The following is a 42094-nucleotide window of genomic DNA, read 5'->3' as shown; positions in this document are numbered from 1 at the left end:
ATGCAAACTTGGCTCGTTGGTGCGCTCGACGCGATTCTTGTATCGCATCATCTACGGCATACATCTGTTTTTTCCGCTTCTGCCATTCTTCCGTCATCGTTTCTTCCACTAGTCCTAACCGCTGTCGTGACCGGTTCCCCTGCCACGCATCCTGAAAGGTATGTAGCACATTTTCTTGTGCCCGTTTCGCCTTCGAAAATAATTGTTCCAGTTCCTCAAATTGCCGCTCTTTCTTGATTTGTTCTTTCCAAGCGTCTTCTTCCCGTTGTCTTGGTTGCATTGCTATGTATCCCCCTGACCTATTTTTTACTTCCCATCCATTCGATTCCTTTATGTAGCATATCCCCAATGCCTTTTCAGATGCCACAAACGCTTTTTCCACATGCTTCAAATTCGCCGTATCTTTTTGAAACGCAGCTGGAGCGGATGCCGTCATTTGTGCAAACTCCATCGCACCTTCTACTAGTTGTCTCGCGCTACCAGTTGAATAGGATACACTTGGCTTTGGTTGTAATTTCAATGTATTTGTCGTCGCTTGAATCGCATTCGCGTGTTCGGCTAACCGACCGCTCGGCAATTGTATCTTTTTCGCCATTTTATCCATCCCTTTCCATTGTTATTTTCTTCTTAATCATACCATATTTGGTACATAAAAAAAAGCCCTTATCCGAAAAAATGGATAAGGGCTTGGATTCCTATAAAACTAACGTACTGTTGCACCTGTGATAGGGTTAGCGTAAATTTGAACGCGCCCAAATTGGACGGTTTGGATCTCGTAGACATCCGAACCGCGATTTTTTAGAACGGGGTAGCTGAGCCCACCAAATTTCGCTGGTTTTAAAAAGGCTTTGGTATTCGCTTTGATAGGACTAACGGTAAGCCCATAAATACGCCATGTGCTTGCTGTGGCTGGTAGGTATATCTTCCGTCCTGTTACCACTGGTATCACAACCTTAATATCTCGATTACGTACCCATGAGTTGATACCCGCAAGTCGCACGCGATCCGTTTTAGTTTGCAAAATCGTATAGTTGCTCCCTTTCACAAACGCTGGAATGACTTGCCCCGTAACGTATGTTTTAGCACTTGGGAGCACCTTCACGTTAGCTCCCGCCACAATATTACTTGGGACATTGGGCTTCGGTGTCTCTGTGATTGGTGGGGTATTAGGCGAAACTGCCGTATCTCCTGTATACGCTACTCGCAAATCTTTTTCTAGTTGCACCATTGACACGCCGTTTTGTTGAAGCCATGCAATCGGATCTTGGTGGTTGGTACCGCCTAAGTTTTTGCTGATCCATGCATGTGTCACAAAACCTTTCTTCCCTTCATTGAACGCCATCGGAATATTGTATTGCTTCGCATAATAAACCGCTATCTCTAGCCAATTATGATAAGCTTTCGTGAAGTTGCCTTTTCGCACTAATTCCACATGGATGGCATATCGATTGGCGGTTGCTCCCGCGCCCCATGCAGTATAGTTCGTATCTGCGACCTCGATGACTTTGCTATCACTCACAAACGCATGCACAAAGGCGTTTTTCCAGTTGCGAGACATATAGGATACTTCATTTTCAATCGTCGCTTTACTGTTCGCTGTCTCGTGTAAGACAATCATACTTGGCTTCCCTACGCCGTTTGCAAAAGCTGTTTTTGGTAAGCCGTTCATGTGCTGCTTTTGAATATTCACGGCGGCTTGTGTTGGCATCGAAAAGGCTACCATCAACAACACGCTTACTACTATCATTGTTACTTTTTTCAAATTCATCACTCCATTTCTCTATTTTAAGCCTAAAAAATAGCCCATTGTGGACTACGTTTTACTCCTTCTTACCTTTTTCACCAGCCTTCTCTTGCAGTAACCCAATCACTTGTTTGAGTTTACCAGGGATGTTCAAGCCCATTCGCGCGGCATTCTCCAACATGGAAATCAATTCGTTCGCGAGATAAAAGAAAATAACGGCATCCCGCAACATATCTTTATCACCCAATACAAAGTCCACTTGGTGCGCAATCGCAACCAAAATGAAAATAGCTATTTTCTTGGCAATACCTTTAAAACCAACTTTACTGCTTAGCTCCCCATTGTATATTCCTGCGAGTATGCCTGTTAGATAATCAGCAATGACGAAGACCATCAACACCTGTACCAAGATGTGCCAGCCACCGAATAGTAACCCCACTGCGGCACCACCAGCTACCATCGCTCCTTTAAATAGTTGCTCCATCTGATTCCTCCTTCGCCATGATTTGATCGGCTTCTTCTACAGTAATTTTTCCAAGTGTGACAAAGCGCATTACCTGCTCCGTGGTATAGAAACCTCGCTCAAAATGCGCTTGAATACGTGCTACCCAGTCAATCATTTACAACACTCCTTTCTCTGCCAATACAAATAATAGCTCGGCATCCTCTCGTTGGGACTGCTGAATCACAGCCTCCAGCTCGGCACTGTACAACAATAGATGGGCATTTTCTTGTTGTACCACTTCTAAATCGGAAGGCGGTGTCTGCCAGTAGGCTTCTTTTTCGCGTTCCAACTGCGATTGATCCATCACTGCTATGCCGTCCACCACGCGTACACAGTTCAACACCGTGAAAAGCGCCGGCTCGGATTGAATGGGAAGAAAGCCATCGATTTTTTCTGTTGTCCAATTATCAATAAAACCCGTTTTATTGTATGTGACATAGTACGTTTCCATTAGCCAACACCCCATATCTCGCGCAGGCATTTCGTCCTGAAATTAATACCATCCAATACACGGATATTATTCGCACTGCCCGACACACCAAGCAATCCTGTGTACACATACTTATACATCACTTTGGTCGTATCTTCTGCCACAATCGGAATCGAATGCCCCACCCCATAATGCGCTGCGATGAACGCCACAGGAATCGGATAAATCAGCCAACCCCAATCGTCTGCCCCTGTGCCCACCGTGTAATGCGAAAAGACAAGAAATAGCATTTGATACTGTCCTGCCAGCACATCTGGAAAACTCATCTTATGCCCTTCGTCCAAGTACGACGCGCCATTGAATAGTCGGGTGGCTCGTGTCGATTTTTTCAATAAATCCGCCATCCCCTGAGTCTCGTTTTGCATGCCCTTACCTTTTTCGTAGATAATGACCTGTTTATCAACGGTACCGACCTTGCCCGCTGTAATCACATTCACCGCCTTGAATAAACAGCTATACGCGCCCGTTACCGCCTTATATACGGTTTCCACTACGATATATTTATTATTTGTGAGATCGAATGATTCCTCGCTTACGACACGAACACACAGCCCACCAATGAAAATGACCGTTCCTGCTTTAATCGTATACATATTGGTTGCCCCTACTTGCGCAATCGTTCCAAAGACCCCATTTCCTGTGGAAGAAACAAGCGAGCCAATCTGGGAACGTGTATCCTCGCCTTCAATATAGGCGTCTCCGTCAAAGTTAAATACTTTCAATGCCACTACTGGTAGCCCCCTTCCTTTAATTCCTTGATTTTTTGTGTCAGAGCATTCTTGTCAATCCCTGTCGTTAACTCATAAGCATCGCTTCGCTGCCCGGCTTGGTACGTAATCGTGTAGGAGGTAATTAAATCCTTGATTCGCTCCCCATTTGCAGCACTGAACGTCACGTAATCCCCCACCTCATAATCGCGCAAAAACTGTGCCACTTTATTTTTCTGCGTTTTGAATTGGATTTCATATTCAAATTGGAGTTCTTTAAACTTCACCTGTGTTCGCTGTATTAAGTCTTCGTGTGTGATGTTTTCGCGCAAATCATAGATGTAACATTGCGGATAATCGTCTATCGCTTTTTGATCATAAAAATAGAAATCTCGATTTTCGTCTTCTCCCTGTCCCAATCCTAAAATTTGATTGTATTTATTTTTCGAGCTTTTACTTTTTTGAACTTGTTGATGCGTGATATTATTGAGTAAAATGACGCTATGACTAAGATCACGTAAGTACTTGACCTTCACTAAGATACGTTTTTTAGACACAATGAAAAGTTGATACATCATCTCATTCGCGATATTGTTTGCACGTAGAAAGGCATGTGCATTTTTCAATCGAGGCGAGAGGGAAAACGTGGTTCGATTAGGCTCGCTGTCTAGTATCACACTTGCTAAAGGAAACGCCTTTGCGATAGTCTGTTGAATGAGTGACATGGAGTTCCCAACGATTGGGCTGGCGCTAACCAGGTTAAGCCCATACAATTGGTTCATCTGCATGCCCTCCAATAGATAGCGCAGATCATAGCCATCAATGCTCACCTGTTTACCGACCGCCACCGCTTGTTTGACGACACCAGAATAGATTGGGTGCCTATCCTCCAAAATCGTAATAAAATCCCCTGTATCGATGGCTTCCGTCGTCACGGTGAGCTGAAAAGTTTGCCAGTCCCAAATATGCACCAGAAACGTGCCTTCTCTAAAACGAACGACGCCTTTTTGCTGTAGCGCTTTATCAAAAATAAGTAAATGGATCAAGGTACACTCACCCAGCTTTCAAAAATATGCAATTCGATTTTCCCTCGCAAGCTGTCACTATCGACATGTACGACGTATTTACGATTTGGCAATAAATCAAAAAATGGGACATCTGCCCAAAAATAAATCGAAATCACGAATGACATTTACACCATTTTTTGTGGTGGATAAATCAAAGTTATTGATAATCAACACTTCATTATCAAACACATTCGCATCGTACTTGATCGTTTTTATCATGCCAGAAAGTGCGTCTTTGATACGCATCGTGAAAGTCGACACTTCTCCGTATACCTTCACAATCAGTTTGGCAAGATCGTTCCCACCAATTGTCGCAATCGAGCCGTTCCCAGCCTCAAATACTTCGCCATGCTGCCATGGGTGCTTATACCTATGGAAATGCGATTCATCTGTTCCCTGTAACGAAAAGACAATCACCTGTGGCGTGGTCGCTAGCCATGTTTTAGACAAACGTGTGAAAGAGATTGTAACTTCCAAGACATGCAAAATCTCCTCTTCTACCGTGATTTCGCCAAATTCATAATTGGCAATCAATACAGGCAGATACACCTCGATCCCCGTGTCATTTTTATACAAAAGCTTTCCATGCGTTTCTTCACCTGTCGCTTTTCGAATTAGCTGATCGTAGTTTAAAATCGTGGCAATACGTTCTTGCTTCTCATAAATCGAACGGTTACTGTTGATGGCATCACGGATCTCTAGTAGCCCTGTAATGTCTGCATGCTGGAGGGATGTACTGTCCACATCCAGCTTATCCGTATAGTTGGATTCACTCACCTCATTCGTATACGAAAAACCTGCGCCAGTCAGCTCGTATAGAAAGTGTGCTTGGGGAACCGTCAAATCAATGCGTTCCCCTGCGATATTTTCATAGATGAGTGTGCGATACTGGTTCATTAAATCAAGCCCCCCAAAATGTTATTGACTTCTTTCGCAATTTTTTGTACATCTGCTTCTTCTCGTACGGTACCATTAATATGGAATGTCGCATGGACTTGTGTTTCGTTTACCACTTTTTCTTGTACCAGTTGATCTATGGCACCAAGGACACCGCCATCTTGTCGTAATTGACTCATAATCGCTGCAATCTTCGTCGCAAACGGTACCATGTGACGACCGGATAACGGGATCGCGGCTTCTTTCACACCAGGATCTTCCCCAACACCAATCACACTAGCACCGTCAAAAACGCCACCTTTTTTATACCAGTTAACACCGACGGATGGCACACTTGGTGGATCTAAACTAAACTTCCCTTTCAAGCTAAAGTGTGGGAGTTTAGGCATGCTTATCTTTGGAAACTTTAATTTCATATTGTCAAAGAAGCCTCTTACTGCATCAATCATTTCTTTGATCTTATTCTTCGCGCTAATCATGGGTTGTGTCATCGCATTTTTAATCCCATTCCATACAGCCGATGTTGTCCCTTTGATACTGTTCCAAACACCGCTCACTGTGTTCCTAACACCATTGACAGCATTTGTAATCAAAGATTTAATACTATTCCAAACGCCACTTAACATACTTCGAACACCATTCCATACGGTGGTTGTCACACTTCGAATGGCGTTCCATACCGTTGTGACTGTCGTACGAATACTCGTGACTTTCCCAAATATATAAGTCACAATCGCATTCCATACACTTACAAAGAATGATTTAATCGCATTCCAAATGGCAACCGTTACACCTCGAATACCATTCCACACACCACTAAAAAAGCCACGCAACGGCATCCAGATCGCTCGTGCAAAAGCCACAATACTTGTCCAAAGCCCAACTAAAAATCCTTTGATACTTCCCCAGACCACAGTAAAAAGCCCTTGGATAATGTTCCAAAAGGCTGTGAAAAAAGGAGCTAGCGGCTTCCAAATGGCTTGTGCCATCGAAACGATCGCATTCCAATACACCATAAGAATAGATGTAATCACCGTCCAAACACCTTGGATAATGGATTGAATAAGTAAGAAGATAAATGTAAAGACATTAACCAAGCCTTGCCAAATTGGCGTTGCAAATCCTACAATCCCTTTCCAGATACCAAGCAACCAATTACTAAATCCTTGCCAGATAATAAGTGCAGTGTTTTTAATACCTTGCCATAATCCACTGAAAAAAGTGGCTATATTGCCCCATATATTGCTGGCTAACGTTTGGATACCAGTCCATAAAGCACCTAACCACGGAACAAATGCTTCCCACTGCTCTTTTAACCACTCCACCACCGTACCCCAGTTTTTGATTAGTAATATCAGCCCTGTGATCACCAGTGCCACTGCCGCAACAATGGCGATGATTGGCAACAAAGCTGTATCCAGCGCAAAAATGGTGATGGCGAGTGCCCCAATAATAGGCGTTAATAGAACAAATACCGTCAATAATGCTGTAAAGATCGTGATTGCCATACGAATAGGTCTTGGCAAATTACCAAAACCATCGGATATTCGACCAACAACAGACATTACTGGCGTTAACGCATCCACTAAATCTTGCCCAATTGGAATAAGAGATGCCTTAATCTTATTCAAACTTTCTTGCCACTCCTGCTTGGCGCTCTTTTTATTCAGCGCATCCGACTTACCAGAAACATCATCATAAGCTTTGGAAACTTGCGACATTGATTCGATGACTTTCGTTCCCGCATCTTCTCCCATCGAACCAAAAATTTGTGAAATGGCTGCGGCTTTTTGTTGTTTGGTGGAGAGACCCGTAATCTCTTTGCCAAGTAGCTGGAATAACTGTTGGTTTGTGCCACCATCCTCTTTCCACGTGGTGAAGAGTTTTTTTAAAATTACCGCCCATTTCGCCCACTGCTTTTTCGATGGTACCATCTGCTACACGCACCCCAAACTCTTTGACTAAATCGTTTACCTTGTCGAGGTTATACGCGCCACCTTTGAGCCCAGCATCTAAGATCGCAAACATATCCGATGCGCTATAGCCATTCTCTTCGAATAACGTCGCATACTCTGCTAGATTATCACCCAATTCGTCTGTTTTATCTAAACCGTTTTGCGCCCCTGCTGTCATAAAATCAAAGGCAGTTCCTGCATCCATTTTGAATGTCATCATTAACGCATTCGCACCACGAACACTTTCGTTTAAATCAGAATCAAACGTTTTGGAAAATACGAGTGCTTTTTGAGCTACCCTACCTAAAGCGTCATCATCCGCCATCTTGCCCATATTTGTTTGAACGGTAATAATCGCCTCAGAAATTTCTTCATAGTTGTCCGTGATCCCTGACGAAAATATCTTGCTCACAACATCCCTTGTACGTGCCGCTTCCTTTCCAGTTAAACCAAGGGATTTATTAATACGTGTAGTAGCATCATCGACATCCAGTGCCGATTCAAAGGCGCCTTTGCCCAGATCAATCACTTTTTCCGCTACATCACCTAGAATTTCCGCCGCATGTAGAAAGTTCCCAGCCGTGATCTTCTTGCCCAGTTCTTCCATACTATCCGCAGAACCTTTTCCACCCTGTGCTAGCTCTTCTAACTCCATATCCAATTTAGATACCGATGCTTTGGCATTATTTAATTTGGTCGCCATCTGATTCGCTTCCACTGAATTTTTGCCATACATCCGCTCGGTTTCCATCAATTGCTGTTCCAAGTTGGCGATGACGCGCTTTGTCATATCTGTTTGCTGTTGGACATGCTTTTGCGCCAATGCAAATGTATCAGCTTCGCTCGCTGTCGCTCCCATTGCCGCCTTTTGCATCTCATACTCACTTGTTAAGCGATCACTCGATGATTTCAGCTGGTCTTGTTCGCCTTTTAACTGTCCCATTTTCTGTTGGTACTTGGTCGTTTCAGATGATGCATCTGCCTGCGCTAGCTTCAACGTATGCAATTTATCGGTAACAACACCCGTTTGATTCGCCACTTTTTGTTCTGCAATCTGAAAATCCAGTAGTTTACCTTGGAGTATGTTTGCTTCTTCGGAATTCTCGCCGTACATTTTCTTCGCTTCACCCAACTGCTTTTCTGTCAATGACACTTTTTGTTTCGCGATGTCATGTTCTCGACCGAGCTTTGCCAAGCTGGATTCTAGCTTTTCTTGTTCTGTTCCTGTGCGTTTGAGTTGTTCTTGTTCCAGCTTAAATTCTTTATTCAAGGTAGAAATACTCAGCGCCATCTCTTTGATTCCCTTGGTAAATTCCTGATTAAAGATGGAGAACTTGACCTTTGACTCTGGCTGCTTCCCCATTTAGCGTCTTCCTCCTTTCTTCTTCGATTGCCGTTCCTGTTCGCCTTGCTTCCAGTTATCAATCGCGATATTATTTTGGGCAATGAGTTGCACCGACGCTAATGGATAGTGCCAAAAAATCTCTTCGGAAATCTGGAGATGATGTACAAAAATACTATATAAATCCTCTACACAGTGGATGTCATAGCGTGGAAATCGTGTGGCTTCCCCTTGGCTTGCGTCTTCTTCTCAAAACTTTTCGCCAAGTTACTGCTACTTTCTTTTTGTAAAATCGCTGTGTAAATCTCCATAACCTCTTCATAATCAAACTCGTACTGTTCCATGAAAGCGTTGAAGCTAATATACTGCACGGGATTTGCTTGGCGATAAGCCACATACACCGACCGCATTGCAGAAAACACATCCAAGTTCATATCGACATCTGCTTGATTTCCTGTCATAGTTAGTAATTTTAGAAAGCTCCCATCAATCACTTTTTCGTGCTGTAGTTTGAATAAAGTTAATGCAATAATTTTTGTGTCAATAGCTAGTTCTTCCCCTGTCGTTAATTGAATTGTTCCTTTTGCCATACTTTTCTCCTCACTCTCGTATCGTTTCTATCCAAAATTCCTCGTAGTTCGTGCCATTTTTTGATTGCATGGAAATAGCGTCGCCAACAAGCAACGCCTCCCACGCGTATTCAAATTTGCCACCATCGTCGGTGTTCACGCCTCGACGATTACTGCCATTTAATTGGATGTAAATCTTACTATCCGGCGCATGCACACCAACAATATGCGGATTATCTGTCGTTACATTCTCTTGCAATGGATCAAAACCTGCGTATGCCTCGATAATATCTGGATACCTCATGCCATCACTCCCTTACTGTCCATTCAGCTGCCGTGGCATACGTCGAGCCAATTTTCACTTCTGCTTTAATCACATCGCCAACTGCTACCGACGATAAGCTAGACCTGTATTGCCCCGTTGTGTCTACGGGCACCGTTGTTTTGGTAACACCATTTTGCCATGTACGCACTTGTAAGCCGGCTTCACTTGTTCCAGCTACCACTCGCCTCGCTGTTGTGACTGGGTTTAAAGTAATACGTGCTTTGATGCACTCAAATTCCAATGGCATTCCTAGTACCTCAGTGCCTGATCCTGACTTGCCGTAAACGACTCTGCCAATGTATTTTTGCCCTGCTACTAGATTAGCTGTGGCATAAAATTTGATGTCCCCATTTGTAATTGTCCCGTTTTTGTACCATGTACCATCCTCTTTAAACACAGCGAAAGCCGTCACATTCGGATCGTTGACTGTTTCCCCTAGCAGGTAGGTGATGCCATCGATGTGTGGTGCTTTTAATGTTGGGATGGCGATGGGTGTCATGTGTGTGATGATCTTTGATTTCTCCCCTTCCAATCTTCCGTCTACCGCTGCGACACGCGCGCTATAGTTCGTCATCGGATGGAACGCTTGCATGGTCATCTGATTCGTAGCTACGACAATAGGTGTCGTTTCCTCCCCCAGATAGAATCGATAAGCGGTCGCATTTTCTACCGCGTCCCATGCATATGTCAGCGTTGTGTCTGTACTGTCGATCACACGGAAGTTTTGGGGAGCCTTAGGGTGTTTCGTATGCCATCTCTGGTGTGAATTTTGTCAGCCAGTCTTCAATAAGCTGGGCATCCTCCACTTCATCCACAAAGGCTTCATACACGATTTCACCAAAGGAATCCTGTTTCGCGGATAGCTCCAGCTCTGTTTCCGCGACTTCCTCACCGCCATTCTCGATGGTTTCGGAATAACCAGATGTCGTCGATGCATTCGGTAGCGCAATCAATTTAGTCGTACCGTACATATCCAGCACTTTTGCCGTAAACACAAAGGGCTTTGGTTGCGAATTTCGCCCATACGCAAACACGCCTGTTTTCAAGCCTTGATTATGGAATCCTAAAATGGTACGAATCACATATGGCGGGAAATGCGCCGAAATATTCGCCGTTCCTTTGTCTGGTTTCGCTAGTTCATCTGTCACCACGCCTTCACAGGTACGCTGGATATTTTTCATCTCAGTTTCAAAATCGTACTTCCCCACACACCCAAATTTGGTACCGACTTCTTGTGTCTTTGTCGCCCGATCCAAAAATTGAATACTTGCTTCTTTAATTTCATAACTTGAAAAATCTTCAATAATGGTTCCTACCATGTCTCTACTTCCTCCCTATTCGTTGATGATGCGATCCATCGCTTGATTTAGCTTTTCCACGATCTTAGGTGTCGCATCTGCCACTCCTACCTCCATAAATTCCTGAGGGTTTTTGTTCTTATTGCCCAGCCCTTTGTTCGGAAACACCAAATAGCGAAAACGCGCTTTCGGTTTTATCTCTACACTCAGGTTGGAGGTCACCACTTGAAATGGCTGGCTGGTTTTCGCATGTTTTTTCCGTCGATTTCTGCCGTTTACTTTGGAAATAGGTAATCGTTGAAGGATATTTTCCTGAATCAGCGTCGCCCCTTCGCGATGGATCACCTGATTAAGCGCATTTTCCGATTGCTGCGGTATTTGCTCGATTTTCTTTTGCAACTGTTCAAAGTCAGCGAAATCTATGCCAAACCTAACAGCCACGGCGCTTCACCAAATGTGTAAATGTGAAAACTTCCGTGTCCAGAAACGCATCTGTATCGCCTTGTTGTTCGCGATCTGCCTCTGAATATCGAAACCGCAATCCTAGATTCTCTAACGTATCAATCAATGCCAAACAAATGTCGTCTGTGATAACCTCCATGCACACATACACCACGATCCGTTTCAGCATACTGATTTGATCGCCTTTTTCTGGTCGTTCCATGCCGCCTTTAAAGAACAGGACATATGCTTCTACTGGTTCTTCTTCGTCCTCCGATACTTCCCCATAAAACACAGCCAGTCCGGTTGCCGCTTCAATCGCTTGTTTGATTTTCTGCTCGTTGATCACGCACATCCCCTACTTTCTGTAAATACCAAAATAAACGCACATGTCTATCCGCATCAATCGTGATGACATCATAGACTTGTTCGTTTATCTGCACTTTTTGATATGTCTTCGCGCCCTGTCGAAAAGGCGTCTTGACTTTGATATCTAAAATACTCCCCATCGTACCACACAGGATGCGATCTTCTTGGCGAATGCTCATTTCTTCGTAGAACAATTTTTCCACAGGCACAAATTTCTTCTCACTCTGCCGGCGCCCCGATACCGTCCGAATCGTCGTCACCCTACCATAATGTAAAACCCCATCGTTATAGCTGTTATGGGCTACTTTTTGCATCGTTTGCACACTCCTTGATGGCTTCTTTCCATTGCAAGCTTTGGATTTCTTCGATAAAATTCGGTTGAAAATACTCATAGGAGTTGTTACGGATATAACGACAACAATCCAGCAACAGCTGCCTGCTATCGTCCTCTTCCGCAAATGTGAGCGCTGGGCTAACAATCGTCTGTAAATTCGCCATGGCTCGCTGAATATCACGTGTAATGCGACGATCTTCATCGTTCCATGTGACCTGTAAATAGTCTTTCACTTCTTCTAACAACGCTGTTGGCACATCAACTGTCATGGATATCTGCCTCCTGTAGTTTCTTCACCAGATACGTAGTCCGAGTATTCTTCGCATAGTATACACCTCGACGATCTAGTGCGGCTTTTACGTCCGCCCGTGTCATGTCTACATATCCCCGACTAAGCTGCTGGGGTTGCGGTGGGCGTCTTTACATTCACATCAAATGCCAGCGATGTATCCATGTTTTCAATATCGAACACATAGAACGATGCATTATCTTTGGGGCGTCCTGTCGCATATTGCTTGGCATAATAAATCGTTTCATCATCCAACAAGCGTACTTGATCCGATGTTTTGATTTTCTGCTCTGATCCGATTCCCATGAAATAATCATTCCCTAGCCCAGCAACCATACGCCCGACAGGTACCGCGCTGGATTCTATAATCGTGGCTGGGATTGGCAAAATACCCGCGACATAGGTGCCTTGTGGCGTCAACATTACCGTCGATGCCCAGATTTTAGCCCAATAATCCAATGGGTTCACAATCAGTAACACATCGGAAACACTGCGTTTACCTTCGCGTGTGAGTGGTACCATGATCTTTTCTGCCAGCGTCAATGGCTTCAAGTCTGGTAACACCGTCGCCTCTTTATCCACGTATTTGCCATCTGTGACGTTGTTAATATCCTTCATCATGCCGATGGGCTGGTCTTTTCCTGTGCCTGCAATGATGCCAAACTCTAGACCTAATGCCATCGATTCCGCTAAAACTGTGCGCACGTACAAGTCCAACCACTCAACGCCTAAATCCAGCATAGCGTTACAAATCGGGATATATGCCGATAATTTGTAGAGACTTGTGGATACTTTATCGAAGCCTTTATCCAACACTTCTTTGATTTCCGCGCATAAAGGACCCCACCATGCCGTCTGTACTTCCCCAATCGAGATAATCCACTCCGTTGTTGCTGTCGTATTGACAAAATCAATCTTCGCCAGTAGCGGATGTTTATTCACAAGGTCTTCAAATACGCGTTGAAAAACGGTTGGCGGCATCAATTTCTCCGTTCCCGCAAAGCCATTCCCAGCGATGACTTCGTTATAATACGATTGCTCATCCGTTGTTAATGGGTTAAAGCCACGCTGAGACAATACCGTCGTGTCGTTCATTCCTGCCTGCATCGTTTCGCGCGCCTCCGCCATAATACGGTGCATCATCGCATCCGACAACTCCGCGAACGCTTCGACTTGTTGTTCTTCTGTCCCGTCTCGCATCGTATTGACGAAATTCCCCTTCAATTCCTTTTCCGCTTGCTTGTGTGCTTGTAGTGTTAACATTGGCATGTGTTTTTTTCCTCCTCATGAAAAAAAACACTATTGGTTAAATCGCCCAATAATGTTTAATATCGTATTTTGTTTTGCTGTTTTTGACAGTACAGCTTGTGGTGTACTAAATGGCTTATTTCTTTGATTGGCACTATATTTCCCCACAATACTCGCCACTGTCTCTTCCTCCATTGCTGGTTTTTCTTCGGGTTCTGAGACTGCCAATATCAATAGCTTCTCCAATCACATCACAAAAACCAAGTGCTTGGCAATCATCTGCGGTCAGCCATTCTTCATTGCACAATAAAATATCAAGCTCGTTCGCGGCTCCCACAAAACGCCCCATGTAGCTAGCGGTCACCGATTGATCGATTTTATCTAATACCGTCGCTTGTTTGCGTAACTTCTCCGCATTGCCATAAAGAAAAGTCGCCGCTTTGTGAATCATCATCATCGTATTCGAAGGCATGTGAATCTCGTCCCCCGCCATCGCAATAACAGACGCTCCACTGCCGGCTAAACCATCGACGTGCATCATGATTTTTGCGGGGTGCGCTTTGAATAAGTTCTGAATCGCAATGGATTCGAATACATCCCCGCCACCCGAATGAATGTGCACATGAATCGTATCCGCTGTAATCTGCTCCAATTGGCTACGTACCGCCTCGGAGTTAATATCCGCGTACCAACCAGCTCCAATTGTGCCATACAAATACATCGTCGCTTGGTTATCTGTCACACTATTGAAAAACTCCAAACGTTTGGCAATCATCGGCATCGTCTTACTCGGCATCCCTGTCACCTCCTTGTGCAAGCATCTCCTCACTGCCCTGCACCGCATAATTTTTCGAAATAAATCGTTGGTTATTTTCTGGCAATCCTGTCCGCTCCTTTCCAACCATTGCCAAGTTATCATCAATGGTGTTGGTTCCTGTTCTAAATAACAATTCCAGCGCACTGGCACTATCTTTCAAATCAATCACCTTGATACGGCTCGTGTCCATCTTCATGTAGGTTCGCTGTAATACCAACGCTTTTCCGTACAGTTTACGGTTTCCTTCATCGCTAATCATTTCCGCAATCGGATTTAAGCCGAACATTAAAAAGGCGTTCATCTGCTCATTCAAGCCAACTGTATCGCCTTTCGCGACGCCCCATGGGAGATGAAAGCTCGTCGTTGTCATCTCAAACACATCATCGATCATCTTTTTAATATCTCGTGACTCTGCGATTTTGGCTTTGTTCTGTTCCAATTCTTCCAATAGATGCCCTTCTTGTAACGGCAATACCGCGTCTTTTTCGGATAAGAAAACCCGTATTCGATTCGACAATAAATTACGCATCTCTTCTTGTGCTTCCTTTGTTTGCGCCAATTGTCCCTTCGTTTTATACAAGAATTTTCGACTATTCAATTTCTTATAATTCGATACACCCTCGGAGATCAGATCCCCATATAAACGATAAAAGCCATCAATCACCGTTTTCGTTTTTTCGATATTCAGCGTGAGATGCATCACCTTAGATTCTGGAAATAACGCGCTGACTGCGTAATCTTTCAAGACAATATTAGAATAAACATTTTCACGAAAGGCAAATTTGTGCTGGGAAAAACTATCCGCCACATACATCGCGTTTCCCATCGAGAAAATCAACACCTCATTCTCATACACCAATTTATACACGGCTTTCTTCCAAAACTCCGTGGCATTCTGATTGGGATTGGGTTCGATATTGAATAAATACCAATCCTCCCCGCGCGTCTCTTCCCCTGCCACAAACGTCTGAATATCCGCTTTTGCCAATGCATTCGCAATCTTATTGACACACGAATCAATTGCCCATTTTTTAATAGCTAGTTCTGACAACTTTTTCGCTGGCAAAGATTGAAACGACTGGTCGACCAAACTTTCAGTGGTTGCCTCTCGAAATAAGCCCTTTGCCCACTGCATCACGCCCACACACTCACCCCCCCTCTAATACGTGAAAACATCGAAGTCCATCCAAGCACTCGGCTCCACTAATTCATGATCAAAATTCAAGGCATGGGTAAACGCGAAAAACCCATCTGTTTTCCGCTTCTCTTTGTCTATTTTTTTGTACTCTTTATTGCCATTTCCTAGTTCATCCACATAGACATTCCCCACAAACCAACGCATCAACGGATCATCTGGGAAGACAATCGTTTGGTTGATAAACATATCGTCAATCATCGGTGCCAACTTACTGTGCGTGACATTACCACGACGCACCACGTCCACTTCAAAACCTGCCTCTTTTAATTTGACACCTAGAATCGATTCGCGGAACGTATCCATCGCAACCTTTTGAATGCCGTAGGTTTGGAGTTTCTCCTTTAACCAGTTCACCACGCGTTCTGGCTTAATCGATTTATCGGTTTCGATGATCGTGCATAATCCCTTACTTTTTGCAATCTCGATAATATCCGGATTGATGTCTTGGAGCTTCAAAGCCAAGTGATGAATAAAGGTGTGTTGAATCCAGTAACGCTTGCCGTTGTATTTCAGTAGCAAGCCCACCGTACAAAAATCGCGTACATCGGCAAAATCGACGCCAGCAATCGCGGTAGCACCTTCTAGCTCTTTCGGTAACACCTGATTCGTTGCCAGTATATCCTCATATGTCGCCACTTGATGTTTGACCATCTCCACGGGAAAATCCATGCGCTTGGTCAAAAACTCGGCATGCATCACCACATCCGTCACCGCACCATCTACTTGGCAATCCTCCCATTCTTCCAACATCGTTTCGTATAGTTCCTCATTATGTGGTAGCGACGGGTTTGCCATTTCCCAATTCGTTGGATCGAGCACTTGTTTCTCGTGATCCAATTTGCAGATAAACGGGAACAATTTATTTTTCGGTAAACTTTGAAAATTGTCTAGTACGTGTTTCGCCTTGTCTTTCATATCATCCAAGAACCCGCCGCGGACATACCCGTCTGTGGTCAGATAAAACGTTCGTCCATCTGGTACTTTCCCCAACGCCGAGCGAAACACCTTAATCAGTTTCTTGCCTTCGTACTCATGCACCTCGTCAAAAAAGATGGCACCTGGTCGCAGTCCATCTTTCGTTTTGGCATTCGCCGTATGGTATTGTACTTGTGCTTTCGTGAAGCGATGTTGAATCAGCACTTTCGTTGCCGCAAAGACCTTTTTCAACGTTTTTTCATAGGTTGGGTCATCCAGCACATTTTTAATATCCGTGAAGCTGGTCTTCGCTTGCTTTTCGGATGTCGCTACAAATTCGATGTGGTAATGCTTGATTTGGAATTGTTTCGACATCATATAAAAGCTCAGGTACGCGGCATAGCCATTTTTACCGCCACCGCGCCCCATCATAATCAGAATCTGATTCCATACCAAACGCCCAGTATCTTGATAGCGCGCTCCGAAAATACACGCATTCACAAATTTTTGCCATGGATACAGTGTGAAAGGAAAATAAGGCGCTGGGATATTTACTGAATCCTCAATGGCTTGGTGATCGATAACCACATTCGGATCATCCAGTTTGTGTTTGATCATGCGTACCAGTTTCTTTTGTTCCTGACAAACTTTCAGCTGCCCTATCCGTATATACCGGAAATACACATCGATGTACGGATGGTATTTATAAGTCTGGCATGTCGTCATCGATGGCACCCACTGGCGGTTCGATCGCTCCCAGCACTTCCAGTAAGTCGGTCATCCGCTTACTGACTTTGGGCAATTCAACCACGGCGTCTGAACGTTTGCGACCTGTTTGAGTCCCATTTCGCCAAACCACCATTGCCCCTTTTGTTTTGATTTCCTTCTTTAATTCCTCTTTTAAATCCCATAATGCCAAATAATCGTCCACAAGGTCTTTGTATTGCGCCCCAACGATTCCGCTTACTTTTAACTGCTCCAATAAGTCACGCCTGATCAACATTCGAATGGTTTCCCGCTTGACCGCTGGCACAACAACCACCCCCTCATATGCGAATTTCACAAAAATATTTTTTCCGACCTACCTCCCCCGTTGTCACACCCTCCTTGAAAAATACAAATTTTTTTAAGGGGGGTCTACAGATTAGGATAATACTTCTCGATAAAAGAAATCACCGTATCGATTTCATGTGTCGAGAACGTGGTGTACTTCATTACTTTGTCTTTGTTGGTTTGCACAAGCACCTTGACACCCGCAAGCTTCATACCATGACAACGGTTCAGTACGACGCTGTCACGGATGTTGCGGTACGCTTGGTACATGATGTACTTGAGTCGGTCGCGGATATAGACGCTGTATGTTTCAAAGTCATCCAGCGTGTAGACGCTACCTTCGTATTCTATTTTCAATGTTGCTCACTTCCTTAGATTAAGATGGTTGTCAGCGCTAAAGCAAGAAGGCTCGCACTACATACAATGCACAGACACCGCTTTGTCGCCCTGTCCTTCTCTGCGATAGTCCCAATAAAGCTGATGACAAGCACAAGCAGGAACAACATGATTATAATTGAAATCATACGTCACCACCTTTCTTCGCTCATAAAGCGTTTGGACTTCGCTTTCTTTTGATTCGGTAATCGATTGTGCTCTTTGTTGTGGCATGGATTACATAAGCTTTCGAGATTGGATAAAGTCAGCGCTAGCATTGGCATATCCTTCACATACTGTAAATGATGCACGCAATCCGCTTTCGTATAAAGTCCATGCTTCTTGCATCGCTGGCATTCGTAGTTATCCCGTTTCAGCGCAATCTCTCGCAGTTTTCTCCATTCCTTGGTTTTGTAAAATTTGATAAGCTGATCCGTTAGAATATATTGTAATAACTTTGTTGTTAGTTTCATAGGGATTACCACACTCCAAAAAAAAGAACCCTTCAGGGCTCTTTCTAATTTTCTTCTCTATCCAATTCATATGCGTCTCTAAACTTTTCATATTCTATATTAGAAATAGTTTGTTCATCCCTTACCTTTTTAAATAAGGCAGCCAGCAATGCAAATTCTTTATCGAATGTTAAATTTTTTCGCTCTAGTTCAGAAAGAAACGATCTGACAGTTGCATTTTTCCCTTCACGACTAATAATATCTATCGCTATGTTACTTAAAGTTTCAGACTCCTCCATTGAAAGGATTTGAGAAGCTTTACGTACAACAGTACCACCTTTTTTGATTCCACCAGTCTGTACTAGTTCGCTTAAAAGATTTTCTATTTGATCTAACCGACCAAGTATATACTTTTCTGACGTAGTATCAGAAGCTTTAATAACAGCCTCCGATTCAACTGCGCTTATAATTGGATTTTCTATCTTATCTCCTTTTTCAATAGCATCTAAAAATTTAGTGAATGTTGCTTCTAATGCAATCGCGCCTGCTATATCATTAGTATAAAAAATAATTCTTTGATCCACGATATCAAAAGGCAAGTTCGTATTATCTTCTGCTAATATAATAACTGGCTTAGCAAACGAATGGCGTATCGCTAGCTCGTACATAACATTAGGGTTAAGTGTAGTTAAATTAGCTACCACCAAATCATCATTTACCAAATGCTGAATAATACTTTTATTAATAGATCCTGATGTTGATATTTTGTGAGATACATGTGTATCATATCCCCTTTTCTTTAAAATAGGATTGATAACTCCGTCTAATATTCCATCAGCATGCCTTCTTATATCGGAACCATCAGAACCGATAGGTGTTACCATAAAACAGCTTTTTAATTTTTTTAACTTCTTCCACTACTTGTTTTTCTTTTTGTTCGCTCATCTGCTTCCCTCCCTGACTATATATTACCAGATAAGATGGACAAAGAGCAATAACCTGTGATTGTTTTCTTCCTTTCATCTATATATGGCAACACTACTATATTATCAATCAATAAATGTAACATATCTAAGATTCTGTAGCTTTTGACATACTCCTAAAAACCATTGGAAAACCTAGCTTTACAATGGTTCCATCTATTTAACACAACATATCTACTTTGAGTATACATTTACCAACGATAATACTATTATCGATTGCCATTCAGCCGGTATGAATGGTAATATTAAAGAATAGAAATATATGGATTGAGCTGTTATCACTACCACCTATTTGAAGGGAGTAATTTTATGAGCAGTAATTTAATATTTTTCACAAAAAAACAAAGTAACAAATTACTATACAGTGAGCATCTAAAAAATAAAGACTTCCAATGGCTGTATGATCTCTTAGAAAAAGATAATCATTTAACTACCGCTAGAATACCAGCAAGTAAATTGACAATGCTAAGCGAAATGCATGATACTCTCCTAAATAAATCTATGGATGAGTGGATTCAGCATAAATCTCCTAATGGGCAACATATCGAGGATAGAGGAGAAGACGAAGGCAAGTGGATGCACTGCTCCTTGTGCAATAAGAAAAATCGATATATATACTATATTAAAAACACTGTTAATAGTGTCACCTTAAATGTCGGTAGCGACTGCATAACTGAATTCGGGAGTTTAGCGGCAGGGGCACAAAGTGGGAAACGTATGCTTCAAAACAATGCTCTTAGAGCTAGGAATTTACAAAAATTACTGACTGTAATTCCAGGAGCACGCAAACGTATCTCTGATTGGTCAAAATTCGTTTCCGATCTAGCAATAATACCACCTTTTACAGTTACAAAAGAATACGATGAGCTGGGGAATGATGCAGAGCTTCTTTATGAAAAAATATTAAATAACAATAAAAATGATGATTATATAAGAAACTTGCAGTTGTTATTTAACTCCGCGGATTCTCTTCAAACGGATATTCTTGAATATATCAATAAAAATAAACACAGAAAATTCATACTCACAAAAGAACAAGCTCATTGGATTCGAACAAATCAAACAGAGCATTATACCCAAATTTTAGAGCTAGTAAGAAAAAGTGAGTATGGTCTAATTTCACTGCAGTCCGCCAAATTAATAAGAGATCCTCATTTTTTGAATACTTTCATGATCGTATACAACACAAAAATAATGCAATTAAACGACGATATATGGCATAAACAGGAATTAGCTCGAAATAAATATATTTCGTCCGGAAATGTTCAGTTTGAAAATGAATTCCCAGAAATTACTGATACCACCAATGGAACTTTCACATATAAATTTAGATCACTAACCAACATTGTATTTAAAATCAGCTCTACTAAATTTATTAGCCTACTTGGTTTTATTGTTTTCAATTCTACTATCAACCATAACAATAGTATACTACGCCTAATTATGGATTCTTCAATCCCTGATGTGCAAAGTTCCGAGGCTATGTTTTATCAAATTCAGCTCATTTTTGATGGGAAAATAATTTTCAATGAGTTTCAACCGGCATTTCAGTATGTTGACTTCGCATTTTTAGTAAAAAGCAGCCTTGATACATCTGGAGTTAAACACTATACACATATATACAAAAGATATAATAGCAATGACTTCATTTCAAAAATGAGCACCGTTATATTCCGAAAGAATAAAGATGCTCTGAAAAAATATTTAGATGCAGAGTGCCTAAATACTTATTCAGAATCGGAATACAATAGCGCTAGAGAATTCGATCGAGATCTCGACATCGCTAGAAGAAACACCTTCACATCATAAAAGATGAATTGAATCAATACACTGCATAAAATTAGTCTACCCATTCTATATTTTCTATGCAGTGTATTGTTATGCTAAAACTATTTTATTAGCACAGCAATTGGTATACTCACAATATATTAAAAATCATACATTGGTTTTTACAAATTAAATTTTAACATTTTACTATCTAACTCATCTTGTTGTATGCCAATATAAATTAACGTTTCTTTCTGATCTTTATGATTAAATATCTTTTGGAGTGCTACTATATCTTTAAATTGCTTATAAAAATGATAACCAAAAGTTTTTCGTAGCGTGTGGGTTCCAATATTTTCTAAACCAAATTTTTCTTGCAGCCCTTTTAATATGCGATATGCGGTAATACGCGTAATTGGTCTATTAATCCCCTTTTGGCTTCGAAACAAATAATCCTGATCATCTAAATCTACTACATACATCCCCAAAGCTCTCTTCACCTCTTTCGGAATAAGTATCTTCTTCTGCTTATTCGTTTTCTGCTCGCGTATTACAATATGATTGCCACGTATATCCCTCACTTTCAGCCGTAATAAATCACTAATACGAAGCCCCACATTGATGCCTAGAAAAAATAAAATATAATCACGTTGGTTCTTAACCAACAAATAACGCTTGATTTCCGTAATCGTATCTCGATCACGTATAGGCTCTACTACGTTCATTATTTCGCCTCCAATTCTGATTCATACGCCAACACATACAAGCTTTTTTGCTTCTGCTTCTCAATCTTTTTTCGTGCTTTTTGTAAATGATCCTCTACTGTATTTTTCGCAATCCCCAAATACTCTGCCACTTCTCCAATCGAAAACATGGATTGCTTATTCAGTAAATAGCACTCTTTTTCTCGTGGTGACAAGCAACCAATCAATTCATGCAACATACTCCGCTCCAGCTCTCCCAACTCTTTTTCTGCTGCTGTTTCAGGTTGTTGGTAGTTCAAATAATCCAACAAATAATTATCTGCCAATACCGTTCTTTCTTCCATTGACGCCTTCGCTGTTCGCTTGTAATCCCAAGGAGAGCAACCAGTTTCCATATAAAGAATCGCCTTATCTAAACTGGAGCTAATGCTACTCCACAAATTCCTATCATCCTGTAGCCCTGCACTCGCCTTTTTAATATTGGCATGCCTTCTCGCCACTTTGTATTCAAAAATCAAATCATCCAACATCTGTTTCCCTCCAATAAAATACGCCATATCCTGAATATGGATATAGCGCATTTCTCCATTATTCAATTGTTTTCCATATAAAATCGCGTATCACTGGTCATATCCAGCGTCATACATGCGCTTATCCCTTGTTCTGTAAAAAGTAACTCGACAGCGTGCATTGCCTCCGCTTTCGTTCGGTAGTCCCGATAGAATGCAAAGCTGGTAGGTGTTCGCATATAGACATGGTACTTTAACTTCATGCCTTGCCACCTTCTACACATTTAATCCTTTGATACACGACATCCGATGCTACTCCAAACAGTTGGGCTAGCTGTCTACCACTCAACTCGTATTTATTCCGCAACTGCATCAATAACAAATCATCGAAATTGCTATTCATCCCAAACAGTATATCTTCTTCCTCTGCTATCGTTGCCAATAAATAGCTCTCCTGCAATTCTTTGTTGGTTTCTTCCATCCCTTCCAACTTTTCCTGTGCTTCCACCCTAGCAACATTATCCGACATATGCGCAATGCGTAAAACATGCTTTCGATACGCTAGACGGCTTGCTTTTAGCTGTTCACGAAAGCGCCTTATCGTTTCTGAATTATGATCCATCTGATTCTCCCCTAACATAAAATATGCCTATCGTAATGATGCGCATGCTGATCCAGAGCCTGTTCCACTTCCTGCTGGTCATAACACACCGTTTTCCCCACCTGCTTATCACCCTTCACCCACACAATAATGGAATATGGTTCTTGCCCTGAAAATCCAATATAATTGACTGGCATCGCTCTACCTCCTTATTTTTAATCGAACGAAATACTTTGAATCCGATGATCGCTGGTATTCTCAAACTTGATAATGTAATGATTACTCAACATCCGTGAAATCAACTTTTCATCATAAAGCTGTTGGATGCCTTTCACACTAAGGTTCGTCGTAATAATCGTGCTTTTATCTCTACGCCCATCCAGCACGCCATACAACACGCGATGGACAAAATCACTTGCCGTATTCTCCTTCTGAATAGAGCCAGACTCCGCGCCCAAATCATCCAGCACTAAAAAATCCGCATTGACCAATCGACTGATATAATAATCCTCATCCTCTTTACCTTGATAACTCGGCTTGAAAGTTTTCCGTATCTCACGCATCAAATTATCCACCTTGATAAAGAGGCACGTTTTCGGCAGTTTCGCATTGAGATTATTCAAAATTGCCATAGCTAGATGCGTTTTCCCAACACCAGCATGTCCAGAAATCATCGTGTTAAATACGACACCTTCCTTGTACTTCTTCATCGCCGTTATCGCTCGCTCTTTATTACTTGCCGCTTCACTCTCTGGCGTCGTTTCATATGCTTCAAAATTAGCGTGTTCAATCGTGTAGTCTGAAAATAAACTGTCTGCTTGCAACCGCCCGTTCTGAAATTGAACACGATATTGCTTTATTTTTTCTTCCTGCTCTTTTTGAAAAGCAAGATTCATGTCATGCGATTTGCACAAAGGACATGTAAGTACACCATCAATAATGAGCTTTCTTACGTCTTTTTTCAGCGGATGCACCACCTCGCTATTGCAAAAAGAATCGCTGTACTGCACATTCACCTTGGAGGCATCAGAACAATCCTTCAAGCTGTTGATTTGAATCACATGGTCGAGTATTCCCGCTAGCGGTTGAAGCTGTGACATCTCGCATCCCTCCTTTTTGATTTAGGTACGATTCAAACTTCGCACCAAATAATGTTTCTGGTCTTAGATATTGGGCGAATTGGGGATCTTTTTTCCAATCGCGACATTTCTTACTTATCACCTGTTGAAAATCTGCTTCACTGAATCCTTCATCCAATCTAGCCTTAATAAGTTGCTGGGTTCTTTTTGTTGTCGCTCTGTAGTTAGTATCAGCATTAGTATTTAGAAAGTTGACTATATCTTTATATAAGTTAGTGTTTATTATATTAGTATTAATAGGGTGTACCTCATTCACTAGGGTCGGTGTATCAGGTACACTAGGCTGGGGCACACCGTTTACCATGGGTAGTGTACCTGATGCACTACCCACTTTTTTAGGTTTCTTTAATATATAGAGATTACTTGTTTGATTACCCACGTCATTTAATCTTTTTCTTTTTACTAAATAACCTTTCTTAATAAGTGATTCAATGGTCGTTATAGATTTTTTTCGGGAACATTTTACTCGCTCTGCCATTTTTGAAAATGAAGGAAAAGCCATACCATTGTTAGCTAATCTGAAAATATATTGAATAATCGCTAGTTCATACACGTCCAAATCTCCATTATCATATATAGCATTCGGTACCTGAAAAAATTGATTGTCCCACCCATTCTTTATTTCATTTTGCATATCATTAGACTCTCCTTCTATTCCTATCTTACTCATCTAATAAAAATTAAATATATATACGTCGAATATGGTATAATTTCTCTAGAAAAGAGGTGATTTTATTTTATCTATACTCCCATTTGTAAAAACTAATATTATTTCTATCGCTGCGTTTTTTGTAGCTTTCGCAACCTTCATTGTGACTTTCGCTAATTTCTGGAAGAATAGAGCTAATATCGAGTGTCTCCAGCCAAGTGCCAGCTCATCTAATTTAATAGCACCTGATTTCATAGATGCTGAAACTCCTGATGGTTATTGGGGCGAAGATTATCGTATTTTTATTGATGTTATAATTAGCAACCGAAGTGCTCAACCTATCTCAATAATAGAATTCCAACTAAATAACTCCTTAATATTCAATTCCTATACAGACTATGGTTCAGAGTATACTACCACGGTATCCCCTTCCAATAAAGAACTGAAAAATGGAGTCTATTCGTATGGAGATTCTAAACACATCTCTATTAGAACAAAAGATAAGCTTTTAAAACCTGTATTAAATATTCCGGCGTACACATCTGTACGTGGTTGCCTATTTTTCCATACAAATGATAGGTCATTAGCCAAAATCCAAAAAAATAAATTGTCTATAACCACTTCTAGAAAAAACTTCACATTCAAAGTAAATATTCCTAATTTCCACGAGTCTCAAAAAAAGCTACCCGCGGAAATTGTAGAAGCTAGGGAGCTAGAATTTTAAATAATTCTACTCCTTTTTCATTTAAAATAAGCGCCTCTCCTAACTCTCAACTCACATGCCCTTAAGTGTAAATACTCCAATAATGGCTTTGTTTCAAACTTCCAACGATTTCCTTCTAAAAATGCGCTAGTCTCAAGTAATCTAACATCTTTCAAATGATCTTTTTTAAATGTAGGAATACTGACACTCGCCATTTCCGCTGCTTCCTCAACCGAAACAATTGGTTTATATACTAAATGAATCTCTGCTTTCGGTGGTTGAAAATGAACCACTATTCCTTCTTCATTACTCGATGTTTATACATAAAATCCTCCTCACTGAACGCTTCTTACTGTGAACCTCTTTGGTAAAAATATTTGTTCTGGTGCCACCTCTAAAGCAGCAGCAATTAATTTAGCCTTTTCGCTATCCACACTTCTTATACTTCTTTCAATTTGAGATAAATAGCCCTCTGGCAAACCCGTTTTTATAGATATACATAGTAAAGAAAGCTTTTTGGATCTTCTAACTTCTCTCATTGCGTTGTTCATTTCATAAACACCTCCAAAACTATTCGTTATGCAACGTTTGATTATAATATACATCGATACGTTAACTTTGTCAATTCAATATGCAATGTTTTCGTAATAACACTTGATTTCTTTGCAATATGCATAGTATAATGATTTCATAAAGTTGAAAAGGAGTTTTCTTATGTTAGGAGATAATATTCGCAAGTATAGAAAAGCCAAGAAATTGACAGCTAAAGAACTTGGAAAAAAAGTGGGATTAGCTGAGTCAACTATTAGCGGTTATGAAAACGGATTAAGAGAACCTAACATCCCTACCCTGATGAAATTATCAGAGATTCTTGATGTCTCAGTTGATTCTCTAATAGGCTCTAGCGAAGTCAGCGATCCTCAAGTTAATGATTTAGCCTTTGATAATTTAGAAGGGTTAACTGTAGAGGATTTAAAAAAGGTGAAGGGATATATCGAAACTCTCAAGCGTCATAGAGAAGAATTAGATAAGTTCGAAAAAGAATAATAGAAAAGGAAGATGCATGCTGTTGAACTCAAATAAGTACTACACGCCTAGCACCATCGAAAAAGAAATTTCAAAAAAAATTTATTGCCTTAGAAATACTAAAACCTAGCGATCTATCACCAACAAACCTTCAAGACAAATTCAATATTTTTGTCATTGAAGGTGATTTCTCACTTGCAGTTGCGGATTATGGTGGGATAGTTTTACCACGCGGACTGACTGGCAAAGCATATGTAGAGAAATTTCATCATGAATTCATCCACTTGCTTTGTCATTCAGGTAATCAAGAAAATATGTCTATAAACTTTACGCAAAAACAAGAAACACAGGCTGATAATTACCTACAATATTCATCGATCCCATTTCATATGCTACAGTATATAGATTTTTCAGATGAACATGTTGTCCAGCAAACGAGTGATATATTCTGTGTTCCTGAGCATATTGCTTTTAAAAGAATTCAAAAATAAGAAATGAATTATCAAATATTAATTATTCGAGAAAACCCTTAATAATTTAAGCTTTTTATTTTTATTACAAGGAAGAACATATGTTTCCAAGGAGGGTTATAACTATGGCAACCGTGAGAAAAAAAGGAAGAAACTTTGAAGTAAGGTGGTATTATTTTGATCGTATAGATCTAAAAAGAAAACAAGGTACAAAAGCTGGATTTTTCACTGAAAAAGAAGCCAGTGAGTTTGGTAAACGCATGGAAGTGCTGGATCGCCAAAATAAGCTATTCTTCAATAGCTACACTGTATCTGATTATTTAAGAAATTGGCTTAAGAATAAGTCTAGAAGGGTTTCTGTAAAAAGTGCCGAAAATTATAAGAATGCTATTGAAAATCACATAATACCGGAATTTGAAAAAACGAAGCTGACTGATCTGAAAAAAAACAAAGTATCAAGAATTCATATACGACAAACTTGACAAATACGCCGTTCGAACTGTCCGTCTCATCCATAGCGTCATGAGCAGTGCAATGAATGACGCCGTGGATAATGAGCTAATAGAAAGAAACATAACGCATAACATTGATATGAAAACAAACAAATCTAGAGAAACAAAAGCCATTAAATTTTTCACAAAACCTGAACTAAAAATATTCATGAGTGCCATCAATGACAAAGACGTTGAAGATTTATACGCCACTTATTTTTGGTTAATATGTAACACTGGTATACGTGCTGGTGAAGCATTAGCGCTGACTTGGGACGATCTCAATTTCGTTTCAAATGAGCTGACGATCTCTAAAACTGTTAAAAAACTAAGTAGTAGCGACTTTATTATAGGAGCACCAAAAACAGAGTCGTCAAATCGAGTAATAAATTTAGATGATATGACTATTAAAAAGTTAAAGGCTTGGAAATCTTATCAAGAAAAATATGTAAAAGACAAAGGTCTTGGAGAAAGCAAATATATCTTCGTCTCCAGACAAAATAAAAAACAGCCTCCTCACTACAGGACTGTAATCAAAAATTTTAATGTACTACTCGACGAACTCAATTTAGCGCATATAGGAATCCATGGCTTAAGACATACACATGCAGTCATGCTTATCGAAGCTGGTGCATCCGTTAAATATGTAGCAGAAAGATTAGGGCACTCTAACGTAGAAATGACACTCAATGTTTATGTCCATTTAACTGAAAAAATGAAAACAGATGATATGAACAAATATGTAAATCACATACTTTCTCACTGAAATAAGGGCTAAATTAAGGTCTTAAAATCGAAAAAAGCCGCGACACAAGTCCACAGCTTTTCTCAGCGCAATCAAAAGGAGAAATTCACACAATCAAATAAAGGGGGTATTTGTATTGTGATTTATTTCACGTCAATAATATACCACATCTAAATTAATAATTCAACATTTCACAAAGATTTTTTTTTAATAAATATTTGTGTATGTAGCTCCCACATAATTTTTATTTTTATATAACAACTATCTCTAGTAAACAATCATTCGTAGATCAGCATTAATTCTAAATAAAATTATATATTTCCGGCTTTAAACTCTCTAAAATATAGTAAAAAATGCGATAATCATCCATTTATCCTCTAAAAAAATAAAACAGGATTCTCAATAAAGAACCCCATTTTATCAATAATAAAAAATAAAAAAATATTTTCTAAGTCCACCATTTTTCACAAAGCTAATCAGAATAAAGTCTTATCTCACTAATTTCTCAAGCTCATTCAGACGCTGCTCAAAGACCTTAAGCGCATCGGTCACAGGTTTGGAAGTGGCCATATCTACACCTGCTTTTTTCAATACTTCGATTGGGAAGTCAGAACTCCCCGCTTTCAAGAACGCTAAATACTTATCCACAGCCTCTGCACCACCATGCAAAATAAGGTCGCTGAGTGCCGAAGCAGCACTGAATCCAGTCGCATATTGGAAAACATAGTAATTCATATAGAAATGCGGAATTCGCGACCATTCAAGTCCAATTTCCTCATCATACACAATCTCGCTACCATAATATTTCTCATTCATTGCAAAATAATTCTCCGTCAAAAATTCAGCTGTTAATGCCTCACCATTTTGATCCGCTTGATAAATAAAATGCTCAAACTCCGCAAATTGCGTCTGACGAAATACAGTTCCCTTGAATCCGTCCAAATAATGATTTAACAAATACGCACGCACTTTCGGATCATCATATTTCTTCAACATGTAATCCGTTAATAAATTCTCATTCGTCGTCGAAGCAACTTCCGCTAAGAAAATCGGATAATCCCCATAAACAAACGGCTGATTCTTACGGGTATAATAACTATGCACACTATGCCCTAACTCGTGCGCCAGCGTAAACACATTATCAATCGTATCCTGCCAATTCATCAAAATATACGGACTCGTACTATACGCTCCTGAAGAATAGGCGCCACTTCGCTTCCCTTTATTCTCCACAACATCAATCCAGCGCTTGTCAAACGCTTCTTTCAAAATCGCTTGATATTCTTTGCCTAAAGGGGCAAGACCATTTAGCACGATATCCTTCGCTTCTTCATACGTAAATTCTAAATGTACATCATTTGAAAGTGGCGTATACATATCATACATCCGCAACTCATCCAAGCCCAACAGTTCCTTGCGAAGCCCAACATAGCGTTGTAATAATGGTAACTGCTCATTCACAGCCTCCACCAAAGAATCATACACCGCCTCTGGAATATGGTTCCCAAATAAAGCCGCATGACGTGCCGACTTATATCCATGAACCCGTGCATAGAAATTACCTTTCTTGACTTGGCCTGTCAATGTGGTCGCCATCGTATTCTTCAAGCTATCATAAGCGCTATACATCCCTTTAAATGCAGCTCGGCGCACACCACGATTCTTGCCCTCCATCATCTTGCCATAACGACCATGCGTAATCTCAACTTGATTTCCAGACTCATCTTCAATCGTCGGAAACTTCATATCAGCATTATTTAAAATACTATACGTGCGCGATGCATTGCCCAAAACTTCTCCTGCTTGTGCTAACAACGCTTCTTCCTTTTCAGAAAGCACGTACGGCCGATTCAAGCTCACTTCCTCAAGTAAATGAGAATACAATTGCAAATCAACATTCTCTGCAATAAAGCCTTGCAACTTCGCTTCATCGATCGCTAAAACTTCTGGTTCAAAATAAGAAATAGCAGCAGAGGCTTCTGTTAATAAGCTCCCCGCACGGCTGTATAAGCCTTGGTACGTTGTATTCGTCGTATCTTGGTCTTGTTTTAAATGCGCATATACATATAGATTCCCTAGTTGATCATACAGCTCATCACGATAGCGCAATGCCCGTAAAAGCATATCGCTGCTCTCACCCAACTTACCTTGAAAATCTGCCGCTTCCTTCACTGTATCTTTTAACGAGACAAACGCGGCTTCCCACGTTGCATCATCTTTAAAAATCGTCGTTAAATCCCATGTTTCACTTATAGGCACCTCTTCACGCGTTGGTAGTGCCGCTACTTTTTTCTCACTCATTAATCCCATACCTCCAATATTAGCTTTTTCACTTATTATGAGCTAATCCAAATCAAATTGCAAAAATCAGATATCCAAAAAACGAACCTCTTCATTTGCCACTTCTTTCATTTGACGCAAAATCGTGTATTTCTCCGTCCCTACTGCTCCTAGCACACCTTGTTTACAAAGAAAATGCATATATTCCATGCAAAGCGTGCGCCTATCCTCATTCCAAATCAACGGCATCCAAACTACATGCTTGTCAAATAGAACTAACACGCGCTCCAGTTGAAACGAGTCTCCGATATCTAACATCCGCAAAAACGACTGCCAAATATAAAATTGCCACTCAAGCGCTGGTGTCTTCACCCGAAATTGCGTCGGCAAAACAACACCGACCTCCATCGGCAAATTCTGCAAATAATAACCTTGTTCATATACATCTCTCAAAAACAGACTCTGCTTCTTGAATCGTGTATAAAAATAGCACTGTTTCTGCCGCTCAAAAGCTAACTCCCGCTTCACAAAAAAAGTAGCATATTTGATTCGTTGAACTCCTTTTTTTATCACATCCAACCGCACACGCCCATCAAAAGTCATCGCCCTCGCATAAAAACGATTCGCCGTATCCATTGTAATTTGATACAACAATGTCCATCTATTATTCTCCGGCAAATATTGCACTAAATAATAACCCAATTTCGGATCACACTTAATAAAAGCTTGTTGAAAAGCAGTCAGATAATATCGTCCCTTCACCATCCGAATATCCTGCCCAAGAATCCAGTGTACACAAAGCCCCGCCATAAGATAATCTTCTGTTCGCTGCTGTAACTCTTTCACAGGGACCGTAGAGCACTGATATTCGATCACAGTACGTCCATCCACAAGAATATCTGCTTGACGCTTAATATCGCGTAGGTACACCTCTACATCCGCCTGACGATCCTGCAAAATGAGCCATTCCAAAAAATACTTCTTTCCTCCTAAATGACGATCTGATTCTCCCTCAGAAGCAAATCGACACTTACTAGATGCCAAGTGAGCAAAATGTGGCATATTGATCTCACCAGCCTTCAAAATGAGCCGTTCCGCGCAGCAGCCACACGAATATTGATTTCTTTGTTTCTTCAAAAATGCCACATTTCCCCGGGTGACAACCACATCATGCCCAAACTGATCCTTTGCTGTAAACATAGTTTTCACTACCTCTCTTATGTCCTATACTAACTATATTCGCCCAAAGTATCACTTCTCCTCCCTATTTTTCAAAAACGCAAAAAGACCCGATTCACGTGTTTTTCACAGCGCAAATCGAGCCAAAAAGCTTTTTTAGTTAAAATATTTCTTTACTTGTGGTAAGGCAGGGTCTTCGAAAATAACTTTGGCATACTCATCTAGAACATAACCAGTTAAATTCGTTTCGTCCCCATACTCTAATAAAATACTGACAACATTGTCAATGTTTCTTTCATCAAATTTCGCTTCAGGAAACTCCACATACAGATAATAACTATCCTTGTAGTGGTACAGCTTCGTTGATACTTGATCTAGCCCCGTCGCTTTAGACAGCGTAATCAAGTCCTCAAAATCACGGAACTGCAAAATAAATTCTAACGTATCTTCATCCCCGCCCTCAATAATCGTTGCAGGGGTAAAATGTTCTTCCAGTAGTTTCTCAATACGTTCCTCAGCTAGCTCATCGGCCTGATCCATATTGATCTCAAAGCCCGAATCTCCTTTACCAAGGTTGGCTTTCGTTACGAGTACCTCTAGGCCATGCTTCAAAGCCTGTACCTGAATCCAGAGTGGTCCATCAGGAGAGAACTCTTCTTCATACTTAAGTTCATCCATCATATCCCAGAAAAGCTCCTCGCTCTTCTCACGATCATACCATATTTCCTCATGATTAAAACCGCGTTCTTCTAGATCCATGTAAGAGATATAAAACTTTATTGTATTCTCATTAATACGTTCAATTTCCATCGTCACACACTCTCCCTTCCATCTTCAACATTGACAATGAAGGGTAATTCATTTGTTGTTAGTATCATTGTAGCCTAATTCAAAAAAAAGGGCTAATAATTGACTCTACGTCTAGCCGCTATTTTATTGAAGAATACTATCTTAGCCTATATTTACCCACAATTCAAGGGTAGAAACTCCTTATTTGCTAAAAAAAGCCTAAATTTATAAAAAAATTATGATAATAAGCACAAAAACACCCAATCCGCTCCAAAAAAACTACCAATACCTAAAAGCATTGGTAGTCCAAATAAGATTAATTAACCAGTTTCTGAGCTTCACGTAATTGATACGTGCGAACTCGACGTGGTAGGAAACGACGAATCTCGTCTTCGTTATATCCTACTTGCAGACGTTTCTCATCAATGATAATTGGACGTCTTAGCAAACCTGGATTTTTTTGGATTAGTTCAAATAATTCTTGTAGTGGCAAACTATCTAAATCCACATTTAATTTTTGGAATGTCTTAGAACGTGTGGAAATGATTTCATCCGTACCATCCTCTGTCATTCGTAAAATTTCTTTAATTTCGCCTAAACTTAGTGGCTCTGAGAAAATGTTTCTCTCTTTGTACGGGATATCATGTTCCTCTAGCCATGCACGTGCTTTACGACAAGACGTGCAACTTGGTGAAGTGTATAACGTTACCATTAGACATTCACACTCCTTATTGGTTTATTGTTTCATTCAATGTAACGAATTCCCTAACAATATATCTATTGGAAACGATCTCTTTTTAAGATCTACTTTCATTATACACCAAAATAGCAAAAAGCAATATACTATTTTAAAAAAAAGTTCTCCAAATCGACATTTATTAAAAGCAAGCCGTTATATGTATGTTACCCTTACTATAACGCTTTAAAACTAGAATCTGATTAAAATATGAGCACTTAAATGAGATTCTAGTGAGAATATTGTTAAAATGTCATTGGATTTCTCTCTAGGAAAAAGAACCATCTCGTTTGTGAGATGGTTCTTGCAATTATTCAGCTGTTACCATGGCCGCAGCAGACAATTTTGCATGTTTCTCTTGGTAAGTTGCTACCTCTTCTGGAGAACAATAAACAAAATGTCCTGGTGCAATTTCACGCATTTGTAAATCTTCATTCCCTGTATAATTATGAATTGCTGGATCGTATGTTTTACGAACACGAGTACGTTCATAGTTCGGATCAGGCAATGGGATCGCCGAAAGCAATGACTCTGTATAAGCATGCAACGGTGCCCGATATAAATCATCTGCTGGTGCAAGTTCCACCAACTTACCGAAATACATAACACCAATCCGATCGCTTATATATTTTACCATCGATAAATCATGCGCAATAAACAAATACGTCAAGCCTTTTTCTTTTTGTAATTGTTTTAACAGGTTAACTACTTGTGCTTGAATTGAAACGTCAAGCGCTGAGATAGGCTCATCGGCAATGATAAATTCTGGTTGAACCGCTAAAGCACGGGCAATACCGATACGTTGACGTTGACCACCAGAGAATTCATGCGGATAACGGCCAGCGTGTTCCTTGCTAAGACCAACTGTCTCTAGTAATTCGTAAACTTGATTCGTTAGCTCAGACGGTGTTTTAGCAAGTCCGTGAATACGAATTCCTTCTGCAATGATATCTTTGACTTTCATACGCGGGTTTAATGAGGCATATGGATCTTGGAAAATCATTTGCATTTTACGACGGAATTCATGCATTTCAGTACGCGATTTACGACTGTGCACATTTTTTCCATCATACAAAACTTCACCATCTGTCGCGTCATACAAGCGAATTATTGTGCGCCCAGTTGTTGACTTACCACAACCGGATTCACCAACTAGTCCTAATGTCTCTCCTTTATAAATATCAAAAGAGATACCATCTACAGCACGAACTTCACTCGCTTTTCCTTTATTAAAGTATTGCTTTAAATTCTTAATTTCGAGTAGTTTCTCAGCCATCTACTTCAACCCCCTTCGCGTGAACAGCTTGCATACCGGGATGATCCGTTGCAAATTGCTCTTGACGACGTAATACGGCATCAGGAGGCGTTACCTCTGGTGCATCTGGATGCAATAACCATGTGGCTGCATAATGCGTGTCAGAGACTTTGTACATCGGTGGTTCTTGTTCTAAATCGATTTGCATCGCGTATCTATTACGAGCCGCAAATGCATCTCCTTTTGGAGGATCAAGCAAATCAGGAGGCGTGCCAGGAATAACAAACAGTTCTTCCTCTTCCGTATCTAAAGTCGGCATCGAACTAATAAGTCCCCACGTGTACGGATGTTGCGGATTGTAGAAAATCTCATCTACTGTTCCGATTTCAACAATCTTACCGCCATACATAACTGCTACACGATCCGCCACATTCGCTACAACACCGAGATCATGCGTAATGAAGATAATCGACGTATCAATTTTTTTCTGTAAATCTTTCATCAAGTCCAAAATTTGCGCTTGAATCGTAACGTCGAGTGCCGTTGTTGGTTCATCGGCAATCAAGATTTGCGGATTACAAGCAAGGGAAATCGCGATAACAACACGTTGACGCATACCACCCGAGAACTGATGCGGATATTGTTTTAAACGTTCTTCTGCATTTGGAATACCAACCAATTGAAGCAAACGAAGCGCTGTTTTCAAGGCCTCTTTTTTGCTGATTTTTTGGTGTTTGATAATCGGTTCTGCAATTTGTTTGCCGATGGTCATTGTTGGATTTAATGAGGTCATCGGATCTTGGAAAATCATCGAAATTTCTTTACCACGAATTTTTTGCATCTGTTTTTCAGATGCTTTCGCGATATCTATACCGTTAAATAGGATTTCTCCTGATTTAATTTTGGAATTGCTTTCAGGCAATAGGCGCATGATGGACTTTGTCGTTACGGACTTCCCCGAACCAGACTCACCAACGATGGCTAGTGTTTCTCCTTTGATCAGGTCAAAGCTCACGCCACGAATTGCTTTTACTTCACCAGCATACGTATGAAACGAGATATGCAGGTCTTTTACTTCTAATAGTTTTTCCATTTTTCCTCACCTCACCTTTAATCACGCATTTTCGGATCAAACGCATCACGTAAGCCGTCAGCAATTAAGTTAAATGCAATCATGATAATACATAGTACGAGCGTTGGATAAAGAACCATATATGGCAATACTTGTAGCGTCTTGTACCCTTCACTAATAAGCGTTCCAAGCGACGCCTGTGGTGCAGGAATACCTAGTCCGATAAATCCTAAGAAGGCCTCGAAGAAAATCGCACTTGGAATACTAAACATAACGTTGATGATAATAACACCCGATACATTAGGTAGCAGATGCTTGAATAAAATACTCGGCGTCGAACCACCAAGCGTTTTAGAAGCTAAGACAAACTCTTGATCTTTCAATTTCAAAACTTGTCCACGTACAACCCGCGCCATCGTTATCCAACTGGTCATCGCAATCGCAATGATAATGGACATGATACCGGGATCAAGGACGAGCAACATGAGGATAACTACAACTAAGTTTGGAATCGCCGAAGCAACCTCCAAAATACGTTGCATGAAGTTATCAACACGACCACCAGAATAACCAGAAATCATACCGTACGTTACCCCAACAAGTAAGTCAAAGAATGCGGCTACAAAACCGATAAACAGTGATATTTGCGTTCCTTTCCAAACACGTGTAAATTGGTCACGGCCAAGTGTATCTGTTCCAAACCAATAATACGTTCCTTCAGGTACATTTTTTTGTTTATAAACGTCTACTTCTTCCCCACCAATATTTTGTTTACCATTCCAAAACGGCATATTGTCAAACCCTTGAACTTTAGGTGGCAGTGAGGCATTAGCCGTTGTTTGTTCTGAGTAAGTGTATCCAGAAATAAGTGGACCAATAAAAGCCATGATGACAACAAGTGACAACACGATAATACTCACTAAGGCCGCTTTATTTTTTCTGATACGAATCCAAGAATCTTGCATAAAAGTAAGACTTGGACGGAGAATTTTCTCATGTTCTGATTCTTGTATATGCGCGGGTTGGAATAATTCTTTTGAAATTTTTGGTTCTGTCATAATTATTTACCTCCCGACACACGGATACGAGGGTCAATCAATCCGTAAAGAATATCTACCACTAGAATAACGAAAACAAGCATACCTGCGAAGAGTAGCGTAGTTCCCATGATTACAGGATAGTCATTGGTTTGTATAGATGAAACAAACTGGCTTCCGATACCTGGAATACCAAAAATATTTTCAATAACAAGTGAACCTGTCATCAAAGCCACAGTTAATGGACCGATAACGGTAATAAGTGGAATCAGTGCATTACGAATCGCATGTTTCCAAGCAACTTCCACACGGTTATTCCCTTTCGCTTTTGCAAGCAACACATAATCCGAACCAAACACATCGATAAGCTCTGTTCTCATAAAACGAGCCGCTGTGGCGAGTGGGAACATGGCGAGTGCGAGTGCTGGCAGTATGGTGTATTCGAAAGTACCCCAACCGGCAACTGGCAACCATTGTAGTTTGGCACCAATCCAATATTGTAGCATGGCGGCAAATACGAAAGATGGTATCGATTTCCCAAGTATCGCGATAAACGTACTGGTGTAATCGGGCCACTTATTCTGGAACATGGCCGCTATAACCCCTAGTATAATACCAAATAGTAGTCCGAAAACAATGGCTTCCACGGCGATTGTAATCGATGGACCAATCAGATTTCCTAGTATTTCAGATACAGGTCGATTATCCAATTGGAAGGATACCCCTAGATTCCCCTGTAATAAGTCTCCCATGTAGCGGAGATACTGCATTGGCACTGGATCATTTAGTCCGTACTGATCATTCATAATCTGAATTTGTTCTGGCGTCATTTTAGCTTCGTTTCTATACGGTGAACCTGGTAGATATTGCATTAAAATGAATGTCACTGTTGCAATAATGAACATCGTAATAACCATATATAAGAGCCGTTTCAATCCATATTTAATCATCTCTACACCCCCCAAAAAATTTATTTTGTAGAATATTTTCTTATTTTATCATAAGCCTGCAACCATAGCGAGCTTTGTTTTCTCAATTCATTGTTTTTTTAAATTCTCGGATCCATTTTGGTGATGAGAGAACATCCTGATGCTTCTTTCTGAATCCCAAAACATATCAAATTATCTAAAAATTCATTATGATTATTCTATACTCAAATATAATAAACTGACATCTCCGCGTGTTTACCATTCGGATATGTAACGCATCCTAATTCATCATTAAAAGAGAGAGTATATAGAATATACTCTCTCAGGTTACAGTCAAGCATTTCTTAAATCGATATGCGTTTACTTATTTTCCGTCAATATACGTTGTTTTGAACGTATAGTCTGGACCAAACGCATTTTTTTGTAGATCTTTCACGTATGGTTGTTGCAAGAATGCTTTCGCACGTTGGTAAAGTGGTTGAATCGCATAATCTTCTTCAATTAGAATTGGTTCAGCTTTAAGCATTTCATCCCAACGAGCTTGTGTATCACCAGCAAGTGGACCCGCTGCTTGATCAATAATTTTATCGTAAGCTGGGTTTGAATAGCTCATTCTGTTTTGTGTGTTGCCAGTTCTGAACAAGTTCAAGAATGTTGATGGATCTTGATAGTCAGGGCCCCAAGCACTTAGAGCGAAGTCATAATCTTGTTTTTGGTCATTCGCTAAACGGATTTTGAATGGTACGTTTTTAAGTGTTACTTTAAAACCAGAAAGATTTTTCTCCCATTGATTTTGTAAGAATTCACTTGATTTTTTCGCATTTTCCGTGTCATCACTTGTAAATTCAAGGTTTAAGGAAGTAACGCCTAGCTCTTTCAAGCCTTGTGTCCATGCTTTTTTCGCTTCTGCTAAATCGTAAACGCCAACATCGCCAACTTCATCGCGATAGTCTTTGTTATCTTTAGGATCGAAAGTGAATTTCTTAGGAACTAATCCGTTAGCTGGGATAGAACCATTTTGTAGTACTGTATCCACATAGCTTTGTTTATCAACAGACAATGCCAATGCTTTACGGATGTTTTTATTCGCTAATGGCGTTTTCTTACCATTACGTTCTTGGTTAAATTTAATGTAGAATACAGAAGATTCCTCTTCTACTTTGTAGTCATCTTTATTTTTGTTTTGTACAGCATATTCAGCTGATAATAGCGCCTTATCTAGTTTACCAGTGTTGTATAGGTTAACACTTGTTCCAGAATCTTGAACTACTTGTACATTGATTTTATCAAGTTTCACTTTATCTTTGTCGTAGTAAGTATCATTCGGCACAAACGCCCAAGTTTTACCTGTTCCGTTCCAACCTGTTAACTTGAATGGACCGTTGTAAAGAATACTATCGCTATCTAAAGCGTATTTGTCACCTTTACTTTCCACGTATTTTTGGTTAAGTGGGAAGAAAGTTGGGAATGCTAGTAATGAATCGAAATAAGCTGCTGGTTGAACCAAAGTTACTTCAAATGTATTATCGTCGACCGCTTTAACGCCTAATTCAGAAGGTTTTTTCTCACCTTTGATAATTTCAGAAGCATTTTGAACTAATCCATCAAATAAGTAGGAATATGTTGCTGCTGTTTTTGGATCAACGGCACGTTGCCATGAATATACATAATCTTTTGCTGTTACAGGGTCTCCGTTGGACCATTTAGCATCATCGCGAAGTTTGAATGTATAAACTTTTTTGTCATCGCTTACTGTTGCTTTCTCAGTAGCGCCTGCAGGTTGTGCTACACCATCTTTATCAAGTACATACAGACCTTCGTTTGTTTGGTTAATTACGTTTAATCCAACTGCATCATCTGCTTTTGTACTATCCGCTGATGGGATAAGTGCCGACTCCATCAAGTTTAATTCTTGTTTGGAATCCTTTGAGCCTCCACCAGATTTGGAATCGCTTCCGCCTCCACATGCTGCCAGTACTAAGCTTAGTACTAATGTTAATCCTAAAACTAAAAATAATTTAGATTTTTTCATTAGTAAACCTCCCTTTTTTATTTTTCAGAAAAATCATTTCGATTACTATTATACTCTAAAAATTTAGGCTTTGTAAATTATTTTTTCGAAATATACGAAAACAAGGATGAAAGTTATAAGTTATTGCAAAATTTCCACAAGATGACACAATTACTCTATTGCACCATTTGAAAGCATATGCAAAAACCTCTTAAACCATTCAAGTAAACTATCTTACAATTTACTTTTCCCTTTTATTAAGTTTTCTGAATAAATAAATCGATTAAAATAATATCCCCCAAAACCTCACTGCTTCAAACACGGTATGTACTTGAAAACAATGTTATTTCTGAAAGTACAACCACTCGAAAAGCAATCCACTAATATTTAGTAGGATTATATTTATTTATATACTTTTTTTCGCCATCTGTCTACATAAATACACTAAAAAATAAATAAACTTTAAAAAAAACTTTAAAAAGCCTTAATACATGGGGTTTTCAGCGCTTTATTTAATGACAGAAAATTTCACTGGCTTTGTTAGATATTCAGCTTATTTAGGATTTCATTACCAGTTTTACTTTTGTAATAGAAGAAAGGCACCCCAAATTCGAATTCGGAGCGCACTTTCTACCTTTTCAATTATTTAATTTCAATCCATTGATACGAATACGGTGCTCCGAATAGGTGTGTTACGAAACCTGTCATTTTTGGATTTTGTAGGGCTGCTACACCGTTTTGGTATAGTGGTGAAACTGCTGTGTCTTGTGAAATCAGGATTTTCTCAGCTTCTAGTAGGACATTCCAACGTTCTTCTGGTTTTGTTGCTAGTGTTGTAGCTGCTTCTTTTAGTAGTTTGTCGTATTCTGGGTTGGAATAGCTAGAACGGTTGTAACTGCTTGTTGTTTCGAATACTCCTAGGAATGTGGACGGATCTTGATAGTCTGGGCCCCAACGAGCTAGTTGCAATTCGTATTGTTGTGTTTCATCCAATTTAAGGCGTGATTTATATGGAACGGTTTTGATGTTAATTTTTAGTCCGTCAAGGTTTGTTTCTAGTTCGCTTTGAATGTACTCGGACATTTTTTTACTGAACTCTTGGTCGTCGCCTAGGAATTCTAGTGTAATGTTATCTTGACCTAGTTCTTGTTTTGCTTTTTTCCAATAGGCTTGTGCTTTTGCTTTATCGTATGTTATTAAATCGCCATTTTCTTTACGGAAGTCTTCTTTTGTCACCGGATTGAAGGTGAATTTCGATGGTACTAATCCGTCGATTGGTTCTGAACCATTAGCAAGAACTGTATCTACCATTGTTTCCTTGTTGATGACTGTCGCGATGGCTTTACGAGCATTTTCGTTCGCCAAAACGGTCGCTTTTCCGTCGAGTTTTTGGTTGAATTTCAGGAAGTATACGAAAGCATCAAGACTTGATGTGAAGTCTGGGTCACTTTGTTTTTGCTTCGCGTAGTCGCCAGAAAGTGTTGCACGATCTAGTTTACCAGTTGTGTATAGATTGACTGCGCTTCCTGGGTCTTTGATTACCTGTAAATTGATTTTGTCGAGTTTAATTGTACCTTTATTCCAGTATTTCGCATTTTTTTCGTAAGACCATGATTTGCTTGTGTTATTCCAGTCTTTCATTGTGAATGCACCATTATAAATCATGTGATCGCTATCTTTCGCGTAATCCTTCCCTTGTTTCTCCACGTATTCTTCATTTTGTGGATAGAACGTCGGGAATGTCAAAAGTGAATGGAAATATGGTACAGGTTGTTCCAATGTTACTTCAAGTGTTGTATCGTCGATCGCTTTTACGCCTAGCTCTTCTGGCTTCATCTCACCCGCTGTGATTTTGGCAGCATTTTTAACAACGCCACTAAAGATAACAGCATATTCGGCCGCAGTTTTTGGATCTACTATTTTTCTCCACGAATATACAAAATCATTGGCTGTCACGGGTGTGCCGTTAGACCATTTGGCATCGTCGCGCAATTTGATTGTGTAAACGGTTTGGTCATCATTGATTTGTGGATCTTCTTTAGCAACGCCTGGTTGTACTTGATCGTCTTTGTCAAGGTAATATAAACCTTCGAACACGGTGTTTTGAGCCGTAAAACTGACACCGTCTGTTCCTTTTTTAGAATCCATAGATGGAATTTCAGCCGATTCCATCAGACTTACTGTTTTCTTCGTGGATTTATTAGCGTCATCTTTCGTTGCATCATTGCCTCCACATGCTACCAGAACCGCAGCCATTATGCTTAGCACCAAGGCTAGTACCCAACTTTTCTTCAATTTCATTTTTTACACTCTCCCTTTTTTGGATGTAGGAATACTATATACTATTTTTTCAGAAAAATAAAGTATTTTTTGTGAATTAGATTTATTTTATTATTTTATATAAATGCAAAAACCTTGCGCGCGTTAGTATTTTTAAGTGCTAAAGTTTTTTGTTATGTTTAGTGCGTTAGTTTGAAATAGTTAGATGTCTCTCATGCAGATACTAACTTATTTGCCGTTCTCACTCCATTCGAAAGCGTTATCAAAATGGCTACATTTAGAAAAAATTCGCATTATATCCACAGTAATGGAATAATATATGCTTTATACTTTAGTTGAGAGGTAGGAC

The 42094-nt window shown here is 40.2% G+C and carries 50 protein-coding genes and 1 pseudogene; 4 read left to right on the top strand and 47 right to left on the bottom strand.

The genetic code is table 11. The features are described from left to right. The 27 genes and pseudogenes from PGRAN_RS10640 to PGRAN_RS15770 all read right to left on the bottom strand — a co-directional run. Positions 1 to 595, bottom strand: a 595-nt coding sequence (locus tag PGRAN_RS10640; RefSeq protein WP_036067008.1) for a hypothetical protein, incomplete at its 3' end; no start/stop codon positions are given. A 108-nt stretch (positions 596 to 703) separates the two neighbouring features. Continuing rightward, on the bottom strand, positions 704 to 1762 hold the full coding sequence (locus tag PGRAN_RS10635) for a peptidoglycan recognition protein family protein (RefSeq protein WP_159101138.1): 1059 nt from the start codon (positions 1760 to 1762) through the stop codon (positions 704 to 706). A gap of 58 nt (positions 1763 to 1820) precedes the next feature. Further along, a complete protein-coding gene (locus PGRAN_RS10630) occupies positions 1821 to 2228 on the bottom strand; it encodes a phage holin family protein (RefSeq protein ID WP_051998586.1) in 408 nt (135 codons plus the stop codon). Continuing rightward, entirely contained in the window at positions 2212 to 2364 is a 153-nt protein-coding gene (locus tag PGRAN_RS16340) for an XkdX family protein (protein WP_077914663.1), read from the bottom strand. Before PGRAN_RS16340 ends, PGRAN_RS10630 begins: the two co-directional genes overlap by 17 nt. Beyond that, positions 2365 to 2700, bottom strand: a complete 336-nt coding sequence (locus tag PGRAN_RS10625; protein WP_036067006.1) for a hypothetical protein — start codon at positions 2698 to 2700, stop codon at positions 2365 to 2367. It lies immediately after the preceding gene. After that, complete coding sequence (locus PGRAN_RS10620) at positions 2700 to 3467, bottom strand: hypothetical protein (protein ID WP_036067005.1); 768 nt, start codon at positions 3465 to 3467, stop codon at positions 2700 to 2702. Before PGRAN_RS10620 ends, PGRAN_RS10625 begins: the two co-directional genes overlap by 1 nt. Next, positions 3467 to 4492, bottom strand: coding sequence for a Gp37-like protein (locus PGRAN_RS10615; protein WP_036067003.1), 1026 nt, complete (start codon positions 4490 to 4492; stop codon positions 3467 to 3469). The genes PGRAN_RS10620 and PGRAN_RS10615 overlap by 1 nt, the downstream gene beginning before the upstream one ends. Positions 4493 to 4588: 96 nt before the next feature. Continuing rightward, positions 4589 to 5410, bottom strand: coding sequence for a hypothetical protein (locus PGRAN_RS10610; protein WP_051998585.1), 822 nt, complete (start codon positions 5408 to 5410; stop codon positions 4589 to 4591). 1695 nt (positions 5411 to 7105) lie between these two features. Then, positions 7106 to 8728, bottom strand: a complete 1623-nt coding sequence (locus PGRAN_RS10600) for a phage tail tape measure protein (RefSeq protein WP_036067000.1) — start codon at positions 8726 to 8728, stop codon at positions 7106 to 7108. A gap of 167 nt (positions 8729 to 8895) precedes the next feature. Then, the gene (locus tag PGRAN_RS10595) at positions 8896 to 9297 is read right to left on the bottom strand and encodes a hypothetical protein (protein WP_036066999.1); all 402 of its coding nucleotides are present in this window, start codon (positions 9295 to 9297) and stop codon (positions 8896 to 8898) included. A gap of 10 nt (positions 9298 to 9307) precedes the next feature. Beyond that, positions 9308 to 9580 (bottom strand): hypothetical protein, encoded by a 273-nt coding sequence (locus tag PGRAN_RS10590; RefSeq protein ID WP_036066998.1) that lies wholly within the window; start codon positions 9578 to 9580, stop codon positions 9308 to 9310. Positions 9581 to 9584: 4 nt separating this feature from the next. After that, positions 9585 to 10322: pseudogene (locus tag PGRAN_RS10585) on the bottom strand (hypothetical protein); the annotation flags it as partial. 13 nt (positions 10323 to 10335) lie between these two features. Continuing rightward, positions 10336 to 10920: a hypothetical protein gene (locus tag PGRAN_RS10580; RefSeq protein ID WP_036066996.1), complete on the bottom strand. Its 585-nt coding sequence runs from the start codon at positions 10918 to 10920 to the stop codon at positions 10336 to 10338. 15 nt (positions 10921 to 10935) lie between these two features. After that, positions 10936 to 11340: a hypothetical protein gene (locus PGRAN_RS10575; protein ID WP_036066995.1), complete on the bottom strand. Its 405-nt coding sequence runs from the start codon at positions 11338 to 11340 to the stop codon at positions 10936 to 10938. After that, positions 11330 to 11689, bottom strand: a complete 360-nt coding sequence (locus tag PGRAN_RS10570; protein ID WP_036066993.1) for a hypothetical protein — start codon at positions 11687 to 11689, stop codon at positions 11330 to 11332. The genes PGRAN_RS10575 and PGRAN_RS10570 overlap by 11 nt, the downstream gene beginning before the upstream one ends. After that, positions 11655 to 12023, bottom strand: coding sequence for a phage head closure protein (locus PGRAN_RS10565; protein ID WP_051998584.1), 369 nt, complete (start codon positions 12021 to 12023; stop codon positions 11655 to 11657). Before PGRAN_RS10565 ends, PGRAN_RS10570 begins: the two co-directional genes overlap by 35 nt. Beyond that, positions 12004 to 12312 (bottom strand): hypothetical protein, encoded by a 309-nt coding sequence (locus tag PGRAN_RS10560; protein WP_036066992.1) that lies wholly within the window; start codon positions 12310 to 12312, stop codon positions 12004 to 12006. Before PGRAN_RS10560 ends, PGRAN_RS10565 begins: the two co-directional genes overlap by 20 nt. Positions 12313 to 12434: 122 nt before the next feature. Further along, positions 12435 to 13601 carry a phage major capsid protein gene (locus PGRAN_RS10555; protein ID WP_051998583.1) on the bottom strand — a complete coding sequence of 389 codons (1167 nt, stop codon included), beginning with the start codon at positions 13599 to 13601 and terminating at the stop codon, positions 12435 to 12437. Positions 13602 to 13631: 30 nt separating this feature from the next. Then, entirely contained in the window at positions 13632 to 13760 is a 129-nt protein-coding gene (locus PGRAN_RS17510; protein ID WP_277619716.1) for a hypothetical protein, read from the bottom strand. Next, entirely contained in the window at positions 13735 to 14376 is a 642-nt protein-coding gene (locus PGRAN_RS10550) for a head maturation protease, ClpP-related (RefSeq protein WP_051998582.1), read from the bottom strand. The genes PGRAN_RS17510 and PGRAN_RS10550 overlap by 26 nt, the downstream gene beginning before the upstream one ends. Further along, on the bottom strand, positions 14366 to 15532 hold the full coding sequence (locus tag PGRAN_RS10545) for a phage portal protein (protein WP_051998589.1): 1167 nt from the start codon (positions 15530 to 15532) through the stop codon (positions 14366 to 14368). The genes PGRAN_RS10550 and PGRAN_RS10545 overlap by 11 nt, the downstream gene beginning before the upstream one ends. 24 nt (positions 15533 to 15556) lie before the next feature. Beyond that, the gene (locus tag PGRAN_RS10540) at positions 15557 to 17236 is read right to left on the bottom strand and encodes a terminase TerL endonuclease subunit (protein ID WP_036066991.1); all 1680 of its coding nucleotides are present in this window, start codon (positions 17234 to 17236) and stop codon (positions 15557 to 15559) included. Continuing rightward, positions 17214 to 17543, bottom strand: a complete 330-nt coding sequence (locus tag PGRAN_RS10535; protein ID WP_051998581.1) for a hypothetical protein — start codon at positions 17541 to 17543, stop codon at positions 17214 to 17216. Before PGRAN_RS10535 ends, PGRAN_RS10540 begins: the two co-directional genes overlap by 23 nt. 104 nt (positions 17544 to 17647) lie before the next feature. Then, entirely contained in the window at positions 17648 to 17920 is a 273-nt protein-coding gene (locus PGRAN_RS10530) for a hypothetical protein (protein WP_036066990.1), read from the bottom strand. A gap of 14 nt (positions 17921 to 17934) precedes the next feature. Beyond that, positions 17935 to 18087: a hypothetical protein gene (locus PGRAN_RS16835; protein WP_159101137.1), complete on the bottom strand. Its 153-nt coding sequence runs from the start codon at positions 18085 to 18087 to the stop codon at positions 17935 to 17937. Between the two features lie 3 nt (positions 18088 to 18090). Continuing rightward, positions 18091 to 18411, bottom strand: a complete 321-nt coding sequence (locus PGRAN_RS10525; protein WP_036066989.1) for an HNH endonuclease — start codon at positions 18409 to 18411, stop codon at positions 18091 to 18093. A 44-nt stretch (positions 18412 to 18455) separates the two neighbouring features. After that, positions 18456 to 19274: a hypothetical protein gene (locus PGRAN_RS15770; protein ID WP_051998580.1), complete on the bottom strand. Its 819-nt coding sequence runs from the start codon at positions 19272 to 19274 to the stop codon at positions 18456 to 18458. Positions 19275 to 19682: 408 nt separating this feature from the next. Here PGRAN_RS15770 and PGRAN_RS10515 point away from each other — a divergent pair, with 408 nt between their 5' ends. Then, positions 19683 to 21182: a hypothetical protein gene (locus PGRAN_RS10515; RefSeq protein ID WP_036066988.1), complete on the top strand. Its 1500-nt coding sequence runs from the start codon at positions 19683 to 19685 to the stop codon at positions 21180 to 21182. A gap of 140 nt (positions 21183 to 21322) precedes the next feature. On the opposite strand, the gene PGRAN_RS10510 is transcribed toward PGRAN_RS10515, so the two are convergent. From PGRAN_RS10510 to PGRAN_RS10465, 10 genes are all read right to left on the bottom strand, one after another. After that, positions 21323 to 21865, bottom strand: coding sequence for a site-specific integrase (locus PGRAN_RS10510; protein ID WP_036066986.1), 543 nt, complete (start codon positions 21863 to 21865; stop codon positions 21323 to 21325). Then, positions 21865 to 22374, bottom strand: coding sequence for a sigma factor-like helix-turn-helix DNA-binding protein (locus PGRAN_RS10505; protein ID WP_036066984.1), 510 nt, complete (start codon positions 22372 to 22374; stop codon positions 21865 to 21867). Before PGRAN_RS10505 ends, PGRAN_RS10510 begins: the two co-directional genes overlap by 1 nt. 62 nt (positions 22375 to 22436) lie before the next feature. Continuing rightward, on the bottom strand, positions 22437 to 22616 hold the full coding sequence (locus tag PGRAN_RS10500) for a hypothetical protein (protein WP_036066982.1): 180 nt from the start codon (positions 22614 to 22616) through the stop codon (positions 22437 to 22439). Then, on the bottom strand, positions 22613 to 22975 hold the full coding sequence (locus tag PGRAN_RS10495; RefSeq protein ID WP_036066981.1) for a hypothetical protein: 363 nt from the start codon (positions 22973 to 22975) through the stop codon (positions 22613 to 22615). The genes PGRAN_RS10500 and PGRAN_RS10495 overlap by 4 nt, the downstream gene beginning before the upstream one ends. A gap of 11 nt (positions 22976 to 22986) precedes the next feature. Then, positions 22987 to 23151, bottom strand: a complete 165-nt coding sequence (locus PGRAN_RS16830; protein ID WP_159101136.1) for a hypothetical protein — start codon at positions 23149 to 23151, stop codon at positions 22987 to 22989. Between the two features lie 18 nt (positions 23152 to 23169). After that, entirely contained in the window at positions 23170 to 24054 is an 885-nt protein-coding gene (locus tag PGRAN_RS10490) for an ATP-binding protein (RefSeq protein WP_051998579.1), read from the bottom strand. Further along, positions 23981 to 24727, bottom strand: coding sequence for a conserved phage C-terminal domain-containing protein (locus tag PGRAN_RS15765; protein ID WP_051998578.1), 747 nt, complete (start codon positions 24725 to 24727; stop codon positions 23981 to 23983). Before PGRAN_RS15765 ends, PGRAN_RS10490 begins: the two co-directional genes overlap by 74 nt. Before the next feature lie 81 nt (positions 24728 to 24808). Further along, positions 24809 to 24997, bottom strand: a complete 189-nt coding sequence (locus PGRAN_RS10480; protein WP_036066980.1) for a hypothetical protein — start codon at positions 24995 to 24997, stop codon at positions 24809 to 24811. 486 nt (positions 24998 to 25483) lie between these two features. Next, positions 25484 to 25738 carry a hypothetical protein gene (locus PGRAN_RS10470; protein WP_036066977.1) on the bottom strand — a complete coding sequence of 85 codons (255 nt, stop codon included), beginning with the start codon at positions 25736 to 25738 and terminating at the stop codon, positions 25484 to 25486. Between the two features lie 42 nt (positions 25739 to 25780). After that, complete coding sequence (locus PGRAN_RS10465) at positions 25781 to 25996, bottom strand: helix-turn-helix domain-containing protein (protein WP_036066976.1); 216 nt, start codon at positions 25994 to 25996, stop codon at positions 25781 to 25783. A 163-nt stretch (positions 25997 to 26159) separates the two neighbouring features. On the opposite strand from PGRAN_RS10465, the gene PGRAN_RS10460 reads away from it, so the two are divergent. The 3 genes from PGRAN_RS10460 to PGRAN_RS10450 all read left to right on the top strand — a co-directional run bounded on the left by PGRAN_RS10460 (position 26160) and on the right by PGRAN_RS10450 (position 28198). Further along, the gene (locus PGRAN_RS10460; RefSeq protein ID WP_036066975.1) at positions 26160 to 26492 is read left to right on the top strand and encodes a helix-turn-helix domain-containing protein; all 333 of its coding nucleotides are present in this window, start codon (positions 26160 to 26162) and stop codon (positions 26490 to 26492) included. Positions 26493 to 27066: 574 nt separating this feature from the next. Beyond that, positions 27067 to 27423: a tyrosine-type recombinase/integrase gene (locus PGRAN_RS10455; protein WP_036066973.1), complete on the top strand. Its 357-nt coding sequence runs from the start codon at positions 27067 to 27069 to the stop codon at positions 27421 to 27423. Positions 27424 to 27475: 52 nt separating this feature from the next. Then, the gene (locus tag PGRAN_RS10450; protein ID WP_036066971.1) at positions 27476 to 28198 is read left to right on the top strand and encodes a site-specific integrase; all 723 of its coding nucleotides are present in this window, start codon (positions 27476 to 27478) and stop codon (positions 28196 to 28198) included. Between the two features lie 468 nt (positions 28199 to 28666). Here PGRAN_RS10450 and pepF read toward each other — a convergent pair whose 3' ends face one another. The 10 genes from pepF to PGRAN_RS10400 form a co-directional block, all read right to left on the bottom strand. Then, complete coding sequence (gene pepF, locus PGRAN_RS10445) at positions 28667 to 30478, bottom strand: oligoendopeptidase F (protein WP_036066970.1); 1812 nt, start codon at positions 30476 to 30478, stop codon at positions 28667 to 28669. 66 nt (positions 30479 to 30544) lie between these two features. Next, complete coding sequence (locus tag PGRAN_RS10440) at positions 30545 to 31657, bottom strand: competence protein CoiA family protein (RefSeq protein ID WP_036066969.1); 1113 nt, start codon at positions 31655 to 31657, stop codon at positions 30545 to 30547. A 135-nt stretch (positions 31658 to 31792) separates the two neighbouring features. Beyond that, a complete protein-coding gene (mecA, locus tag PGRAN_RS10435; protein ID WP_036066968.1) occupies positions 31793 to 32446 on the bottom strand; it encodes an adaptor protein MecA in 654 nt (217 codons plus the stop codon). Between the two features lie 295 nt (positions 32447 to 32741). After that, a complete protein-coding gene (gene spxA / locus PGRAN_RS10430) occupies positions 32742 to 33137 on the bottom strand; it encodes a transcriptional regulator SpxA (protein WP_036059428.1) in 396 nt (131 codons plus the stop codon). A gap of 334 nt (positions 33138 to 33471) precedes the next feature. Further along, the gene (locus tag PGRAN_RS10425; RefSeq protein WP_036066966.1) at positions 33472 to 34437 is read right to left on the bottom strand and encodes an ABC transporter ATP-binding protein; all 966 of its coding nucleotides are present in this window, start codon (positions 34435 to 34437) and stop codon (positions 33472 to 33474) included. Beyond that, positions 34430 to 35509, bottom strand: coding sequence for an ABC transporter ATP-binding protein (locus PGRAN_RS10420; RefSeq protein ID WP_036066964.1), 1080 nt, complete (start codon positions 35507 to 35509; stop codon positions 34430 to 34432). Before PGRAN_RS10420 ends, PGRAN_RS10425 begins: the two co-directional genes overlap by 8 nt. 17 nt (positions 35510 to 35526) lie before the next feature. Next, positions 35527 to 36546, bottom strand: coding sequence for an oligopeptide ABC transporter permease (gene opp3C, locus PGRAN_RS10415; protein WP_036066963.1), 1020 nt, complete (start codon positions 36544 to 36546; stop codon positions 35527 to 35529). A 2-nt stretch (positions 36547 to 36548) separates the two neighbouring features. Then, the gene (opp3b, locus tag PGRAN_RS10410; protein WP_036066961.1) at positions 36549 to 37475 is read right to left on the bottom strand and encodes an oligopeptide ABC transporter permease; all 927 of its coding nucleotides are present in this window, start codon (positions 37473 to 37475) and stop codon (positions 36549 to 36551) included. 343 nt (positions 37476 to 37818) lie between these two features. After that, positions 37819 to 39486: a peptide ABC transporter substrate-binding protein gene (locus tag PGRAN_RS10405; protein WP_036066960.1), complete on the bottom strand. Its 1668-nt coding sequence runs from the start codon at positions 39484 to 39486 to the stop codon at positions 37819 to 37821. A gap of 621 nt (positions 39487 to 40107) precedes the next feature. Then, a complete protein-coding gene (locus PGRAN_RS10400) occupies positions 40108 to 41766 on the bottom strand; it encodes a peptide ABC transporter substrate-binding protein (protein ID WP_036066958.1) in 1659 nt (552 codons plus the stop codon). Positions 41767 to 42094 lie beyond the last annotated feature (328 nt).

Source organism: Listeria grandensis FSL F6-0971 (genome assembly GCF_000525835.1).
GTDB lineage: Bacteria > Bacillota > Bacilli > Lactobacillales > Listeriaceae > Listeria_A > Listeria_A grandensis.
The sequence above is the reverse complement of the archived record's forward strand: the minus strand, read 5'-3'. Positions and strand labels throughout refer to the sequence as shown.

Excerpts from the sequence above, each read along its gene's own strand:
- PGRAN_RS10495 (WP_036066981.1), bottom strand. The coding sequence starts at position 22,975 with ATGGATCATAATTCAGAAACGATAAGGCGCTTTCGTGAACAGCTAAAA.
- PGRAN_RS10460 (WP_036066975.1), top strand. The coding sequence starts at position 26,160 with ATGTTAGGAGATAATATTCGCAAGTATAGAAAAGCCAAGAAATTGACA.
- PGRAN_RS15770 (WP_051998580.1), bottom strand. The coding sequence starts at position 19,274 with ATGGTAACACCTATCGGTTCTGATGGTTCCGATATAAGAAGGCATGCT.
- PGRAN_RS10580 (WP_036066996.1), bottom strand. The coding sequence starts at position 10,920 with ATGGTAGGAACCATTATTGAAGATTTTTCAAGTTATGAAATTAAAGAA.
- mecA (WP_036066968.1), bottom strand. The coding sequence starts at position 32,446 with ATGGAAATTGAACGTATTAATGAGAATACAATAAAGTTTTATATCTCT.
- PGRAN_RS10465 (WP_036066976.1), bottom strand. The coding sequence starts at position 25,996 with ATGAACAACGCAATGAGAGAAGTTAGAAGATCCAAAAAGCTTTCTTTA.
- PGRAN_RS10490 (WP_051998579.1), bottom strand. The coding sequence starts at position 24,054 with ATGTCACAGCTTCAACCGCTAGCGGGAATACTCGACCATGTGATTCAA.
- PGRAN_RS10480 (WP_036066980.1), bottom strand. The coding sequence starts at position 24,997 with ATGAAATCAGGTGCTATTAAATTAGATGAGCTGGCACTTGGCTGGAGA.
- PGRAN_RS10630 (WP_051998586.1), bottom strand. The coding sequence starts at position 2,228 with ATGGAGCAACTATTTAAAGGAGCGATGGTAGCTGGTGGTGCCGCAGTG.
- PGRAN_RS10525 (WP_036066989.1), bottom strand. The coding sequence starts at position 18,411 with ATGAAACTAACAACAAAGTTATTACAATATATTCTAACGGATCAGCTT.
- PGRAN_RS10545 (WP_051998589.1), bottom strand. The coding sequence starts at position 15,532 with ATGCAGTGGGCAAAGGGCTTATTTCGAGAGGCAACCACTGAAAGTTTG.
- spxA (WP_036059428.1), bottom strand. The coding sequence starts at position 33,137 with ATGGTAACGTTATACACTTCACCAAGTTGCACGTCTTGTCGTAAAGCA.
- PGRAN_RS10420 (WP_036066964.1), bottom strand. The coding sequence starts at position 35,509 with ATGGAAAAACTATTAGAAGTAAAAGACCTGCATATCTCGTTTCATACG.
- PGRAN_RS10625 (WP_036067006.1), bottom strand. The coding sequence starts at position 2,700 with ATGGAAACGTACTATGTCACATACAATAAAACGGGTTTTATTGATAAT.
- opp3C (WP_036066963.1), bottom strand. The coding sequence starts at position 36,546 with ATGACAGAACCAAAAATTTCAAAAGAATTATTCCAACCCGCGCATATA.
- PGRAN_RS10590 (WP_036066998.1), bottom strand. The coding sequence starts at position 9,580 with ATGAGGTATCCAGATATTATCGAGGCATACGCAGGTTTTGATCCATTG.
- pepF (WP_036066970.1), bottom strand. The coding sequence starts at position 30,478 with ATGAGTGAGAAAAAAGTAGCGGCACTACCAACGCGTGAAGAGGTGCCT.
- PGRAN_RS10440 (WP_036066969.1), bottom strand. The coding sequence starts at position 31,657 with ATGTTTACAGCAAAGGATCAGTTTGGGCATGATGTGGTTGTCACCCGG.
- PGRAN_RS10405 (WP_036066960.1), bottom strand. The coding sequence starts at position 39,486 with ATGAAAAAATCTAAATTATTTTTAGTTTTAGGATTAACATTAGTACTA.
- PGRAN_RS10425 (WP_036066966.1), bottom strand. The coding sequence starts at position 34,437 with ATGGCTGAGAAACTACTCGAAATTAAGAATTTAAAGCAATACTTTAAT.
- PGRAN_RS10455 (WP_036066973.1), top strand. The coding sequence starts at position 27,067 with ATGGCAACCGTGAGAAAAAAAGGAAGAAACTTTGAAGTAAGGTGGTAT.
- PGRAN_RS10610 (WP_051998585.1), bottom strand. The coding sequence starts at position 5,410 with ATGAACCAGTATCGCACACTCATCTATGAAAATATCGCAGGGGAACGC.
- PGRAN_RS10600 (WP_036067000.1), bottom strand. The coding sequence starts at position 8,728 with ATGGGGAAGCAGCCAGAGTCAAAGGTCAAGTTCTCCATCTTTAATCAG.
- PGRAN_RS10550 (WP_051998582.1), bottom strand. The coding sequence starts at position 14,376 with ATGCCGAGTAAGACGATGCCGATGATTGCCAAACGTTTGGAGTTTTTC.
- PGRAN_RS15765 (WP_051998578.1), bottom strand. The coding sequence starts at position 24,727 with ATGCAAAATGAAATAAAGAATGGGTGGGACAATCAATTTTTTCAGGTA.
- PGRAN_RS10595 (WP_036066999.1), bottom strand. The coding sequence starts at position 9,297 with ATGGCAAAAGGAACAATTCAATTAACGACAGGGGAAGAACTAGCTATT.
- PGRAN_RS16340 (WP_077914663.1), bottom strand. The coding sequence starts at position 2,364 with ATGATTGACTGGGTAGCACGTATTCAAGCGCATTTTGAGCGAGGTTTC.
- PGRAN_RS10510 (WP_036066986.1), bottom strand. The coding sequence starts at position 21,865 with ATGAACGTAGTAGAGCCTATACGTGATCGAGATACGATTACGGAAATC.
- PGRAN_RS10400 (WP_036066958.1), bottom strand. The coding sequence starts at position 41,766 with ATGAAATTGAAGAAAAGTTGGGTACTAGCCTTGGTGCTAAGCATAATG.
- PGRAN_RS10565 (WP_051998584.1), bottom strand. The coding sequence starts at position 12,023 with ATGCAAAAAGTAGCCCATAACAGCTATAACGATGGGGTTTTACATTAT.
- PGRAN_RS10560 (WP_036066992.1), bottom strand. The coding sequence starts at position 12,312 with ATGACAGTTGATGTGCCAACAGCGTTGTTAGAAGAAGTGAAAGACTAT.
- PGRAN_RS16835 (WP_159101137.1), bottom strand. The coding sequence starts at position 18,087 with ATGATTTCAATTATAATCATGTTGTTCCTGCTTGTGCTTGTCATCAGC.
- PGRAN_RS16830 (WP_159101136.1), bottom strand. The coding sequence starts at position 23,151 with ATGCCAGTCAATTATATTGGATTTTCAGGGCAAGAACCATATTCCATT.
- PGRAN_RS10515 (WP_036066988.1), top strand. The coding sequence starts at position 19,683 with ATGAGCAGTAATTTAATATTTTTCACAAAAAAACAAAGTAACAAATTA.
- PGRAN_RS10505 (WP_036066984.1), bottom strand. The coding sequence starts at position 22,374 with ATGTTGGATGATTTGATTTTTGAATACAAAGTGGCGAGAAGGCATGCC.
- PGRAN_RS10540 (WP_036066991.1), bottom strand. The coding sequence starts at position 17,236 with ATGACGACATGCCAGACTTATAAATACCATCCGTACATCGATGTGTAT.
- opp3b (WP_036066961.1), bottom strand. The coding sequence starts at position 37,475 with ATGATTAAATATGGATTGAAACGGCTCTTATATATGGTTATTACGATG.
- PGRAN_RS10450 (WP_036066971.1), top strand. The coding sequence starts at position 27,476 with ATGAATGACGCCGTGGATAATGAGCTAATAGAAAGAAACATAACGCAT.
- PGRAN_RS10555 (WP_051998583.1), bottom strand. The coding sequence starts at position 13,601 with ATGCCAATGTTAACACTACAAGCACACAAGCAAGCGGAAAAGGAATTG.
- PGRAN_RS10500 (WP_036066982.1), bottom strand. The coding sequence starts at position 22,616 with ATGAAGTTAAAGTACCATGTCTATATGCGAACACCTACCAGCTTTGCA.